The organism is Aeromonas sp. SER, assembly GCF_038739615.1.
GTDB classification, from domain to species: domain Bacteria; phylum Pseudomonadota; class Gammaproteobacteria; order Enterobacterales; family Aeromonadaceae; genus Aeromonas; species Aeromonas jandaei.
The window spans coordinates 230,273-287,089 of record NZ_JBCGFC010000004.1 but is presented as its reverse complement, the minus strand read 5'-3'; the positions used below and the strand labels follow the sequence as shown (position 1 = coordinate 287,089).

The 56,817-nt window shown below is 47.6% G+C and carries 64 protein-coding genes (2 of these 64 only partly in view); 51 read left to right on the top strand and 13 right to left on the bottom strand.

The window, feature by feature from the left end; all coding sequences use genetic code 11:
• The 11 genes from AAHA41_RS08625 to AAHA41_RS08575 all read left to right on the top strand — a co-directional run.
• Positions 1-69: the end of a hypothetical protein gene (locus AAHA41_RS08625; protein ID WP_323071185.1), read on the top strand. The gene continues 924 nt to the left of window position 1, outside the view; the window shows 69 of its 993 coding nt (coding positions 925-993); its start codon lies beyond the left edge, outside the window; it ends in the stop codon at positions 67-69.
• Position 70: 1 nt separating this feature from the next.
• A complete protein-coding gene (locus AAHA41_RS08620) occupies positions 71-1,153 on the top strand; it encodes a hypothetical protein (RefSeq protein WP_323071184.1) in 1,083 nt (360 codons plus the stop codon).
• Positions 1,154-1,155: 2 nt separating this feature from the next.
• Positions 1,156-2,202 (top strand): hypothetical protein, encoded by a 1,047-nt coding sequence (locus AAHA41_RS08615; RefSeq protein ID WP_323071183.1) that lies wholly within the window; start codon positions 1,156-1,158, stop codon positions 2,200-2,202.
• 2 nt (positions 2,203-2,204) lie between these two features.
• On the top strand, positions 2,205-3,050 hold the full coding sequence (locus tag AAHA41_RS08610) for a HEAT repeat domain-containing protein (protein ID WP_323071182.1): 846 nt from the start codon (positions 2,205-2,207) through the stop codon (positions 3,048-3,050).
• Positions 3,051-3,052: 2 nt separating this feature from the next.
• On the top strand, positions 3,053-4,012 hold the full coding sequence (locus AAHA41_RS08605; RefSeq protein ID WP_323071181.1) for a hypothetical protein: 960 nt from the start codon (positions 3,053-3,055) through the stop codon (positions 4,010-4,012).
• A gap of 2 nt (positions 4,013-4,014) precedes the next feature.
• Entirely contained in the window at positions 4,015-4,785 is a 771-nt protein-coding gene (locus tag AAHA41_RS08600; protein ID WP_323071180.1) for a hypothetical protein, read from the top strand.
• A 2-nt stretch (positions 4,786-4,787) separates the two neighbouring features.
• Positions 4,788-5,657: a hypothetical protein gene (locus AAHA41_RS08595; RefSeq protein WP_323071179.1), complete on the top strand. Its 870-nt coding sequence runs from the start codon at positions 4,788-4,790 to the stop codon at positions 5,655-5,657.
• Position 5,658: 1 nt separating this feature from the next.
• Positions 5,659-6,549: a hypothetical protein gene (locus AAHA41_RS08590; RefSeq protein ID WP_323071178.1), complete on the top strand. Its 891-nt coding sequence runs from the start codon at positions 5,659-5,661 to the stop codon at positions 6,547-6,549.
• 2 nt (positions 6,550-6,551) lie between these two features.
• A complete protein-coding gene (locus tag AAHA41_RS08585) occupies positions 6,552-7,508 on the top strand; it encodes a hypothetical protein (protein WP_323071177.1) in 957 nt (318 codons plus the stop codon).
• 247 nt (positions 7,509-7,755) lie between these two features.
• Positions 7,756-8,841, top strand: coding sequence for a hypothetical protein (locus tag AAHA41_RS08580; RefSeq protein WP_323071174.1), 1,086 nt, complete (start codon positions 7,756-7,758; stop codon positions 8,839-8,841).
• 1 nt (position 8,842) lies between these two features.
• Positions 8,843-9,643 carry a hypothetical protein gene (locus AAHA41_RS08575; RefSeq protein WP_323071173.1) on the top strand — a complete coding sequence of 267 codons (801 nt, stop codon included), beginning with the start codon at positions 8,843-8,845 and terminating at the stop codon, positions 9,641-9,643.
• A 436-nt stretch (positions 9,644-10,079) separates the two neighbouring features.
• On the opposite strand, the gene AAHA41_RS08570 is transcribed toward AAHA41_RS08575, so the two are convergent.
• The 3 genes from AAHA41_RS08570 to AAHA41_RS08560 form a co-directional block, all read right to left on the bottom strand.
• Positions 10,080-10,442, bottom strand: coding sequence for a hypothetical protein (locus tag AAHA41_RS08570; protein ID WP_323071172.1), 363 nt, complete (start codon positions 10,440-10,442; stop codon positions 10,080-10,082).
• Positions 10,443-10,714: 272 nt separating this feature from the next.
• Positions 10,715-10,978: a hypothetical protein gene (locus AAHA41_RS08565; protein WP_323071171.1), complete on the bottom strand. Its 264-nt coding sequence runs from the start codon at positions 10,976-10,978 to the stop codon at positions 10,715-10,717.
• A 13-nt stretch (positions 10,979-10,991) separates the two neighbouring features.
• Positions 10,992-11,639, bottom strand: coding sequence for a hypothetical protein (locus AAHA41_RS08560; protein ID WP_323071170.1), 648 nt, complete (start codon positions 11,637-11,639; stop codon positions 10,992-10,994).
• Between the two features lie 252 nt (positions 11,640-11,891).
• On the opposite strand from AAHA41_RS08560, the gene AAHA41_RS08555 reads away from it, so the two are divergent.
• From AAHA41_RS08555 to AAHA41_RS08480, 16 genes are all read left to right on the top strand, one after another.
• Positions 11,892-12,215, top strand: a complete 324-nt coding sequence (locus tag AAHA41_RS08555) for a helix-turn-helix transcriptional regulator (RefSeq protein ID WP_323071169.1) — start codon at positions 11,892-11,894, stop codon at positions 12,213-12,215.
• Entirely contained in the window at positions 12,209-13,525 is a 1,317-nt protein-coding gene (locus AAHA41_RS08550) for a type II toxin-antitoxin system HipA family toxin (protein ID WP_323071168.1), read from the top strand. Before AAHA41_RS08555 ends, AAHA41_RS08550 begins: the two co-directional genes overlap by 7 nt.
• Positions 13,526-13,589: 64 nt before the next feature.
• Positions 13,590-14,987, top strand: a complete 1,398-nt coding sequence (locus AAHA41_RS08545) for a hypothetical protein (RefSeq protein ID WP_323071167.1) — start codon at positions 13,590-13,592, stop codon at positions 14,985-14,987.
• 112 nt (positions 14,988-15,099) lie between these two features.
• Positions 15,100-15,738, top strand: coding sequence for a hypothetical protein (locus AAHA41_RS08540; RefSeq protein WP_323092207.1), 639 nt, complete (start codon positions 15,100-15,102; stop codon positions 15,736-15,738).
• 12 nt (positions 15,739-15,750) lie between these two features.
• Complete coding sequence (locus tag AAHA41_RS08535; protein ID WP_323070679.1) at positions 15,751-16,218, top strand: hypothetical protein; 468 nt, start codon at positions 15,751-15,753, stop codon at positions 16,216-16,218.
• 416 nt (positions 16,219-16,634) lie between these two features.
• Positions 16,635-18,281, top strand: a complete 1,647-nt coding sequence (locus tag AAHA41_RS08530; RefSeq protein WP_323070680.1) for a hypothetical protein — start codon at positions 16,635-16,637, stop codon at positions 18,279-18,281.
• 2 nt (positions 18,282-18,283) lie between these two features.
• Positions 18,284-19,456: a HEAT repeat domain-containing protein gene (locus AAHA41_RS08525; protein ID WP_323070681.1), complete on the top strand. Its 1,173-nt coding sequence runs from the start codon at positions 18,284-18,286 to the stop codon at positions 19,454-19,456.
• 50 nt (positions 19,457-19,506) lie between these two features.
• On the top strand, positions 19,507-20,652 hold the full coding sequence (locus tag AAHA41_RS08520; RefSeq protein WP_323070682.1) for a hypothetical protein: 1,146 nt from the start codon (positions 19,507-19,509) through the stop codon (positions 20,650-20,652).
• Complete coding sequence (locus AAHA41_RS08515) at positions 20,649-21,647, top strand: hypothetical protein (protein WP_323070683.1); 999 nt, start codon at positions 20,649-20,651, stop codon at positions 21,645-21,647. Before AAHA41_RS08520 ends, AAHA41_RS08515 begins: the two co-directional genes overlap by 4 nt.
• 76 nt (positions 21,648-21,723) lie before the next feature.
• Positions 21,724-22,032, top strand: coding sequence for a hypothetical protein (locus tag AAHA41_RS08510; RefSeq protein ID WP_323070684.1), 309 nt, complete (start codon positions 21,724-21,726; stop codon positions 22,030-22,032).
• 782 nt (positions 22,033-22,814) lie between these two features.
• Positions 22,815-22,958 (top strand): hypothetical protein, encoded by a 144-nt coding sequence (locus AAHA41_RS08505; protein WP_168797141.1) that lies wholly within the window; start codon positions 22,815-22,817, stop codon positions 22,956-22,958.
• Between the two features lie 4 nt (positions 22,959-22,962).
• Positions 22,963-23,967 (top strand): hypothetical protein, encoded by a 1,005-nt coding sequence (locus tag AAHA41_RS08500; protein ID WP_323070685.1) that lies wholly within the window; start codon positions 22,963-22,965, stop codon positions 23,965-23,967.
• A gap of 5 nt (positions 23,968-23,972) precedes the next feature.
• Positions 23,973-24,659 (top strand): hypothetical protein, encoded by a 687-nt coding sequence (locus AAHA41_RS08495; RefSeq protein WP_323070686.1) that lies wholly within the window; start codon positions 23,973-23,975, stop codon positions 24,657-24,659.
• Positions 24,660-24,759: 100 nt separating this feature from the next.
• Positions 24,760-26,442 carry a cell envelope integrity protein TolA gene (locus AAHA41_RS08490; protein ID WP_323070687.1) on the top strand — a complete coding sequence of 561 codons (1,683 nt, stop codon included), beginning with the start codon at positions 24,760-24,762 and terminating at the stop codon, positions 26,440-26,442.
• A 28-nt stretch (positions 26,443-26,470) separates the two neighbouring features.
• Complete coding sequence (locus AAHA41_RS08485; RefSeq protein ID WP_323070688.1) at positions 26,471-26,842, top strand: HEAT repeat domain-containing protein; 372 nt, start codon at positions 26,471-26,473, stop codon at positions 26,840-26,842.
• A gap of 13 nt (positions 26,843-26,855) precedes the next feature.
• Positions 26,856-27,545: a hypothetical protein gene (locus AAHA41_RS08480; RefSeq protein WP_323070689.1), complete on the top strand. Its 690-nt coding sequence runs from the start codon at positions 26,856-26,858 to the stop codon at positions 27,543-27,545.
• Between the two features lie 198 nt (positions 27,546-27,743).
• On the opposite strand, the gene AAHA41_RS08475 is transcribed toward AAHA41_RS08480, so the two are convergent.
• Both AAHA41_RS08475 and AAHA41_RS08470 read right to left on the bottom strand, forming a co-directional pair.
• A complete protein-coding gene (locus tag AAHA41_RS08475) occupies positions 27,744-28,496 on the bottom strand; it encodes a hypothetical protein (protein ID WP_323070690.1) in 753 nt (250 codons plus the stop codon).
• A 54-nt stretch (positions 28,497-28,550) separates the two neighbouring features.
• A complete protein-coding gene (locus AAHA41_RS08470) occupies positions 28,551-29,444 on the bottom strand; it encodes a DNA replication terminus site-binding protein (protein WP_323070691.1) in 894 nt (297 codons plus the stop codon).
• 140 nt (positions 29,445-29,584) lie between these two features.
• Between AAHA41_RS08470 and AAHA41_RS08465 the strand changes: the two genes are divergently transcribed.
• From AAHA41_RS08465 to AAHA41_RS08415, 11 genes are all read left to right on the top strand, one after another.
• The gene (locus tag AAHA41_RS08465) at positions 29,585-29,965 is read left to right on the top strand and encodes a hypothetical protein (protein ID WP_323070692.1); all 381 of its coding nucleotides are present in this window, start codon (positions 29,585-29,587) and stop codon (positions 29,963-29,965) included.
• A 1-nt stretch (position 29,966) separates the two neighbouring features.
• Entirely contained in the window at positions 29,967-30,431 is a 465-nt protein-coding gene (locus AAHA41_RS08460; RefSeq protein ID WP_323070693.1) for a hypothetical protein, read from the top strand.
• Positions 30,432-30,453: 22 nt separating this feature from the next.
• Complete coding sequence (locus tag AAHA41_RS08455) at positions 30,454-31,701, top strand: site-specific DNA-methyltransferase (protein ID WP_323070694.1); 1,248 nt, start codon at positions 30,454-30,456, stop codon at positions 31,699-31,701.
• Between the two features lie 67 nt (positions 31,702-31,768).
• Entirely contained in the window at positions 31,769-32,287 is a 519-nt protein-coding gene (locus AAHA41_RS08450; RefSeq protein ID WP_323070695.1) for a hypothetical protein, read from the top strand.
• A 51-nt stretch (positions 32,288-32,338) separates the two neighbouring features.
• On the top strand, positions 32,339-33,127 hold the full coding sequence (locus AAHA41_RS08445) for a Fic family protein (RefSeq protein ID WP_323070696.1): 789 nt from the start codon (positions 32,339-32,341) through the stop codon (positions 33,125-33,127).
• A gap of 192 nt (positions 33,128-33,319) precedes the next feature.
• Positions 33,320-34,393: a hypothetical protein gene (locus tag AAHA41_RS08440; protein WP_323070697.1), complete on the top strand. Its 1,074-nt coding sequence runs from the start codon at positions 33,320-33,322 to the stop codon at positions 34,391-34,393.
• Between the two features lie 2 nt (positions 34,394-34,395).
• Complete coding sequence (locus AAHA41_RS08435) at positions 34,396-35,325, top strand: hypothetical protein (RefSeq protein WP_323070698.1); 930 nt, start codon at positions 34,396-34,398, stop codon at positions 35,323-35,325.
• Between the two features lie 5 nt (positions 35,326-35,330).
• Positions 35,331-36,083, top strand: a complete 753-nt coding sequence (locus AAHA41_RS08430; RefSeq protein WP_323070699.1) for a hypothetical protein — start codon at positions 35,331-35,333, stop codon at positions 36,081-36,083.
• A 258-nt stretch (positions 36,084-36,341) separates the two neighbouring features.
• Complete coding sequence (locus AAHA41_RS08425; RefSeq protein ID WP_136501787.1) at positions 36,342-37,115, top strand: hypothetical protein; 774 nt, start codon at positions 36,342-36,344, stop codon at positions 37,113-37,115.
• A 1-nt stretch (position 37,116) separates the two neighbouring features.
• Positions 37,117-37,884, top strand: coding sequence for a hypothetical protein (locus tag AAHA41_RS08420; RefSeq protein ID WP_136501786.1), 768 nt, complete (start codon positions 37,117-37,119; stop codon positions 37,882-37,884).
• A complete protein-coding gene (locus AAHA41_RS08415) occupies positions 37,884-38,903 on the top strand; it encodes a hypothetical protein (RefSeq protein ID WP_323070700.1) in 1,020 nt (339 codons plus the stop codon). The genes AAHA41_RS08420 and AAHA41_RS08415 overlap by 1 nt, the downstream gene beginning before the upstream one ends.
• A gap of 43 nt (positions 38,904-38,946) precedes the next feature.
• Here AAHA41_RS08415 and AAHA41_RS08410 read toward each other — a convergent pair whose 3' ends face one another.
• Positions 38,947-39,474 carry a hypothetical protein gene (locus AAHA41_RS08410; RefSeq protein ID WP_323070701.1) on the bottom strand — a complete coding sequence of 176 codons (528 nt, stop codon included), beginning with the start codon at positions 39,472-39,474 and terminating at the stop codon, positions 38,947-38,949.
• Between the two features lie 203 nt (positions 39,475-39,677).
• Between AAHA41_RS08410 and AAHA41_RS08405 the strand changes: the two genes are divergently transcribed.
• Both AAHA41_RS08405 and AAHA41_RS08400 read left to right on the top strand, forming a co-directional pair.
• On the top strand, positions 39,678-42,206 hold the full coding sequence (locus AAHA41_RS08405) for a hypothetical protein (RefSeq protein WP_136501783.1): 2,529 nt from the start codon (positions 39,678-39,680) through the stop codon (positions 42,204-42,206).
• A 90-nt stretch (positions 42,207-42,296) separates the two neighbouring features.
• Positions 42,297-42,554: a hypothetical protein gene (locus AAHA41_RS08400; protein ID WP_136501782.1), complete on the top strand. Its 258-nt coding sequence runs from the start codon at positions 42,297-42,299 to the stop codon at positions 42,552-42,554.
• A 45-nt stretch (positions 42,555-42,599) separates the two neighbouring features.
• Here AAHA41_RS08400 and AAHA41_RS08395 read toward each other — a convergent pair whose 3' ends face one another.
• Both AAHA41_RS08395 and AAHA41_RS08390 read right to left on the bottom strand, forming a co-directional pair.
• Positions 42,600-42,893 (bottom strand): hypothetical protein, encoded by a 294-nt coding sequence (locus AAHA41_RS08395; RefSeq protein WP_136501781.1) that lies wholly within the window; start codon positions 42,891-42,893, stop codon positions 42,600-42,602.
• A gap of 530 nt (positions 42,894-43,423) precedes the next feature.
• A complete protein-coding gene (locus AAHA41_RS08390) occupies positions 43,424-44,719 on the bottom strand; it encodes a hypothetical protein (RefSeq protein ID WP_323070702.1) in 1,296 nt (431 codons plus the stop codon).
• Positions 44,720-45,011: 292 nt separating this feature from the next.
• Here AAHA41_RS08390 and AAHA41_RS08385 point away from each other — a divergent pair, with 292 nt between their 5' ends.
• The 3 genes from AAHA41_RS08385 to AAHA41_RS08375 all read left to right on the top strand — a co-directional run bounded on the left by AAHA41_RS08385 (position 45,012) and on the right by AAHA41_RS08375 (position 46,451).
• Positions 45,012-45,335 (top strand): hypothetical protein, encoded by a 324-nt coding sequence (locus AAHA41_RS08385; protein WP_136501779.1) that lies wholly within the window; start codon positions 45,012-45,014, stop codon positions 45,333-45,335.
• Positions 45,336-45,792: 457 nt separating this feature from the next.
• On the top strand, positions 45,793-45,993 hold the full coding sequence (locus AAHA41_RS08380; protein WP_136501778.1) for a hypothetical protein: 201 nt from the start codon (positions 45,793-45,795) through the stop codon (positions 45,991-45,993).
• Entirely contained in the window at positions 45,993-46,451 is a 459-nt protein-coding gene (locus AAHA41_RS08375) for a hypothetical protein (RefSeq protein WP_323070703.1), read from the top strand. Before AAHA41_RS08380 ends, AAHA41_RS08375 begins: the two co-directional genes overlap by 1 nt.
• Positions 46,452-46,568: 117 nt before the next feature.
• Here the strand turns inward: AAHA41_RS08375 and AAHA41_RS08370 are convergent, their stop codons facing one another.
• Positions 46,569-47,114, bottom strand: coding sequence for a hypothetical protein (locus AAHA41_RS08370; protein ID WP_136501776.1), 546 nt, complete (start codon positions 47,112-47,114; stop codon positions 46,569-46,571).
• An 18-nt stretch (positions 47,115-47,132) separates the two neighbouring features.
• On the bottom strand, positions 47,133-49,763 hold the full coding sequence (locus tag AAHA41_RS08365; RefSeq protein ID WP_323070704.1) for a hypothetical protein: 2,631 nt from the start codon (positions 49,761-49,763) through the stop codon (positions 47,133-47,135).
• 479 nt (positions 49,764-50,242) lie between these two features.
• Between AAHA41_RS08365 and AAHA41_RS08360 the strand changes: the two genes are divergently transcribed.
• From AAHA41_RS08360 to AAHA41_RS08335, 6 genes are all read left to right on the top strand, one after another.
• On the top strand, positions 50,243-50,632 hold the full coding sequence (locus AAHA41_RS08360; protein ID WP_136501773.1) for a hypothetical protein: 390 nt from the start codon (positions 50,243-50,245) through the stop codon (positions 50,630-50,632).
• Between the two features lie 79 nt (positions 50,633-50,711).
• On the top strand, positions 50,712-51,833 hold the full coding sequence (locus tag AAHA41_RS08355) for a DNA sulfur modification protein DndB (RefSeq protein WP_136501772.1): 1,122 nt from the start codon (positions 50,712-50,714) through the stop codon (positions 51,831-51,833).
• A gap of 3 nt (positions 51,834-51,836) precedes the next feature.
• Positions 51,837-52,397 (top strand): hypothetical protein, encoded by a 561-nt coding sequence (locus tag AAHA41_RS08350; protein ID WP_323070705.1) that lies wholly within the window; start codon positions 51,837-51,839, stop codon positions 52,395-52,397.
• Complete coding sequence (locus AAHA41_RS08345) at positions 52,394-53,005, top strand: hypothetical protein (RefSeq protein ID WP_323070706.1); 612 nt, start codon at positions 52,394-52,396, stop codon at positions 53,003-53,005. The genes AAHA41_RS08350 and AAHA41_RS08345 overlap by 4 nt, the downstream gene beginning before the upstream one ends.
• 34 nt (positions 53,006-53,039) lie before the next feature.
• On the top strand, positions 53,040-53,291 hold the full coding sequence (locus AAHA41_RS08340) for a hypothetical protein (RefSeq protein ID WP_323070707.1): 252 nt from the start codon (positions 53,040-53,042) through the stop codon (positions 53,289-53,291).
• 24 nt (positions 53,292-53,315) lie between these two features.
• A complete protein-coding gene (locus AAHA41_RS08335; RefSeq protein ID WP_136501768.1) occupies positions 53,316-53,651 on the top strand; it encodes a hypothetical protein in 336 nt (111 codons plus the stop codon).
• Between the two features lie 127 nt (positions 53,652-53,778).
• Here AAHA41_RS08335 and AAHA41_RS08330 read toward each other — a convergent pair whose 3' ends face one another.
• Positions 53,779-54,093 carry a hypothetical protein gene (locus AAHA41_RS08330; RefSeq protein ID WP_323070708.1) on the bottom strand — a complete coding sequence of 105 codons (315 nt, stop codon included), beginning with the start codon at positions 54,091-54,093 and terminating at the stop codon, positions 53,779-53,781.
• Between the two features lie 109 nt (positions 54,094-54,202).
• Between AAHA41_RS08330 and AAHA41_RS08325 the strand changes: the two genes are divergently transcribed.
• Together AAHA41_RS08325 and AAHA41_RS08320 are read left to right on the top strand one after the other, a co-directional pair.
• Positions 54,203-54,925 carry a hypothetical protein gene (locus AAHA41_RS08325; protein ID WP_323070709.1) on the top strand — a complete coding sequence of 241 codons (723 nt, stop codon included), beginning with the start codon at positions 54,203-54,205 and terminating at the stop codon, positions 54,923-54,925.
• Positions 54,926-55,025: 100 nt separating this feature from the next.
• Entirely contained in the window at positions 55,026-56,072 is a 1,047-nt protein-coding gene (locus AAHA41_RS08320) for a hypothetical protein (RefSeq protein ID WP_136501765.1), read from the top strand.
• A gap of 72 nt (positions 56,073-56,144) precedes the next feature.
• On the opposite strand, the gene AAHA41_RS08315 is transcribed toward AAHA41_RS08320, so the two are convergent.
• Complete coding sequence (locus tag AAHA41_RS08315; RefSeq protein ID WP_136501764.1) at positions 56,145-56,600, bottom strand: NfeD family protein; 456 nt, start codon at positions 56,598-56,600, stop codon at positions 56,145-56,147.
• Positions 56,600-56,817, bottom strand: partial view of an SPFH domain-containing protein gene (locus AAHA41_RS08310; RefSeq protein WP_136501943.1) — the final stretch only. It continues 703 nt past the right edge of the window; only the last 218 of its 921 coding nucleotides appear in the window; its start codon lies beyond the right edge, outside the window; its stop codon occupies positions 56,600-56,602. The genes AAHA41_RS08315 and AAHA41_RS08310 overlap by 1 nt, the downstream gene beginning before the upstream one ends.

Here is a 56,817-nt window from a genome sequence, read left to right as displayed (position 1 = left end):
ATTAATGGCATTAATGGTGATATTAATCAGGTTGGCGCTCAAGTATTGAATCGGAAGTTGAGGATGTGAGATGGATATTTCAGCCTATGCTTATGCACAAAAAGCGATGTTGGCCAAATCAGCTGATACAACTCATGAAATATTGTCTCAACTTATCAATGAAAAACACATACAGCTTCGTGCCAGTGTGGCCGCAAATATTGCAACACCAGCCGCAATGTTAATGAAATTGTCGAAAGACAAAGAATGGGATGTCCGGGAGAAGGTGTCACAGAATATCAATACACCTGTTGACGTATTGCTCTACCTGGCTAATGACAAGGACACCAATGTGCGTGCTGGTGTTGCATCTAATCCAAACGTTCCAATCAGCGTTATGGTTAACTTGGCAAGTGACACGCAACCTGTTGTAAGGATCAGTGTTGCATCCAATCCTAATGTGCCAGCCCAAATACTGGAGAAATTGGCTTTTGATGATGTAGATAGGGTGCGTAGCCGAGCTGCACAGCATCCAAAACTTCCTGTCGGCCAGTTGGCCATCCTGGCTGAGGATGAAAATTGGGAGGTTAGGAGAGGGGTGGCCAGAAACCATAGCATCACAATCGACCTTCTGCATCGTTTGGCGAGTGATTGCGACGCTGAAGTCAGAACAGACGTTGCCGCCAACCCTAATAGCTCGCTAAACCTTCTTATTGCACTGTCACGAGATGAAGACGGAAATGTTAGAGGCAATACCGCAAAGCGTTTGCCATGTGATAGCGAGCGCTTCATGGCAATGGCCGTTGATGACGATTACCATGTACGTCTTTGTGCTGCAGAAAACAGAAACTGTCCTGCCGATGTATTGGTAACGCTCGTCAACGAAGACGATTTTTTTGTGCAAGCCAGCGCGAAAGAAGGGTTGCGCTGTAAAACTATGGAAGCTTGGGAAAAAGAAGTTTCAGAGGGTTTTTCTCTCTCTGCAGATATCAATGATGGTCCGATAAAAAAGACGTTTGGTGACATATTGCTTGAGGCGGGTCTGAGTAATGTCTATCAAACGATCCAGTCTGTTAAGTTGACACTTATTGTGAAAACAAACACTGAAAAATCAATGACCCTGGCAGAACAGGATCAAAGCATAACTCCCTGCGTCAAGACCTTGAGGATGTAAGCATGAGTGTGAATCACAGGTACGGTGTAAAACGTGGGTTTATCAGCGATCTTGCGACAAAGGTTAAACAGGCCTTTTCTCTATTTGGTGGCTCCCGAGAACAACAACAGTTCCAAATCGCCAAAGATGAGCCCTCCCCTTTATCTATCGAAGAAAGGATTGCCCTGGCGCAGTCTATAAATGCCTCCGAATATGAACTGGATCTGCTTGCTCGAGATGTGCAATGTGAAGTCCGGTGTCATGCCGCGCAAAACCCAAAGTGCCCGACAATGACCCTGGCGGATATAGCCAAGGATAAGAGCCGGGATGTCAGGCTCAGTGTGGCTGTCAACCCTAATGTGCATGTCACTTTGCTTACCGAAATGTTGATTTCGGAGAGTGACGTGCAGGTTCAAAACACTATATACAAAGCCATACAAGCCCAGGACAACTATAGATTTATACGAAGTGACCTAGCTGGCAAACCCAATATTCCGGGCTCTATTCTTGCTCTGCTGGGTGCAGATCATGATCATGGAGTACGCGAGTGGGCCGCTGCTCATCCTAACTGCCCTGGCGACATCATGTTAACGCTGTCTACCGATCACCATTGGGGAGTTCGAGTGGCTGTTGCAGCCAATCCAATCTGTTCAGCCAGCATCTTGTCATCAATATCCAATGACCATAACGAAGACGTTCGCGCTATGGCAGCAGGCAATCCTAATTGCCCGACCTTATCATTGATCAGACTCGCAAATGATGTTGATTCTGAAACCAGGTCTAATGCACAAAATATGCTATGTAGTAAAACCAAAGACTTTTGGATAAAAGCTGTAGATAACGGCATTTCATTGTCGAGCATTATCGAAAACTGTTTTATTTACACTAGCAATAGGCTCGTTAGCACTACGATTGGTGATGCATTGCTGGCTGCCGGGCTTTCTAATGTTTACCAATTAATCCAGTCTGCAGAATTGACCATACAAGTGAAGCAATCTTCCGACATCACAAAGAACCCTGATCCCCTCCCCCTGATCGGCGCTCCCCGTGTCCGCAATTTAAGGATGTGAGTATGAGTGAATTATCTGCACCAGACAACATTTCATTAGCCATTAGCTTAAGCACGCCCCCTGAATTGTTAGCTAAGTTAGCGTTCGAAACAGATCCAGATACGCGCTGTTGTGTGGCAGGTAACGCCAAATGTCCAGAATCGCTGTTAATCCAACTGGCACAAGATGAAAATCCGGAAGTCAGAGCTCGAGTGGCAGAGAATCAGAGCGCACCGGTAAGCTTGCTCGTCCAGCTATCAGAAGATTGGGAAGACCTTGTGCGCGAGGGTGTCGCTGCGAATCCGATCTGCCCAATTCAATTGCTTACCAAGCTGGCAGTCGATGACATTGGTGAGGTTAGAAGTGGGGCAGCACGAAACCCCGACTGCCCTATCGAACTGCTTGTTAATTTGGCTGTTGATGAACATTGGCTGGTACGAAGCGAGGTTTTTTCTAACCCAAATTTCCCTGTCGAGCTATTTGAAAAATTCGATATAAATGATGATGAGTTAGATGTGTGCTTATCAGTAATTAAAAATCCAAAATGTCCAATTAGAACGTTGATTGCCATGGCTAACGATACCCGGCATTTTGTGATGTCTACAGCTCAGAGTAACCTGCGCTTCAAAGATCAAGCTTATTGGGTGCAGGCCGTTGTTGAGGGGTTTTCACTATCCACCAGAGTAAATGAAAACACTTCTGATAAAACATGTGGGGATGCCTTGCTAGATGCAGGGCTAACCGATGTTTATCAACTGCTCCAATCCATTGAGCTGACCAATAAGGTTAGACAGACGATAGATGAATCTTTGCAGTCAGCGAACACCGAAGGGGAAATCACTTCTCACAAAAACATTGTGAGGATGTAGTCATGAATTTTAGCGACTTACCTGAGCTAGATAAAATGTCATTAGCAATAAATGAAAAAACTGCTCCGGATGTGCTGTCTAAATTAAGCCATGATGCAAATTGTAGAGCTCAGGTCGCTGAAAATGCGTCAACACCAGTAGAAACCTTAGTGAGGCTAGCAGATGATGAAATGCCCTTTGTTCGAGCTCGCCTTGCATCCAACCCACAAATCCCTGTTTATCTCCTGATTAAGCTGGCTAATGATACTGAATTCTCTGTGCGAAGTAGTGTTGCCAGACACCCTAATTGTCCGATTGAACAGTTGGAGTCTCTGGCTAAAGATGATGCTTGGTGTGTGAAAGAAAATGTAGCCAGCAATCGCAATACTCCAGCCGAACTGCTGTATCTCATAGCTGATTATCGCAATACGGATATGTCAGCTTTCGATGATTGTCAAAAATGGGCCTTAATTGACACTGTAGGCGAGGTCGCAGCCAACCATAATTGCCCAATAGATCTCCTCGTTGCATTATCAGAGCATAGTAATGGTGAAGTTAGAGGTCGTGTTGCTAAACATATTCCTAGCTCTCACGAGCGTTTTATTTCAATGACAGTTGATGGCGATTTCTATGTAAGATCTTGCGCTGCCGAAAATAAAGATTGCTCTATTGAAATTCTGGTAATGCTCCTCAATGACACAGAGGAATTGGTGCGAATACGCGCTGAGGAAAATCTGAGTGGCAAATCAGGGGAGGACTTTGAAAAAGCTGTTTGCGATGGTTTATTTCTGTCCACCCCTGTCTGTAACAGCCAAGATAAAACTGTCGGGAGTGTCCTACTGGATGCCGGACTGACTGATGCTTACCAAGCTGTCCAGGCTGCAGAGATATACAGAATGGTTACACAGGCCACCAGCGGATCTGCCGATTCTGCTGTATCCGGAAAAACAATGGCTTCCATAGCTGGTAGTTTGAGGATGTGACAATGAACGTAAGCTCGCTTTCTTACACCGAAAAATACGAACTGGTCCGTGATCCGGACATTGATGTGACGCATCTTGTGCAGTTGGCAAAAGATGCAGATACAGATCTGCTTTGCTATGTCGCTGAACATCCAAGCTGCCCTGCCACCCTGCTGGAGGATCTGGCACACGACAGCGAATCTGTTGTTAGATGTTGCGTGGCGGGTAATAGAAACACCCCAGGCCACCTATTGGTGACATTTGCCAGTGATAAAGACTGGGATGTGCGCCATGCTGCTGCGGAGAACGCTAATCTCCCGGTTAAGCTGATGAGCCAGCTTGCCCAGGATGAGTATGAGGATGTTCGCTGTGGAGTGGCTGCCAATCGAAATTGCACGGTCGAGCTGTTGGTGACCTTGGCTAGCGATGACGATGATGGGGTTCGTTCTCAGGTCGCGAGGCATCATCATTGCCCCGCTACGCTACTCGTGACCCTGGTTGGTGATGATGGCACTGATGTGCAGTCAAACGCGCAGAGAGCGTTGCGCAGTAAGGATTCAGCCTTTTGGGCGAAGGTAATCCTTGAGGGTTTTTCACTTTCCACTCCGATCGGTCGCGGCTCAACCCAAAAGGCATCCGGGGAAATCTTACTGGAGGCAAAGCTCTCAGACGTCTACCAATCAATCCAATCAGCAGAGATCGCACTTCGAATCACAGAAACCACCAGTAACCCAGCTGGCTTCGCAGAACCGGATCAAAATTCCATACCGCGCACCAGCTCTTTGAGGATGTAAGCATGAATTTGACATCACATGCGTCTCCAAAACTGTTGGCGACTCTTTCTACGAGCGACTGCAGATACACGAGATGTCGGGTTGCTGCCGACAACAACAGCTCTCTCGAGCTGCTGGCTATCTTGGCCAAGGATGACGCCTGGCAAGTTCGTGGGGATGTGGCTCGCAACGATAACTGTCCAAAAGACTTATTGGCCAGCTTGGCAAAAGATGACGTTCCTGGCGTGCGCTGTGGTTGCGCTGAAAACAGTAAGGCGCCAACCGAGCTGTTGGCAATCCTCGTCACCGATACAAACATGGATGTACGACGTGCGGTGGCAGAGAATCCCAATATCTCAATTGTTCATCTGATGGACTTGGCAAAAGATGCAGAATGGGTGGTCCGTAAGGCTACCGCAACGAACCCTCGGACACCCACCAGCGTGCTGGCCTTACTGTCCAGCGATCATGAGGGGGACGTTCGGTGCAGTGTCGCGGCGAATCCATGTTGCCCTGAAGAGTTACTGATCACTTTGGCCAATGATGCAGATCTACTCGTCCGTTGTCGGGTGGCAACCAACCCTAATTGTCCCATCCTTACATTGATTACTTTGGCCAATCATGACGGTCAATACCCGAGTTCAAGCGCCAAGAATACACTGCGCAGCAAGAGCGCTGAATTTTGGTGTGCAGCAGTAACCCAAGGGATATCTCTATCGACGCCATTCAAAGAGGGGTTGCCTGGCAAGACATTGGGTGATGCCCTTCTTGCTGTATCGATGGTTGATGTTTACCACACCATTCAGGAGATAGAGATCGCCCACCAGCTCAATAGGAGCGAACCAACACCGCGATCTGAATCCACTAGAGAAAAGAGTAAGTGGAGTATGTGACATGAGTGACCGACGGACGCTTAATCACGAGGCAGAAAAGGAGTCCGTATATCCTGATCTGACAAGGCTCTCGACAATCAACAAATTGATGCTGACTCATACCGCTGAGACTTCATCAGAAATACTGAGCCAACTAGCTGATGACAAATCAGAACGGGTTCGCACAAGTGTGGCCAAACACAATAATTCAGAGGCCCATGTGCTCGTTGCTTTGAGTTGCGATCAAAACTGGATTGTTCGAGAAGCTGCCGCAAGCAATATACACTGCCCCAGCGAAGAACTTGTTAGGTTGTCTGAAGATACTCCGTTGTGTGTCCCGATCGCCGTAGCAGGCAATCCTGGTACTCCAGATTACATATTGACGCGTATGTCCATGAGCCAAACATGGAACCTCAGGTATGGGGTGGCGGGGAATATGTCCGCGCCAGAAGATGCACTGGTGATACTGGCAAGTGATCAGTGTTCTCAGATCCGTGAGTCAGTGTCATTAAACATTATGACGCCCCACATTATCCTGACCAAACTTGCAGATGACATCGCCGCGAATGTTCGAGCCGGTGTGGCGAAAAACTTAAACACCCCCACCCTAACGTTGGTCTCCATGCTTTGTAGTGAACCTCGTTCAATTGTACTGTCTAATATTCTTTCTCGGCTGCGCTCACTGGGGCCTGATGATTGGCAGAAAGGAGTATCTTGCGGTCTATCGCTTGATAGCTTGCTCCCATTAGGTGCCTCTATTGGAGATATGCTGCTGAACGGTGGTCATGCCGACATTTACCAAGCAATACAATCAGCTCAATTGACACTCCAGATCCAGCAATCTCAAAATTCCGAGGCGTACCATCAGCATCACGGAATAGCAGCTACATCAAAAAATAACCTGAGGATGTAGGCATGACTCAGACCGACTTGACCTTTTACGAAATGATGGCCAGAGCGTCAGACCCAAATACGCCAAAGGCATTGCTAAGCCAGCTGGCTACTGATGCACAACCTTCGATCAGGGCCGCTGTTGCCAACAACATGGGTTGCCCCACTGAGTTATTCAACACCCTGGCAGCAGACGCTGATAGCCAAGTGCAAAATGCTGTTGCGCGAAACCCGGTGTGTCCTGCAGATATTTTGGTGTCGTTGGCCAAGGGGCCAGAATCCCTTCAATACAATGTGGCTACCAATCCTAATTGCCCACTCGAGCAGTTAGCGATTCTAGCCTGCGAGGGCAGTTATACAGTGCGAGTTCGGGTCGCCAGTAATAAAAATTGTCCAGCCGAGTTGCTAACCAGCCTTGCCAGCATAAGCGATGAAGGTGGTCGGGTGCTGCCTGCTGTGGCTAGAAATCCCAATACACCCGAATCTGTACTCACATCATTGGCTGACAATAATGATTACGACGTGCGAAAGGGAGTTGCTCTGAACCCAAATTGTCCAGTTGAAATTTTGTCTGAAATGGCTATAGACGAATTTGAATGTCTTGAAGTGAAGGTCAGTGCTGCACAGCATAAAAATTTGCCAAAAGCTCAAATCGCTTCGCTTGCTGAGCATGATATTTGGAACATTCGTTATGGTGTGGCTTGCAACCCAAGTTGCCCTACCGAGTTACTTTACAAGTTAGCGGAAGACTGCTCTGCCGATGTGGGATTTGGCGTCATTAATAATGAACTGTGCCCACCGGATATCCTACATTCATTATCTAAGTCTGATGATGAGTTAATGCGTTTACATATCGCATGGAATCGAAATTGCCCCCCTGAGTTACTGGCATCTTTAGCTGGAGATGCCGATGTGGATGTACGACAGGCAGCTATTGAAAATCCGCACATTCCGTTATCAAATCTGCTCACTGCCGATTGATGAAAACGGCTTGTGATTGGAGTAAAGCTGTTTCGGAGGGGCTCTCATTGTCGATGAAAATCTGCAATGATGCCAAAAGCGTTGAGTTGGGCGAGGCTCTCTTGGCTGCCGGACTATCTGCAGTCTACCAATCCATTCAAGGGGCACAGTTATCGCAGAAGATCTGCTCTTCAACCGATCCGGATTTAAGCATTTCGTCACGGGGCCGCATTAATCACTCCAGTTCAAAAACCTTGAGGATGTAACCATGAGTCAAACCGAGAGAGATAAGCTTCTGCTTGCCAAGTCCAATTATGCTTCTGTGTTCGATTTGAACTTGCTTGCTACCGATGAGTCCGCAGCTGTTCGGTCCGGGGTGGGCGAAAACCCGAACTGTCCACCAGAGATCCTCCCCTTACTGGCGGTAGACATCGATGTTGGTGTCCGCTTGGCTGTCGCTGAAAATTCAATTTGCCCAGCATCCCTGCTTGGCATGCTTGCCAATGATGAAGATCGTTATGTACGGGCTGAGGTAGCACAAAATCAGAACACGGATAGTGCGGTATTGCTGAAACTGTCAACTGACGCTGAATCTGATGTCCGGTATGGCGTCGCGAAAAATCTTAATTGTCCTGTAGACATTTTGACAAATTTAGCCAGCGATTCAGGATCTGATTGGCTTATTCGATATCAGGTTGGTTTTAATCATCGTTGCCCTCCAGAGGTGATGTCCATGTTGGCCAAGGATGGTAACTCAAGCGTGCGTCAAGGGGTGGCTCTGAACAAACACGCGCCACTCAATCTGATCTATGCTCTGGCAGCTGACAACGATGAAGAAGTGCTTGCCTGTATCGCCAGAAATCCAAGCACTCCTATTGAGATTTTGGAGTCATTGGATAGAACCCATCTTGATGTACGCTCCGGTCTCGCGATTAACCCTCATACACCACTCGAGTTGCTCGTCACATTGCTCGACGATGAGGAGCTAGATGTGAGACTTGGTTTGACAGAAAACCCAATAACCCCCCTCCCCTGGTTACTTGACATGTTGTGTTTTGATAAGCACCACAAAGTTCGCGGCTCGGTACAAATGCGGCTTCAATCCAACGATGCAGATTACTGGAGCAATGCTGTCACAGATGGCATTTCATTGGCGATGGTCCGGCATGCCAATCCAGCCAATTTAACAAGCGCCACACCGAATGACCTGACGCTTGGAGAGTATCTCCTGCGTTTCGATGAGGTAAACGTGTACCAGGCTATTCAGGCAGCCGAACTTGCCGCCCAAATCAATAGCGCTGTACCAGTTAATTCTGATGGCATCACGGTGCCAACCCGTTCGCGGAGGATGTGATATGCCAGTAAGCTCCCTTGATTGCGCACAAGTGGTAATTTTGGCGAAGTCCCTGGATACTTCGCCAGAGATGCTTTCTGAGCTTGCTAGAGATAAGCGCCATCCAGTCCGTGAATGTGTCGCCAAAAACCCTATGACTCCCTTAGATGCGTTCTCAGCGCTGGTTGTAGATGGAGATCATGCTTTACGTCTGGCGGTCGCAAAAAATCCCAATTGCCCTAGTGAGACACTTTATCTATTGGGAAAACAGTTTTGTGCCGACATCTTGATGCGCGAGTTTTTGGCTCAGCACAGAAACTGCCCTGAAGAACTGCTTGCCATCATGGCAAAAGACTCCGAGCCGACAGTGCGAACCCGCGTAGGAGAAAATCCCTCTTGTCCGGTAGCAGTGCTTTCCGCCCTTGCTGGTGATGTCTCAGTGAATGTCAGGACCGGGGTGGCAAAAAACCGCGCCAGCCCGTTAGATGTGCTGGTGGATCTAGCCTGTTTCGATCAGTTTGAGATCCCACGAAAGTACGCCAGGAAAACACTCCAGGCTCAGAGTGCTGCCGATTGGGAAAAGGCGACTTCATGCGGCCCTATCCTCTCTAAGCCAACAGGCACAGGAACCGCCCAGACATCAATTGGTGATGCCTTGATGGCAATAGGACTTATCGATGTTTATCAAAATATCCAGGCTGCAGAGCTAACCTGGCAGATTAGTGCTGCGTCGGGCTTGAAAAATAGAAGTCCGGTTCTCTATTTCCCAGATCATGCAAAGTCAGGCAGCAATAGATCTGAACCAAAAAAAATGAAGTTGTAAGGTGACCCACAATGGGTGCTCATGAGCTAAAGATATTCTTGGAAGCAGTTAAATTACCTGACGCCTTCCCTAAGATTTATCTTGCGAACAAAGGATAGGAGGCCGAGATGATTACAATGCTGGATGACGGTTCATATGCCGTCAGTTCTCGAGGCAACCACATGGTGCTTCGACGCGAGGCCTCTTCCCTAGGTAATTGGTCGGTTACTACCGACAATGCCTCTCATCGAGCCTACAGAGGCCTTGGCGTTAAGTATTTTTCATCTTTGCGTGAGGTCGAGGCGAACTATAAGTCTTGGCGAGGGATCTCTGCACTGATCAGCGCAACGGGATCTCAATGCGATAACCAGCCGATGTGAAGGAGAGATATGCCTATTAATGAACACTGCACGCTAATGTGCAGTGCATGTTACTAGGCACATGCGGGCCGTTTTGATCAGTTGTTCTGTGCATCGCCTTTCAGGCGAACACTTTTGATGTTATCTCTGTGGACGACGGTGTCACAACGAGAGCGCCCGGTCTTACCATCAATCACCTGGCGCTGATTACCGTATACGACCATTGAGCCTGCGTGAAATTCATTGATCGCTGTGACGGGAAACTCATCCCCGTCCTTGAGAGTGACAATGTAGTCTTTCCACATGTCCTTGTTGTAAACCAAGCCACATCCCCAGCAGCATACATTCGCGGGCTTTCCATCAAGGCCAGTTTTAGGTCCATGAAACCCCAGCTTGCAGAAAATATTTTTCCGAATCGAACCGTAAAGCTGAATGCCTAAAATGCGTTGGAAAAAATTCATTTTCACTCCTTTTGTATCGGGTGGGCCTTTGCTCTGTCACATTAGTCCAAATAAAGGCGAAACTCTTCATCACAATGCTGGCACTGGGCCAATAGAGCATTCATTTCACTTTGCGTGATGGATGTGTCCTCCTCGCAATGAGGGCATCTTGCAGTTACTTCAAATCGAGTGATCTCTCCAAGAGGAACATCTGGGGTTGAGGTGATTCTGATGGTTTGTGACATTGGCAGTACCTTTATTTTCAGGTGAGAAATTTATGGTTAAATCTTAAATTATTTGCGGTTTCGCTCTGGTCTGATAGACAAATACCACGCAAGCCCGACCTCGGTGAAGTAGTAAACGGCCCCGTCCCCAGGGGATTGGCCCTTTGATTCAATCAGTCCAGCAGCCTCAAGGCGTTCTCTGGTTTTTACTTTCCAGTGCGAAGGGTAATTTTTGCCACAAGCTGATTTGCGTTCAAACATATCATCACAAAACGCCATCACATTAACTGTTGGCTTTATTTGGATATCATCAGCCACAATGCTTTTTGCCATCACCCAATTCTCCTTAATTGTCATTTTTGCAATCATGATTTGCTGTATAGACTAATCTTTCATGTCGGATTTTTTCAATGCTTTTTGTTGTGTGCTTTCTCATGAGCTCACATTCCTTTCGTGCCCATGAGCTTTGCCATTTGGCAATGCGCTTATATTTTTGATGCAAGCAATGCATTTCTGGCAGATTTTCACTCGAGATAGCATCCCAGATGTCGTGCCATACGGCATCGAAACAAGCATCTTCTGCTGGTTGATACTTGAAAGCATCCGCGTGAATGATGTTCACCCTGGGCTCATCTACAAACGTTGGTGCCACCAGCTTGATAACATCGAAGGACGCTTCGATCACAGTCACCGATTTAACATCTGGTTTTTTGAGGATTTCACTCAGAACCATCCCTAGCCCCAAACCGTTGATCAGCACATGCCCCTTGGCTCGACGAATGAAGGTTCGATTAGTACGGACCTCCATGGGGGAGTTCGACATAACCACAGTCGCCCCTCGCTTCAGACGCTTATAGGTGCCTTCAGGGATGAATGCATCAACCCGGCCAGATGCAATGGCTCGTAGGCAACTGCTATAAGATTGTGCCTCCGATATGGTGAATTCTTCAATGCACCAGCTACCACTGCTGCCAGGCGGTACTGTTACCTCCAATGCTCCTCCTACCAATCAAAACGAAAAGTGTGCGACATCCGCTAACAAACACAACGGTGCCACAAACCTAGGCAACATGTCAAAGACTCGCAATGCTCCATAAATCGACCATTGAACCACATAAACAGAAACTAAGGGCACTTTAATGCCCATTGAGCAACAATGTGAAAATTGACCAAGGCCGCTTAGTGCTCTATTTTATACCCATAGAGTGAATGTTTAAGCCATAAAGTAACCAAAAGGGCGCATTGCATGAACGTCGATGAATCACCTTCAGCTATCGCTGCAGAGCTTGGGGAACGATTAAAGCAAGCTCGCTTGAATCGGAACAAAACCCAAGGAGAGGTTGCAGAGTTAGCCGGTGTCACACGAAAAACCGTGTGTAATGCTGAAAAGGGCCAGACGCAATTAGAAACCTTTGTGTCGATTATGTCTGCTCTTGATCTCCTTGGTCACCTGGATCTGTTCCTGCCTAAGCAAATTGTCTCCCCCCTGCAACTGGCAAAAATGCAGGGTAAAAAGCGCAAGAGAGCCTCAACTACACGCCCACAGAAAGAGGAGATTTCGGGATGGTAATGGAAGTTGTCAACGTCAGTTATCACGGTCAGAACGTTGGCGCCGTCAGCTATGACACAAAATCTCGAGCGGGCGCCTTTGAATATGCTCCAGCCTTCATTAAAACTGGCATCGAGCTTTCTCCGCTAAAAATGCCACTGTCTGAGACGGTGTACAGCTTCCCAGAATTGAACGCCCACACGTTCAAAGGGTTACCGGGGTTGATCGCAGACTCTCTTCCTGATGCCTTTGGTAATGCTGTGCTCAACGCTTGGGTTGCCGCGCAGGGGAAATCAGCGGACTCGATAACCCCATTGCAACGCCTGCAGTACACAGGGACTCGCGGCATGGGGGCATTGGAATACTCCCCTGCAACGCGAGTAAAAAACCTCAACGCCTCTGCTAACGTCGAAATCGAATCCCTGATCGCAATTGCTCAGGATATTCTCAGTTCGCGGGGCACGTTTGAGGTAGATCTCAACAGCGGTGGCCAAGAAGACAGAGAGGCGATGATGGCCTTGATGTCTGTCGGCATGAGTGCTGGTGGAGCCCGCCCTAAAGCAGTGCTCGCATTTAATGAGAAGTTTACTCAGGTCAGGTCTGGCCAAACCAAAGCACCAGAAGGATTTACTCACTATCTCATGAAGTTTGATGGGGTCAGTGACAAAAACGCCAACAGTGAGACCTTCGGGGACCCTCGTGGCTATGGAGCCATGGAGTATGTTTACTACCTCATGGCAACAGCTTGCGGGATCAATATGATGCCATGCTCATTGCTGCCAGAGGGTAACAGGCGACATTTCATTACCCAGCGATTCGACAGAGTGGGCAATAAGAAGATCCACATTCAAACCCTCAATGGATTGGCCCATGTTGATTACAACATGCATGGATCATTTTCCTATGGCGAGTTGTTTGGTGTCGCAAGGAAGCTACGGTTACCCGCTAGTGCAGCGCACGAATTGCTGAGGAGAATGGTTTTCAACATAGTTGCAAGAAACCACGATGACCACGCCAAGAACTTTGCCTTCATGCTTATGAATGATAAATGGCAATTGGCACCAGCTTATGACTTGGCGTACAGCTACAGACCTGGTAGCCAATGGACCAATTCCCATTGGATGACACTTAACAGGAAGCAAGATCACTTTACCCGAGATGACTTTTATAGCCTGGAAAAGGTCTCGTCCGTTTTCAGCCGGTCGAAGATTGATAACGTTATTGATGAGACAATTTCCAACGTCGCGAAATGGGATGTTTTAGCCAAAGAGTGGGATGTACCACAACTGCTGATTGAAGAAGTGAGCAGTAATCTACGTTTGACACTGTAACTGAGCTTGGGAAGATGTCTGTTAGTTGTCTCCCCTTTTTGATAGCCGCCTTCCGAGACGCAGAATGAACCAACAAACTCAGCCATTACCTAGAGAGCATCACTTTTATGTCGCGCACGCCAAATTCCTGTTCCATCACGCCAAACATGGGATTGTCGCGGTACGAGACCCGATCAAGCTGAAAGATGCGGAGCAGTACGGACTTACCCCCCTGATCCTCTATGGAGTGACCGTCGCTGGTTTGCCGATTTGCTGGATGACGTTTTCCCCAGCAAGCCAACCAAGGTCGTTCCGGGAGGTGTTGTTGGATGCATGGTCTAACGCTGCAGGGCTACGGGGATACCCTGACGTGTTAAAGGTAAGCCGACACGTGTTTATGGCAAGCCCCACACTGGTCAATGATATGGCAAGTATTGGGGTTGAAGTCAAAGTTGCTGACCCCAAAGATAAATCGTTCCCGGCCTCATTACGTTCAGCTCAAAATGCCAGTATGTGGCTGCTGGAAAAGCATGCAGAAGCTGATCGCCCCATTGCATTGGCAGTCAGGGCCCTGTGCCAGGATGCACAGCGTAAACACAGTTTGCGGAATAGACCCGGCTTTTATTTCGCGAGCAACAGTGAAATCGCTGGCCAGATTAATGAGTGGCTGGCCTTACCAATGCGAGAAGTAAAATTTTCGCATGAGAAAGAACTTGATTGGGTAGTTGGGTCATGGCTTTCCTCCTGGGAAGCCAATTTGCCGCCAACAGCAGCGCGTCACTTCACTATTGGACACGACGGAGTGCCTTGGCTACTAACAGGGGCGCTAGCACAGGATGATAGTTCTGAAGATGCAGGCTGGTCTAACGGTCAATTTGATAATCTGCCTGAAATTACGAAAAACCTTGTTGCGTGCTGGCCCAATCCACCAGCACTGCTTGCAAAACACCTCGGGATCACGCTGCGAGAATTGCAATGGTTCACTTCTGAGAAGTCCACTCTTTCACAGCAAACCCTCAATGCTCTCATTGAGTTGCTCGGCATCGAGATCGATAGCGATCTCCTTGACCCACCGTTCCACATGGCGCACGGGCCTTATGTGTTGATGGCTAAGACGCCGCAAGCACTCCAAGTGACCTATGAAAGCATGACGCATGGAGGAGATGCCAGCCCATGTGAACTCATCCCTCACAAAGGACCGGCAGACCCGAGTTGGCGTTACGTGTTAATCAACCCGCATGGCAGCCCACCAAGCATTTTGATGGCGCCGCGAGGTGCCAAAATCTCAGATCGCCTGCCTGATTTGCTGATGAATTATAGCGGGGTTCGGGTGGTGTCTTCCGAGCTTTACCGGGATGTGGTATCGACTTGCGCTCGAGCTTGCGGCAACCCTACTGCCAACAGCGACGAAATGCATGCGTTTGCAGAACGTCACAAATTCGGGTGGCGTAGTCGTTGCTGGCAGCCTGGTGAGATGGGATAACCGCAACCAAGCTTTAAGGGGGCATCAAAACATTGCACCAATCCCTAATTGAATGCAAAATACAAATGTTCAATTGTCATTAATTTAGAAAAGGGTTTACGCAATGATTAAGATGAAAAAAATTTCAATTGCTCTTTTAGCATTCGTATTGCCAATTACGCATGCCAGTGCGAAAGACATGCTCCAGGTAAAACTCTACAGTGTGGACTCAGCAGGAAAGACAACCATTCTGAACTCCTTCAAGTCTGCTGCAACATACCAGCGTGAGAGTGGCGAAATGGATGCTGACTCCCCATTTGAAAAACCTGGCAATGTTATGGCAGTTCGTACCAAAAAAAGCACACCCTATCTGAAAAGTGTGTATTGCGAAAAGTCTAATTCTGAAGAAAATGCTGTTGAAAAAAAACCTTGCGACAAAGAATACGATCAGGTTTCCAGTGGATTTGAGTTTGTATATCAAGTCAGGGAGACAGAAAATAGTGATCGATTCGCAGTTGATGTTAAAGCATCCCTGGTTGAATTGCTCTCCATGCAGAGAATGTCGCTTCCTGACGTGAAAGGTGAATACATTGATATGCCCGAAACACAGACTCATACGACAAAGTTTAGCGCAATCATTAAAAAGGATGAGTCATACACATATCCATTGAATACAAACTCGTGCGAGAAACAGCACAAGCCTTTGGATGTTGGATTGATCCTTGGTGATAGAGCGTGCCAGAAGATATATATTGACATCAAACTTATTTAATAAGAGGTTAACATGTTTGGTTCACGCGCAGCAGCGAAAACTCTGGATAATGTGGTTAGCGATCTAACCCAAAGAGTGCAAGACCTTAGCGAAGAAAACGGTTCATTGAAGACTGAAAACCGCTATCTTACCGCACAAAATGGAGTGTTTGAGCAAACAATTCATGACCTTCAGTCCCAGATAAAATCCCTTAAAGAAATGCAAAACGAGCTACTCAGCGCGGCTGCCAAGCTAGGGGTAAATTTGAATCCAATTATCGGTGGTTCTGATTCATGGTTAAGCCGTGGGCTTGCTCTCGCTGAGGCATATATCAAATCAGATGTATGCAATCGTTCAATTCCTGATTTCGATGCCGCAATGACCATCGATTCGTTGAAACCATTGATCTGCGAACTCCCAGGGTTCAACCTGGACGATCTCACTGCAGCTAAAGATCAGTACCAATACTTGCAGCTCCAAGCGCAACAACTCATTATTTGAATCTGCATATTCAGAATGGCCCTTTAGTAGGGCCATTTTCAAAATTGGTGTAACTATGAAGTACATATATTTTTGGGGCGACACGATTCAGCGATGGGTTGTTCGTCTTGCTATGTTTGGCATTGTTCCTATTGGCATTACTGCGTTATATAGCTGGTATTATCATGGTGTAACCAATGATTTTTTGGTGAGAATGAAGATTCTTTTAATTTATTTGGTGTTTTTACTGATCTTTGTTGCGCTCGCATACTTTAAAGGGGCGCGACTTTCCAAGCGTCAGATTAAAAATTTACGGAAAAACGGATCGTAAAATTACCGTTAAACCATCAGGATGGTGAATGGGTGGTATATAAAAATCAAGTCAATATGGATTTGAATAGTCTTCAGCTTTCTCAAACTCGCTTGAGGATGTAATTATGCCTGACGAGTCACTAACACTGGAGCAAGTTAAAGACCTACTGCAGGCGTCTGATTTGCACCATGATGTTTTGAAAGATATTGCCATGCGTGCGGATCCATTTTTTAGGATTGCGATTGCTCTGCTTCCAAACTGTCCAGCAGAGCTCCTCTCTCTTCTTGCTGATGCGGGTGGTGGAGAGCAGGATGATGTATTACGCGGAACCATAGCCAAAAACAGCAACTGCCCAGAAACGATGCTTGTAGGGTTTGCTGCCGATAAAAATCACGAGTTGCCGCTCGCTGTAGCAACCAACCCCAAATGTCCTCCTGGCACGCTCCGTGTCTTAGCAAATAATTCCGGTTGGATCCGGGAGGCCGTGGCCGCCAATCCGAATAGCCCTTACGAGGTTTTGGCTGACTTAAGTAAAGATGACCTATGGGAAGTGCGTTGCGCTATAGCCATGAACGAATCGTGCCCGCAGGACATTAGAGAACATGCGATCCAAAGCTTGATCCAAGACCCGTCCCATCAGGTGCGCAGTTATCTCGCCAAGCAGAAAAATTGCCCGGTCGAAACACTAGAGATTTTGGCAAATGATGAAGATTTCTGGGTGCGGTCTGCTGTGGCGTCCAGCGCTAATTGTCCTAGCTCGGTACTGGCCATGTTGGCGAAAGATCAAAACATCTATGTTCGTCGATCGGTGGCGGAGAACGCTCGATGTGACTCAAACATGCTGGTCGCCCTCCTATACGATGAATCGGACGTTATGGTGAGACTACAAGCCATAAAAAATGACAAATGCACCGATGAACAAATTGCCACATTAGCTAGTGACCCGGACCCGCAAATTCGCGTAGCTGTTGCATCGCTCCCAGTCATATCTGGATCCACCCTGACTGCATTAGTGGCTGATAGCCAAGAAGAAGTGCGCCGAAGCGCCGCAAGCAACCCAAATTGTTCAAAAAACCATTTTGCCATATTCGCGAGAGACCCCTCTTGTCACGTGCGCCAAGCAGCGATCGAGAATGGCAACTTCCCAGAAGATCTCATTTTGCAGCTTGTCTATGATGCTGAACCCGAAATACGGCGCATGGTAGCTCAACGCCCAACGCTTCCTGTGGATGTTCTAACGCATTTGGCCAATGACCCATGTCTGGGGGTCCGGAATGGTGTGGCGCTGAATCTAGAGTGCCCGGAATCGCTCTTAAGGCATCTGGCACAGGATGAAGAGTGGGAGGTTCGCCAGGGGGCGGCAATCAACCTTAAGTGTCCTGCCGATGTGATTGAGCAACTCGTCTATGATATGGACCCTGATGTCAGGATTTCTGTGCTGCAACACCCTCTTTGTCCACTAAAACCAATGATACTGATGGCCTGGGAGGATGATGCCAATGTGCAATATGAAGCCACATTCAACCTAAAGAAAAAAGATGTCACATTCTGGGAGAATGCAGTGGCTTCTGGTTTCATGCTGTCAAACCTCATCACCCCAGAACAGAACGACATCTCAGTTGGCGATGCACTCCTCGAGGCTGGCCTGACTGAGGTGTACCAAGCAATTCAAAATATCGAACTTGCCCAGACAATCAGAACACGGCAGAGCTCATCATCTGCAAACCAGATTTCGCTGGTGGCCCCGAGTCGCTCAACGTTAAGGATGTAACAATGCATAGCTCTCCAACTACGCAAGAAATGACTGCTCAGGCCAAAAGCATCGATACCTCTCCGGAAGACCTCAGCGTTCTAGCCTGCGATGATATGCCCGAAGTCCGCATTTCCGTCGCCAGGCACCCCCGCTGCCCGGCATCACTACTTAGCATGCCGAGCCACCAGGAAAAGCCACACACTCTCACCTTGGCAATAGACACTGACGAAGATGTACGATGTGCCGTAGCGGAGAATACGCTCTGTCCAATTGACACGCTGAGGTGTCTTGCAAAAGATCCGAGATGGGAAGTCAGGCTCGCTGTCGCAAGCAATGCGAATTGCCCTGTTGATGTCCTTCATGCCCTGGCAAAGGATAGCGATCCTGATGTTCGTTGCTTTGTGTGCTCCAACCCAAACACATCACTTGAACTGTTGAACGCGCTGGCCAAGGATGATTTTCCCAATGTGAGAGCGCATACAGCAAAGAGAGCCTCCTGCCCACCAGCAATATTGGCAAAGCTTGCGAGCGATGACTCTGATCACGTCCGCAGGTCTGTTGCCTCCAACACAACCGCCTCTGGGGATATCTTGGCGCAGCTTGCGAGAGATGAGGACTGGGAAGTCAGAGCCCTTTTGGCCGAAAACCCACATACCCCGACAGAGACCCTGCAGTCTCTTGCGGAAGATGAAAATGATGATGTTCGCCAATTTGTAGCGCGTAATAAACTGTGTCCTGTAGAACTGCTGATTCAACTATCTAACGATCCAAAATGGTATGTGCGCCAGGTCGTCCCAGTAAACCAGGATTGCCCTGTTGACGTGCTGGAAAAACTTGCGTGCGATAGCTTCAGAAATGTTCGGGCAGCAGTTGCCTTAAACGTTCGGACCCCATTGAAAAAACTGTTTGAATTGGCTTGCTATGACCAAGAAATGGATGTGCGAGAAAACGCCAAAAACTCATTGGCCGCGATCTCTTCTGAAAGTTGGTCTCACGCCATTGCCGATGGCTTGTCACTCGAAACACAAATTGGGACGGAGCACTCGGTAGCGACGTTCTTGATCCACGCGGAGATGACAGATACCTATCAAACAATCCAATCTCTCGAAATGGAAAAACGAATTAGGAGTGTTAGCAGCATGAAAATGCCTAGAGAGCTAACCCCAATTAGTCGGGAAAAACTACAGCTTTGATGATCACAGCCACAAAAAATGGTTTCCACGGCTAATGAGAGGCTTGCATTATGACGGAGCAAGAAAAAATAGCGTTGGCTGAAGACCCGGATACGCCTGCTGACGTGTTGATCCAATTGGCTGATGACGATGCGTATAATATGACCTATACGATTGCCAGACACCGCAATGCGCCGGAGTCATTGCTGAACAAATTGGCGGATGATGAGTCTTGTTATGTGCGAGGTGAGATTGTTAAACACCCCAATATACCAGTGTCGCTATTAGAAAAACTGGCTGATGATAGGCATTATTATGTGCGCAGCGAGATTGCCAAACACCACGATACGCCAGAATCATTACTGGTAAAGTTGACGGATGATGAATATTGGGAGGTGCGCCTCGCGGTTGCCAGAAACCCCAATGCACCGCTGTCATTGCTGGCTAAATTGGCTGATGATGACGCAACAGATGTGCGTTATACAGTTGCCAAAAACCCCAATTCACCGTTGCTATTGCTAGTTAAATTGGCTGATGATGAGGATAAGGTAATACGCTGTGTGGTTGCCAAACACGCTAATACCCCAAAATCATTGCTGATCAAGTTAGCTGATGATGAGGATGTTGATGTCCGTTGTGCGGTTGCCAACAACCCTAATATTCCAGAGTTATTGCTCACCGACATGGCCATTGACGTTGATGCGTCAGTTCGCATACAGATTGCATTACACCCGATGGTAACAGTAGGTATATTGGAAAAATTGGCCACAGATGATGTTACGGAAGTCAGACAGAGGGTAGCCAAAAATCCTATTACGCCCGCCTCTTTGTTGAAGCAGATGATGGGAGATGACTTTATGGTGCGGCATGCACTAGCCCAAAATCCGTCTTTGTCACCGCTGACACTACTGACGTTGGCTATCCGGGACGAAGACAAGGATGTCAGGCGTATTGCTTTACGCATGTTAAAGGAAAAACCTGCCTCGTACTGGGAAAGTGCGGTAGTCGACGGCAGTATCAGTGATACTACCACCCTGGGCGAAGGCAAAGACCGGCGATCTCTGGGCGACGATCTGCTAGTAGCAGGGTTAACCGACCTGTACCAGCAGTTGCAAGCCCTGCTGCTTGTCAAGAAAATCTCGGAGCGGTCTACCAATCCTGCGTTTGACCAGCGACAAAACATGGTTGCTACCGCTAGCAAGAGGCTTTCACTATGACGGAACAAGAAAAAATAGCGTTGGCTGAACACCCTGATGCGACAGTTGCAGAGTTGGAACAGCTCAGTAAAGATCCGTCATGGGAAGTACGTCAGGTAGCCGCCAAGCATCAAAATGTACCCGCCTGGTTGTTGGCAGTAATGAGTGCCGACCCTCATCCAAATGTGCGATTTGCGGTCGCTCGTTTTGGCAATCCGGACAACGAAACATTGGTCAAACTAGAGCGCGATAATAATTGGCTGGTGCGTGTCGGCGTCGCGCTCACCGAGCATGCGTCATTGGATGCACTCAATAGATTGAGTACCGATAAGGAGTGGGCTGTACGCCGCGCTGTCGCATTAAATCCCCATGTACCTCAATCGTTGCTGGTGACCTTGTCCAAAGATAGCAGCAGCATAGTTCGTCAGACAGTGGCTGGCAGCCATCAAATATCGATAGAACTGGCAATGGACATCGCACAAAATCCTGAGTCTTCAAGCAATGTTCTACAGGCGTTAGCCGCAAATGAAACAGTGAGCCACAAGGTGATGGACGTATTAGCTGGAGACACAAAAGCCAGATCGGTGTTGGCCCAAAACCCGTCACTTCCCTTTGCGATGCTCGAGACAATGACACAAGACATACCGGCAGTGCGATGTGGCGCGGTGAAAAACCCGCACTTACCGCCGCACATACTGCTGAGATTGGCCTTGGAGGATGGCAGTAGCAAAGTCAGATGCGAAGCAGTGAAACAGATCCTGGAATGTACGCCGCACGCTTACTGGGCTAGCGCTATCGAAGATGGCAGTATCAGCGAGACATCCACCTACGGCAAGGGCAGCAAAAAAAAGTCCCTGTGTGATGCCATGATTGGGTCCAAATTAACTGATCTGTACCAACAACTGCAGGCGATGATGCTTGAGAAACAAATCAAAAGCATAGTCGCAGAGATGCCTTCCATATCAGCGCTGCCAGAAAATGATATTGCCACGGTAAACCGTAGGCTCACACTATGACCGAACAAGAAAAAATCACCTTGGCTTCTGCTGAACAACAAATGCATTTGAAGAAGAAATAGAGAGGAAAACGATCATGAGCAAGAAGGTATATCCGCTCGATATTCAGAACGTTGGAGACGATGTGTACATCGTCATGTCTCGCGGACACCACGATATTCACGACTTCATGAAGGCGGTTCGGGCAGATGGCTATGAGTGGCCCCTGAGTGTACCTGAGCATCGTTGGGCGAAGGTTACACCTGACTCGACTGGGGTGCGCAACTACTGCTATCACTTCGTCAGTGAAGGTACTCGCGGCGCGGTTCCTGTGACGTATGCATGGGAATCGTATGGTGAGGACGCCTACGAGGCGAAATACCCCGCTATGGCGGCGGCAAGTTAAGGGAAAATCATGAAGAGTAAGTACGGACATATGCCGCCCCCACTGAGGCTAATGGCCAAAGTTAAGGGGGATGGAGGAACATACAAAGTGCTTGGGGTCGATTGGCGCAACGAGAAGGTGCTGTTGGATCGAACCTGTGTCCCCGAGTGGGTTTCAATATCCAAAGTGGCTCTGACCCCAGACAGTGACTATGACAGCGATTAACTGGAGCTAGTTGGCATGCTACAAAATGACGAAAAACAGGATGAGATTGAAGAGGTGACGAACCTCTATACCACCCAAGTCACGCTCTTCTGCCCACATTGCGAAAGCAAGCAACATGGTTTTCTGATTGACCCATCAGGCCATAAATTTGAATGTGATGAGTGCGGTAAACCTTATCGAGTCAGTCCACATGCAGACATTGAGTATGAGCCATAGCTCGATGGCGCTACGGGGCCAAACACCGGCCCCGGCACTTCTCTATTTCACAAACGGACCTCTGATTAGCTCACCCAGCAGCATCATTCGTTTAAACTGATACTCGGTTCACATTCGTAAGGCAACCGCCGAGAGTTTATATGATATGATATAAACATCGCATGCACAGAGCTCCGTTCCGAATGACCGCTTACAGCAACACCCATTCCCTTACCAGATCCCCTATCGTGCCACAAATGTTGGTTAGCTTGCTGGCTCAAGCCTGTCGAGCAGAGGATGACGCGGTCCGCGTGCGAGCTATACGCCTGGTATCTGAGCTTAGCGATGCAGATTGGTTGAGCGCAGTGCAGAAAGGGGTTAGCTTGGCCTTGCCCATCAGCCAGATGGAACCGGAACAGCCGCTTGCTCAGGCTCTTCTCAACGCAGGATTGGCAGAGTTGGCACAACGAATTTTTGCTGCTGAATTCCGCCACCAGCTTGCATTCGTAACCAGCCCACTACAGTGAACATATGCTGACGGTTGACCTTAAGTCGCTTTCATTTGAACAACGCGCTCAGCTAGCGAAGGGCGCTGGAACACCTGGTGATGTGTTGGCCCGTTTGTTACGGGATAACTCCAAGCATGTACGTCAAGCCCTCGCCGAACGAGTTGATTGCCCCCCTGAATTTCTGTCCCGGCTTGCCGTAGACAAACAGCGCGAAGTTCGTTGCGCAGCCGCCCAGAATCCATCTTGCCCGCCTGATTTGCTCGTGGCACTTTCTGCAGATCCTGATGTGTATGTTTGTGCCGCAGTAGGCGAAAACCCCAATTGCCCTCCCCACTTATTAAGCCTCCTTGCTGCACAGAAAAATGCGGGGGTTCGGTGTGCGGTAGGCATGAACTCATCTTGCCCAATATCATTGATGCACACCTTGGCCAAGGATGAGAATAACGAAGTGCGCATCGCTGTAGCTCGGAACAAATCCTGCCCACTGAGACTGCTGGAGCAACTCTCGAAGGACCCAGCAGTATCTGTCCAAATTGCTGTAGTAAAGCACCATGCATGCACAACTGAGATGCTAAATAATGCTGTCAACCAGGCGGGAGAATCCGTGTGCTTCCACATAGCGTCACTTCCGGAATGCCCTTCTGAAATTTTGGTGGACTTGGCCGGTTCCACGCACAAATATGTGCGACGGGCTGTTGCAAGACACAAATTAACCCCGATCAAAATATGCGTGAAGTTGGCATTCGAAGATTGGAGTAAGGTTGTTCAATTCGAGGCACGAACAGCGCTGGCCGAGCGCAAAGATGATGAGTGGTTAAAAGCCGCACAAGCCGGGTTAACATTGGATGTGAATTGTAAAGATGCAGCTGGTGGCCAATCGCTTGGCAATCTGCTGTTGAGGTCTGGGTTTAGCAACGCTTACCAGATAATTCAGGCCGTTGAGCTGAACCTAAAAATTGATATGGACCCCAGAGTGTCGCCGTGTGCAGCCTCAGTGCCGGGCAAGTCTTCTGCCTTAAGGATGTAGTAACGATGGATCCCACGTACCTGCCATTGTCAGAGCAAATCAAGCTAGCCAAGTCGAGTTTTGCGTCTTCCCGTGAATTGGCCATGCTGATAACTGTTCCTCATGCGATAGTCCGCCATCAGGTGGCACGAAATGCTCGGACTTCAAACGAAACATTGAGCATGCTGGTGAATGACCCCTTCGAAATAGTGAGAAGGAGCCTTGCTGGGAATCCTACCCTTCCAGATTGCATTATGAGTTCTCTAGCGAACGATATTGAATTTTCCGTGCGCCACCGCGTTGCGCAACATAGTTCATGCCCTCTAAAACAACTGCACGCTCTAGCCAAAGACAATGTGGCATTGGTTCGCGATGCAGCGATACGAAATTCACGCACATCTCCCAGAACAATATTGAGTGTCATCTTCCAAGAGGAGAATAATGCCTTACGTTCGTTTGCATTGGAGCTGATTCATACGTACCCCCTAGAAAGGTGGAAAGATGCGGTGATCGAGGGGCTAAAACTAAGTGATTTGGTTGAGTATCGTGGCGAGCACGTGGCGCTGGGAGATGCATTGATAGACATGGGGGAAGGTGTCACTTACCAATCTATTCAAGCGGCAGAATTGGCATTCCATGTCGATACGAAGACGCGAGAACGTGAAGATGAATTGCCGACGTCAGAGGTAAAGTTCCGTAAGCTTTCGTTATGAGACCAGCGCCGAGTCCTATTTCTGAGTCATAAGAGCTCAGAATGAAGGCTTAGCTTTGTCCACCAGCATACTGCAGCAATTGAGCATCAAGGAGTGATTGATGGAACTAAAACATCCTAAGCAAGCCATGAGTGATTCAGAACAAAAAAAAGCAGCTCGAGCTGAGGCAAAATCTGCTCGAGAGGTTACCAAAATAGACAAAGAGGCTCGTAAGGCTAATGCTGAGATCGCTCGAGCGCAGCGAGAACTCCATAAGCAGGAACGGGCAGAGGCTAAGCGAAAAATGAATCGACGATGGCTTCCTGAAACTTATTTAAGCTGGGAGCAATCAAAAAAATCTGAGCTAACATTAAATTTAATAGGGTTTGCTCGCCTATGTGAACAACGGTTGTTTCAACGGGTTTCATCAGCACTTCAAGCTGCGACTATTGTCAAGGTGTTCGATTTACTTGCAGAGGTTTTTGAGTGCGATAAGGGTGAAATATGCCTCTATGAAAATCGCATCGTCATGCGTGATGGCCAAAAAACTGCCCTCACCTATTTTCGCTACATATATAATGAGAGTTTCAATGAGGTATTGAAATCCACTGGTGAGGCTGTATTTAGCAAAAATATAAAAGCATGGAGTTTGGTATTGAATGAAAATACTAAGGATGTTATTTCTGAACGCATCGGTAATTTTTATCGAGTAGTTATAGATTTAAGTGCAATGGTTATCATGTTGAACGAGATGCAACCAAATGTGACGGCAAAAACTCGATCGGCTTTCAATAGCTTACCGTTCCATATTGCAGTTAAAAAATCAGAAATCATTTCAATGATTCTTGCCAAGAGGGAAGCCGAAAAAATAAAAGAAGATCAAATCTATATTAATGATGGGGCACAATTTGTTATCTATCCCGAGCAAGATCTTATTTTTACAAGATCCCCATTTTTGTTATTCAGATACGCTGTTATGAATGGCAAGCCTCGCTATATTAGCGTATCTACACTAGGTATGACTATAGAGTGCATTTCCTTTGGAAATTATGACAAAAAGACATCAATAGCTATTGCTCGCTTTATGGACACCTGTCGAGCCCTGAAGCTTCCTGCGTTTGAGACAAGCGGTGACAACGTCATTACTGAAGATCTACACCACAAGGACCAACTGCAAGGTGGTTTTGAACGTTTCACTGACAGTATTAATACAATAAAAACCGTTATTTCTGATCTTGGCTTTGCACCACTATGCAGCGATTATGTAACTTTGATGTCTCAACGCTATGGGGCTGATAGTTTATCAGCATGCATCATTGCTTATGTTGCACCATCCACTGACGACCTCCATTACCTGGCCAGTATAGCTGCTTTTTTTGGATACAAAAAAACTGACTATCCAGTTGTCTTTACTCGACAGATTCTAGATAAATGGAATGAAAAAGAAGATTATTGCTTTTTGGTTACATCTGCTCATGAATTGGCGCATTGCCTTGTCTTGGAAAATGATGGCGAATTTTCTTACGATGGTGACCACGGAATTACATGGGCGATTTGCCAAGATTTGCTTGAATATTTATTCGTTGGAGAGTACTCCCTTACAGCTTTCAGAGAGTATCATAAAAGTAATGATGATTTGATAATGCTCATTGAAAGCGCAATTACTAATGTAGGCATTCCGGTACTAGATGAAATTCAATCTATGCGGCCTCTACATAAAAGCGATATCAAAAAGATAACTAAATACTGCCTCTTGGAATTAACCGAATTAATTACCTCAGCAGAGCATGCAGAGCTGAGTTGACATTATAAACAGCGGGGGATAAGCATTAATGGATATTATTTTTCTGACGACAGAACAGAAACGTAGTTTGGCAACTGCATTGGACACGCCACCAGAAACAATGCTCTCCCTGGCGTCAGACCCAGACCAACTCATCAGGATGAATGTCGCCGGTAACCAGAACTGTCCAGATGAAATCGTGATGACGCTGATCCGCGATCATAGTTGGATAGTCAGAAGTGCCATTGTTAGCTCCCCAAAGTTTCCTCCGGAATTGCTTACCGAATTGTCCAAAGACAGCAGTCACATTGTTCGTCGGCAGGTATTGAGTCATGCACTCTGCCCCAGTGACGTTCTTCTCAGATGCGCTAAAGATGAGTATCCGCAGGTCAGAAAACAGGTCGCTAAGCATCCATCTTAGCCCGACGTCATTGATGGAGCAATTGTTACATGATGACAAGACTGTTCGTGCAGGCCTTAGCGAAAACTTCAATTGTCCAGATGACTTATTGCATAAGCTTTCATTAGACCCGGACTGGGAAGTCCGCCATGCGATAGCAGGCAGAATTGATTGCCCTCCGTCAATCTTGTCACTCCTTGTGTCAGACGACATTCGTGAAGTGCGTGAGGCTGTAGCTGGCAACAAGCAATGCCCTGAGGGGGTGTTAACGGCATTGATCAACGATCTTGCGAAAGAAGTCCGGTGGGCATTGGCATGTAACTCAGCTTGCACAAGCGACATTCTGAATAAGTTGAACAGCGATTATGATCACAAGGTCCGAGAAGGCGTAACTACCAACCCCAATTTACCCTTGCTGCCTCTGCTAAAAATGGCCACCAGAGACAGCAGCACTGACGTGAGGATTTCAGGGCAGCGAGTGCTTCGCTCTAAGGGGCCATCAGTGTGGACCGGCTTTGTGAAAGATGGGTTCTCTTTGTCTACCCCAATGGGCAAAACGACTCGCAGTACGACCTTAGGTGATGCACTGCTTCGTGTGGGGTTGAGTGATGTGTATCAGCTAATCCAGGGGGTGGTCTTAGAGCTCAGTATTCAACAAGCGGACACAACCTCCAACATGGGCTTACGCCCCTTATCAGCTAGGTCTTCGAAAATGCGCCTTTGATCGGAGATCAGGCCGCTGTTCGGCTAATCAGGTTTTGCTTTCGCATTCTCTCTTCCATTTCATAGGCTGCAGTTGTCGCGCTTGACACATTGCCACAGCTATTGCGCCAGAAGAAAAAGAAGACCCGTTCTTGCAGTTGCCAATGACAAGGATCTCCGGGGTAATCAACTCTCACAATTCGATAACGAGGGAACCAATTCATAAAGGCGCCTTGAGTGTTTGTTTGGCCAGAAGTCTACGCATCTCTGGGTCACTACTGATATGTGAAATACAGAAGAAATCTTGATCTGCTATCTTGCGACGAACTTTATCTTTTACGGCATTAAAGACCACGGCACTAGACTCGCTATCTGCGATCATGCGTATTTGCGTTGTCGTACAACCGAGACAAAAATTGCTGACATAATCCATCTGCTTTACCCCGACTGGCCGCTCAGGGTGTGCAGAAATCTGCTTGACCCAGCCAGCAATCCATTCCTCGCTTTGTTCTCGTTGAAAAAGACAACGCTTACCGACTTCAATCGGACATCCGTTAGCATCCATCAAAGGTGGAAGATCAGGGTCAGGGTGTGTTCTTTCCCACCAATAGAAGCGAGCGTACATCGGCTGGGCCGGGAATAACTCGATAAACGCCAGGTCGGTAAACCGTTCCAGCTCATTCGTAATGGTCGCCTCCTCGGCAGCGGCCAACTTCGCAGCCGCGATTGAAGTATTGATGCCAAATACGGTGCCGACTTCAGCATGAGAAAATGACTTGAAGTGAAGTGTTGTACCATCCGCCTCGATGTTGAATGCATCGAGTTTTTCACTGCCACCCAGGTTGTGGGTCAACAGACCTATTGCGTCTTCTTGGGACCCAAAAACAATGTGAGCTGAATAATCCCATGGAAGATCCTCGCCATAATGAGCGTGATCGACCTGTGATGAAATCTCAATCTCTATCTTGTGCATTGCGTCAATCAGCCTTTCGTTTAATCAGTGTTTACCAGATCATCAACTCGATGATCACGGATGGCGCACGTACAAATGCAGGCGCTCAATAATCAGCTCGTCACCACTATGACGATCGGCTCTAGTGCCCCGCTCTCGCAAAACATAGTCCTCTAGGGCGTGTACCTTGTAGGTTGAATCAGTGCAAATCAATAGTGGCAAACTAGCTTTGGCCTGTTGAGTGCGTGGCACCCGATCATGCCAGCGTAAATTGGCCATGGGATGAGTTTTAATGGGGCGTCGGATCCGCAACTCTGCAGAGGCCGGAAGGCGTTTGATATCGCAAATTTCACGCTCAACCATATTGAGCCATTCATCCTCCACAAACGGACCGGGCACATAGTTTTTGCTGCGCTCCAGCATGGATATGACTTTGCTTTTATCTACCTTGGTAATCGCCTGTTTATCGACCCAAGTAAAACCCACTGACTGGAGCTCGCCTGAGAGAATGGTTATTTGACGGTAGATCTGAAGCGTCACGACCCCTGGCAACGCCGTATGTACCAATTCAAATTTTTCATCCCTTCCTCCCAAGTTCAGCACCAGTTCTTTGAACTCCTGTTTGCATCGGTTGATCTCGTCCACCAGCGGACGCAGCGATGAAGTGCAGCTTGCCGGTAATATCACAACTCCAGGCAAGCGATAGGTAGCCTTGGATGAGTGCCCTTCAATAAAGGTATGCCTGCGAAATGCGGCCAAGGCCAAAGAGATCGCCTCTTGGTCAGTATGCGGAGCAACCGGGATGTGATTGACCTCAACCTCCTCTTCGCCTTGCAACACCGGAGGTAGTTCGTAGACATGCCCTCGAACATCTGGTGTTGATTGAATTGCGCTTACTAGGCGCGTCAAATGGCTGTCGATGATGTCCATTTGCTGGCGAAGATTTGCTGTCGGCGTAAACAATTCCATGCAACCCCCAATTACTTAAATGACCCTACATTAACAACCTTTAAATATTCCTTGTGTTGACAACAAGAGCGGAGCAGAGTAGCCTTTGGTTATAGATTATACATTCTGCTGTCATGAAAACAATTTTAAGGAGCATGTCGATGTCCCTGACGATCGATAAAAGCATGGAAGGGCAAGTGATCTATGCCATTGGGAGAGAAAATGCCAAGCCCCGTATAGGAGAAAATCCACTTTACCAAGTTGAAATTGTGACTGTCGCTAAAACCAAGGCTGTCGTTAAGTTCCTGTCTACGGGTCAAACAAAAAAGCTCTCAACCAATGGGTGTGGCGACCATAGCTTCAATTACAGCTTTTACAGAAATGTGCAGGATTTTCAGGCGGCACATTTTCGGGTCAAAATCGTCGATGCTCTTCTCTACCAGCACGAATCGGTCAGCTCAGAAGTAATGGTAAAAATAGGTGAATTACTGGGACTTGATATGGATGTGTCCCACCTCATAAAAGGCCCGAAAGGAGAATGACATGGAGCCTAAAGTAATTACTGCTCGATCAGGTGCCACCTTGCGTGATTACGCAACATCTTTTCAGAACACCCCAGGTGTTCTCATTTTTCCTGAATCAGGTCTGGATGCTAATGAGCAAGCGGCAGTGCTTAAGACGTTGTCGGCAGATATCCATACCATCATCACATTGTCGCCTTGGATCATATCCGACGCGCACAGGCTTCAAGTCCTGGATGACCAAAGTATCAACTTGGCTTTCGGTAGCAGTGTAAACAAGGTATCGATGCAACTTTGGCGTGGTACGACTATCGCGGTGAGAACGGCAGAGCTTATTGACAAGTTTAGTCGTACCCCACCTAGTGATGAACTGGTGAGTAAAATTTATCGAGAGCTCGGTGATAGTGTTGATCGGACATTGCTGCTTAATTCCGTCGTTCGACAAATGCAAAAAGTCGCGTCTAGCAAGGCTAATCAACACCATTGAGCAGAAAACAGACAAGGACAACATGATGTCAGTGAATACTCAAGTCCAATTGGAGTTGTTTCACGTTGAACAGGCCTATGCAAATGCAGCAGGCCCACTTACTAATGAAAAACTGTATGGTGCAGTAGCAGATATCGCTGGCATTCCGAAATCCATGCTGGATGAAAAAAGCGAAATAGGCCAAGCGAAAGCATTGCGCAGTAAGCTCAAACGTAAAATTCGTTGGTTCCAACAAACACTCAAATCCATGGATATGCTGAAACGCGTAGATGGAGAGCGTGGGGTATGGGCTATTGCGACCAAAACAGATAAAGGCCTTCACGAGGCTCGAGGAAATGTGCGTTTGATGGCGTACTCTACCCGGCTTGGCCTTGCCATCTGGACAGATAGCCTGCGTTTCTTCACTGATTTTGACGAGCCGATCCACCTTTGTGTCACGTCACCTCCCTACCCTTTGCGAGTCCAGCGTAAGTACGGCAACGTAGATGAAGCAGGATGGGTTGATTTCATTACTTCTGCACTCGAGCCGATCGTGAAAAATCTGGTCCCTGGCGGCAGTGTTGTGCTGAACGTCTCGTCTGATGTATTCGAAACCAAAATGCCATCACGATCACTTTACCTGGAGCGGATGGTTATCGCCCTTAATGACCGTCTTGGTTTGAGCCTTATGGACCGGTGGCCGTGGATTAACTTGTCAAAACCGCCTAGCCCGACTTATTGGTCCTGCGTAAATCGAGTGCAATTGTGTGCCGGTTGGGAGCCGATCTATTGGTTCACAAACGATCCCTTGCGTGTGCGTTCAGATAATCGCCGTGTCCTTATGCCACATACAGAAGCACACAAAGCACTGCTGGCCAAAGGTGGAGAAACACGTAACGCGGTTTATGGCGATGGCGCTTATCGGTTGCGCGAAGGTTCATTCTCCAACCAAACTCAGGGGCGGATCCCCAAGAATGTGATCATTCGTGGCCATCGGTGTGCGGATAGCCAGGCATTGCGAAAGGCCGCCAAAGAGCTCGGACTCCCAGCGCATCCGGCTATGTATCCCACGGATATCCCTGACTTCGCCATTCGCTTCTTGACCGAGGAGGGTGATCTTGTTGTCGATCCTTTCAGTGGTTCCAATAAAACAGGTTTGGCTGCAGAACGAGGTAATCGACGATGGGCTTGCTGCGAGCGAGTATTGGAGTACATTCGCACCCAAGCAAGCTTGTTTACTGGGTTTGATGGCTTTACCATGAATCCAGATTTTTCCGAGATATACGGCTAGTGATCTTTTGACGCAGAGGGGAGTGACTCCCCCTGTAAATCCACTGAAAATTCAAAAAGGTAATCACATGGCAAATAATTGGTTCGCTCTTGCTAAACGCAAACGTGTCATGTGGGTCATGATTTTTGCCACTCTGGCAATTGTATTATTTTCACTTCTTGTCATGCTGAATGTTAGCATAAACGACTTTTTCATAGATCTGCTGGCATATGGTTATGTGCTTGGCATGATTACTGTTATCTGTTTTGAAATAAAGCATCGCAGTCCCAACATTATTAAAAACTCAGTTGCCTGGGTGGGCGCATTTATCATGTTCATTTTAGGGGTGTATGTTTTTAAACATATGCTGCTATTCCAAGCCGAGGTAATGAGCATTTATTCCGAGATCCGTGGTGCTCACTTGGGTGATACGACCATTCAAAACGCCAATTACAGCATTGGGCAATTGAATAGACTGCCAATTAAATCCGTGCTTTTCTGCGTGTATGTGTGTGCGGCAGTAAATATCTTTATGACCTTTGTGATTTTGAAACATGTTTTTTTCAAAATTAAGCCCGGCGATGATGTCGCGCGGTCAGGACTGTAAGGCTCTCGCGTGTAATGATAAACTTGTAACATATGGCTGCCGAGATGACGTATGAATTCACAACTTGAATGCAAATTACAAACGATCGACGATGAAAAAGTAATGTTGGATGCGGCTCGCCCTCTCCCGCCAAACACAATTTCTTCGTTGAGGGAAAAATTCTCTCTTGAATGGACATACCACTCAAATGCGATAGAGGGTAACACCCTGTCATTACGTGAAACAAAGGTCGTGCTTGAAGGGATTACAGTTGGGGGGAAATCACTTAGGGAGCACTTTGAGGCGACAAATCATCGTGATGCGATCCTCTATGTGGAAGAGATAGTAGCCAAACAAGAAGCGTTGAGTGAATGGCAGATTAAGAATATTCACAGCTTGGTGTTGCAAAACATCAATAATGATGAAGCTGGTCGCTATCGCCGGGAGAACGTGGTGATCTCCGGGGCAAGCGTGACTCCTCCCGAGTTTTTCCACCTGGATGAGGAGATGCAACAGCTTATCCAATGGCACGCTAATGCAAGCCATATGCACCCGGTGGCCCGAGCCGCTGAATTACACACTCGCTTTGTGAAAATCCATCCATTCGTGGATGGGAATGGTCGAACCGGACGGTTGCTGCTGAACTTTGAGTTGATGAAGGCAGGTTATCCACCAGCCGTGATCCGAAAAGAAGATCGGTTGCCTTACTACGATGCTCTGGACGACGCTTGTGTAACTGGTGATTTTGCCAAAATTACATTGCTGGTGGCCGAAGCAGTGGAAAGATCTCTCGCTACCTACTTGGCTTTACTGCCCAAGGAGAGCCCAGCTCCGACGAGAGGCCCAAGCTTTAGAATGTGACTCACCACATCCCCCTACCTTCTGGCACTGGCGTCGCCGCTCATCCTTATGGCGTTGTCGTCAGTGCCTGGTGAATATTCACCTTCCTCCCCTCTTTTCCTCTGTGATCTAGCGTCCTAAGTGTCATTTTCTGGTGCAACCACAACCCAACTCTTATAAAGTTGTGTTTAAACATCTAGCCAAGGCACATCCATGGAAGATTTAGACCAAAATTCTAAGCAAGACTATGTGCAGCAAGCATCCAATAAAGAGTCTTCGCCTGAGCGATTAAGAGAGCTCGCAAAATATCAAGACAAAAATATTAACGCCGAAATAGCACGCAATATAAGCTGCCCAGTTGACTTGATGCAGCATCTCGCTCTGGATAATGCGTGGGAGGTTAGAGCCGCTGTTGCAGCCAATCAAAACTGTCCAATCGATCTCATTATGACATTGGCTAACACTAAAAATACTAGAGTTAGTAGCTGTGCATTTGAGAATCCTAATTGCCCTATTGCTTTACTGAAAACTATAACCATTGAGAAAGAAAGAGATCTTCGAGAAAGCGCAGCTAGGAACCCAAACTGTCCACCAGATGTTTTGAATCATTTAGGCTTAGATTGTAATGCGAGTGTTCGCGCAGCTGTTGCTGCAAACCCCAATTGCCCTGAAAGCCTACTAAAAACTCTCGCAGCAGATGATGAATGGTCAGTCCGCTTACGAGTTGCGTCAAACTATCGTAGCCCTGCGAATGCTTTTGTTAGACTGATTAAAGACAAAGATTCATCTATATTATATGAGCTATCAAAAAACACCAATTGCCCAGAAGAAGTGTTGATCAAGCTCTCAAAAAACAAAGACCCTATTTACAGACAAGGGATTGCATCAAACACAAATACGCCAATATCAATATTGGCTGTATTAGCATCAGACAGTAATATCAATGTTCGCTCAGGTGTGGTTTCCAATCAAAACTGCCCTCTCGACATTAAAATAAAATTGGCATGTGACGACAATGTGGAATTCGTGAGATTTACTGCTCGTTCCGCGCTTGAGCGAATGTCACATGGTGACTGGGAAGCTGCAATATTAGAAGGGTATTCACTATCCTACTCAAATCCAGCTTGTGAATCTGACGAAAAAAAATTAGGCGATATGCTATTGTCTTCCGGACTGGTCGACGTATATCAAACAATCCAATCTGTAGAATTATCAAACCGCCTTGCATCAAAAGAACCTCCCCCCATTTCCCTAGCTAGTCAATCAACAATAAAAATGAGGTTATAAACATGCAGATAGCGCTTCTGACAAAAGAACAGAAGATGGAGCTTTTCGATAATGAATTGTTAGATTCCGATGTTCTAACGGCTCTGGCTAACGACCACGATGTGGATGTAAGGGTTCAGGTCGCCACTCACCCTACATGCCCCTTCGACATCATCAGAAAATTGTCTGGCGATTTTGAAGATGAGGTCAGGGTATGTATTGCATATCATGACAACCTACCAGGGGACCTTGTGATACTGATGGCTCGTGATCCTTGTCCTGAGGTTCGCCTTGCCATTGCAAGCCGGAAATCATGCCTAGAAGATGCCTTGGCATTATTGGCATCGGATCAGGAGGAGGAAGTCAGATGTACAGTGGCGGAGAATCTTGATTGCCCTGGATCGGTATTGTCCATACTTTTTAAATCTCAACCACAGGTAAGCCTCAGAGAGGCTATTGCTGAACACCCAAATTGTCCATCTGACATACTGCGCCATTTTTCAGAGGATGAAGATTTTAACGTTCGAGCCGCTGTTGCTAACAATCTGACATGCTCAAGCCAACGACTATCATCGTTAAGTAATGATGAAAGCCCATTTGTCCGCCGAGCTGTAGCCAATAACCCCCGCCTTTATGCAAGTCAGTTGCTCATGATGGCTATTAGTGACGATGATGACATGACCAGACGTAACGCAATATCAAAAGTACCTTATATTTCCACCCATGAATGGCCTGGTGTAATCGCTGATGGGGTGTCCTTGGATAAGGTGATCAACCAAGCCGGGGTCGAAATGACTGTTGGACACGCCTTACTAGCTGCTGGGCTCAATGATGCATACCAGAACATACAGGCTATCGAGATGGAGATGAGGATTAATCAGTCACTCGATAGTCTCCAACCAGCTGACGACACCATAGAGATCCCATCTCGAGCACCCAAAATGAGGTTTTGAAGACAATGGATAATTCAGGCGCGCATACATTAGCCGAAAGATTAATGGCCGATGCTGAAAAGATCACAGGTGAGGAATTAATGTCATTAGCATTGCATTCAGATATCAAGGTGCGGGTAAAGGTTGCCAGGCGTCGAGATTGCCCACCTGATGTTGCAGAGCAATTATTCAATGATACTGACTGGCAGGTACTGCAGGCTTTAGCTGGCAACCCTAATTGTCCAGATTTTTTATTAAGCGAGCTTGCTCAAAATCCTGATTGGGCAGTCCGTTGTGAAGTTGCAATAAATGACTGTTGCCCTAGCGGAGATTTTTCAATCTTGGCAGAAGATGACGATTATGCTGTTTTGGAACAAGTTGCATCTAACCCAAAATGCCCTAAGCACTTATTTTTGCAGTTATCTGTTGTGGATGATCTCAATGTTCAATTGGCTTGCTATAGGAACCAAAATTGCCCACTGTCTATTGTATTGACAGGCTGCCGAGATATCGATGGAGATGTTCAAGAAGCATGTTTTGATAATCTTCGTTCAAAGAATAGTGACTTCTGGATGCAAGAGTTAGCAAACGGATTAAGATTGGACAAACCGGAAATTGGTGGAAACCCAAACATCTCATTTGGAGATAAGTTATTGGCGCTATCGTTAACCGATGTGTATCAGCAGGTGCAAGCGGCTGAGCTTCAAAACGCAGTTAATTCTCAGTTGCGAGACGTAAAAAACACCGACATTAAGGCAAAAAGTGTAATGAAATTATAGATTGCCTATCCTGCCTCTTCTTCCGTTGGTCCTTTTTCATATCAATGGGCTGGGAACGTCATTGTTCATGGTGCAATGACTTCCCCATCATTCAGATTATCAAACCAAAAATCCACCCAAGAACCGCAACCAAAGACATCGCCTATATGATACCATTTAAACACTATTAGGCTGGTTGGGTTCATCACCTAGTAAACTATTCACGCTGTAAGTCGAACCATAACCCATATACCACCATTCGAAGTATGAGGCTGTGAAATGGCTGGAGTCCAAAACACTGTTGAGGCGTGCTTAGCTGAAGCCTCAAATCCGGGAACGGAACCAAACCGCTTACAACAACTGGCGCGTGATGAGCACTGGATCATCCAAGAAGCCGTAGCATCTAATCCATCAGCCCCATCCAACACGTTGGTTCAGCTTGGCAGGTCCACCCGAGTCAAAGTCCGAGAAGCTGTTGCATCAAATGAGGCAGCGCCAAATAGCGTATTGCACTGGCTCAGTCGCGATGTCAAAAACTCCATCCGAGAAAGAGTTGCGATGCATCCACTATGCCCCCCCGATGTGTTGGCATCATTGGCCAAAGACTCGCATGCAAAAGTGCGAGGTTTGGTTGCTAGTCACCCAAACACCGATGAAGAGGTTATGGGGTATCTGGAAGCCGACGCTCTGTGGTCAGTGCGCCAGGCGCTTATTGATAACCCCAACCTTCCTGTTCTCACCTGCTTACGTCTCGCAATGGAAGACCCGGATCCCTTAATCGGTGACTACGCACTGAAGCGAGTGATGCAACGTTCAATTATTGAGTGGACCCTAGATGTAAAAGATAGGGGGTTGACTCTCTCAATGACATTCAATGAGCACTCTCTTAAATCACTAGCAGATGTGCTGATCGAGCATGACATGCTCACCATCTACCGGCAAATACAGTCCATCGAGAGCCAATGGCGAATTGAATGCCAGGCTGCATCTATGACTGAGATCGTCAGTGAGATAGCGCCAGTGACCAGCCGCGTCAGCAAAATGAGGCTCTAAGATGTACCCAACCTATTGTAATGACCTGCACAACGCCGCTAAAAGCCCGGACACTCCACCCAACATATTGGGTGACTTAATGGCGTCTCGAGACCCCAAAATCCGTGTTCTGGTCGCGAGCAATATTTCGACGCCTCTTGCGGCACTTAATACTCTTGCGCGAGATATGGATGACAAAGTGTGTGCGGCAGTTGCCCGCAACCCAAGCGCCCCACTTGACGTTATTTGCTACTTGGCGCTTTCTGCACAACCCAGCATCAGAAGCGCTGTCGCAAGCAATCCCATGGCCGATGAAGAGTTGCTTACACGATTGGCTGATGATCACCATCCTGACGTCCGTAGCGCTGTTGCAGCAAACCATTCCACCCCCTCAAAGGTTTTAGAACAAGTGCTGCGATATGCCGACAAAGCAGATTTGCTACCTACGGTTGCGATCGCGGCAGCCGGGAACAGTAAGACCCCACTCCCGACATTGTTAACCATGGCGTTTAAGGGGGAACGCAAAGAAGTGATAGTGTTGGCAGCATTGGCCACTTTAAAAAGAATAACTGGCCAGCAATGGGCTGACGGCGTCAGGGCTGGTGAGGTGTACCTGGGCTTGATATTAGCCCAAGAAGTCCCTCCGAAGACGCTAGGTGATGCCTTGCTGTCTTCTGACATGACATCTGCGTATCAACATATTCAATCAGCAGAGCTTGCTCTACGCATAGAGTCCAACGTTGATCAGCGCCCCCTTTCGATAGGCACCTCTACACGGTTGAGGTTTTAATGACATCGATCCAACTAAACCAAGATCAGATAGATGTTTTGACGATAAGCGAGTGCATTGGACTTGCCGATATTGTATCTGATGAAGCAACGCTAATTGCCCTTTCAAAACGTGGGCTACCAGTTAGGCTCAAACTACTGAAGAACAAGTTCATTACTGCTGATGTGTTGACTGCAATCATGTCAAATGAACACTTGCAAACCGTTTTTGATACGAATGTAGGGGTTCAAGTATTTTGCCACGCACAGACAAAGTACCAGGACCGCATCTCATTGCTCTCCGTGAAACAGGTGCATGACCGCTTATGTGCAACAAAAGGAGAATCAATAAGTTCAGATATGCTTGCTTCGTTTTCTCAAGCAGACAATGTCTTACTACGCCGCCTAGCAGCTTGTTGCAGCAATACGCCAGAATCAGCATTTCTACAGCTAGCTAGCGATCCTGACGTAACAGTCCGCTGTAATATGGCTATAAATGTTAGTTTACCAACGAATGTAGCCATGGGGTTGACAAGAGATCCTGCATTAGTAGTTCGTAGGCAGTTGGCCAGTAATAAGCGTGTCGCTCCGATAGTGTTACACGAATTGGCAAATGATGAAGACATTGATATAGCTGAAACTATTGCTGGCTGTTGGAAGGCTTGGCCGCTGACACTACTAAAACTGATGTTTCGCACCGAAAGGGAGATTAGCGCCGAGGCTGAAGGCGTACTCGCATTGACTGCATCATCTGCTACCTCAATGGATCCTGATCAGCATGGGCTAGCCCCCGGTATGGAGGATGCTTGGATTGATAGTGAACTGGCCAAATCTGGACTCTCACTAAGCCGAATAGTCCCAGCTCAGAGTGGCTACTTCCCAGCGGATCCTGCCAAACTTGGAGACCGACTGCTGCAAAGAGGGGTGGTAGCAATCTACCAAAGAATTCAATCTGCAGAGTTGGTACAGCAAATCGCCGTTCAAACAAACAACGAAAACAAACTTACTGCTTCGACATCAAAACCGAAAATGATGCTTTAAACAATGCTGGCAGCCAATGTAAGAGAATGGCCGCCAGTGATTGCTATTCACATGGATTTCGGTCATAGATCGCAACCAGTGTTAATGCTGAAGTGACCATTGACTTTGGGCTTCCTGATAGCCAAAAGGTCTCAACTCCAACAGCTGCATCATTAACAGCAAGCGTCGGTAGCTGCACATCATTTACTGTGATATCCAGCCTTCGCCCAACAGTAAGCTTAGTGTGCATTAAGCTAACGGTATTCTTTTCCTCTGCAAAGTAGTAATCGCTATTCAAATACTGAAGATCTAAGGCATTTCCGCAACTATAACTTGCAAATGCATATCGGGTTCTGCTGTAATTTTTTTGCAATAACTTTTTACCCGCATTGGAATACCAAAAGCCTTGTTCTGAAGGATCGACATAGACGACGTACCGGGCGTGACCACTCGCATAGTGAGATGCCAAAGTTTGCTCATTCGAGACATCACTGACCTTACTTACCTCCCCCTGAAACTCATAATATTTACCATGGGCCATGGCACCGCAGCTCGCTAGAGTAAACACACCAGCTAACAGAAATCCCTTCATTGCAACCTCTCTGATCAATAAATGGACAGAAATTGTCTTACAGACACGGATGTTGGTCAACGAAAACACGACCATTTCTTTTTTTGGGGTGTATATAAACATTTGATGATTGGCCTGAGTTTGTATACAGTAATGTGGTTTAACCAATCAAGCATTGTCTTAAGAAAAGATTGCTAATGGTGTGCCAACCTAAGGAATTTATTATGATCCAATCCAGCTATGGGAAGTTGCAATACAACATCGACCCGAAGGTTGCCGGACTGCCATCATCACTGTTGCGCAACGGCGGTGAGCGATTGATGATGATTTGCCGGATCCACGGCGGAATGTCCCAGCAGATTGAGTTGATCTCAAAAATGGGAAACATGGAGGATGTCGTCCGACACATCTTCAGCAAGCAGATGGTAAACAAGCTGTCGTCCTCAAACCCGCACAGAAACAGGCATGCCATGCCATATATTGGCTGGGGAATTACGCCATTTTGCGAGGATGCAGTTAAAACATACTATTTTGATTGGCGTCCACATCTGAAGCATGTGGATTATGAGAAGCAAGAGACAACTCCGCCGTTAGCACTCCCCCATATGATCATACTGCATCACTTAGGATTTAACTCTGAGACGGTGATGGTAGATAGTCATTGGCTGAGCCTTAAAAACGGATTAAAAAGTTATTGGGAAGTCATGAATGTTGGTTGTCAACCGCTAGCTCATGATACGATCGCGCACTACATTGCAGAATGGCCATACTTGGTTAAAGCATTGGCAATGATTGCGCCGGAAGCGCAGCAATTTTATCAACTTACAGACGAATCCAAGGAAGACTTGCTCGAGCTGTATTGGGCCATCACGCGATTACTTGATCTTTCCATAGTTGATTCGTTTACAGGAGCATGTATCTGCTCTCTTCTTGGTTGTTCGCCAGGTGTGGCCAAGCAGATTCGTGATTTCGCTATCGGCCATATGTCTATGCCTAGCGACATGTTCAGAATGACGTTGCCAACCACTTGGGGTGATGAGGACAATTCACTTCATGATTTGATGCAGTCTTATTCTGATGCGGCTACTCGTCCAAATTCGTCATGCGTACAAATAGATGCGGTCATGGCTCACCTCAGCTTACTGATTGACAGCATCGCAGACCAAATTTCAGCTGCCGAATTAGAAAGGCAGCTGACGTCTGATGAGCCTATCGAAAACTATCTTAAGGTCTGCCCATTAAATGCCACCATTTCTCAAAGAAGCTCAATGGCAGAAAAGAAAATTAATTTATTGAATGAAAAGAAAGGTTCGACTGATACCGATGGCGATGCTGAAGTTACGACTCATATCGGTCGGAGCGCTTGGGTTGATACTGTTTTGCTGGACGTGCTCAATGATGACGACCGCCAAACAGCCCGTGAAAATAGTTTCCGGGAGACAACGAAGACGGCTCTTTTTTGCCACGTAGTGGCTTGGAAAATTGCGCTCAATCTTGACGATGAGTTGTTTGGGTGCATCAAAGAGGGTTTGGATGCTATTCCCGACTTGCCAGGGAAATCCCTGTTCAGGCTGGATATAGATCTCAATCGACATTTTATCGCTTATCAGCAAACAATAAGCCAGCAATCAGTATTAAGTGACTCAAAGTTTGAACAGGTCATGGTGTACTGTAATGAGATTTGGCAGCGTATTGGTAGCGTGGTTGCCCAGGGGGATACGGGGCAAGAACGAGTAGAAATCATGGAGTCAGTAGGCAAGCTTCATGCCCTCTTTATGGAAATAACAGATGAAGTTCTGCGCGAAGAGTTTACAGTCTCACTGGTTAACTTTGAAACAGCCATGCAGGATGAATCGCCTACCACATGGATCACTCTTATTGCTGAGCTGATGTCTCAGTGGCGTGACGCGATGGCCGCAGACCAAGCACTCATAGCCAATAGAGATGCGCTTGTACAAAAGCACCTGTGTGCTCTTAATGAAGTCATTGCTTCAGCAAGGAAGGCTCATGAAGATGCCGTTCAGAATGACAAGTCAACTCATGAAGGAGATGCCTTAGATCCTCTTCTTATGATTGCGGATCTTCAAAATGAAAAAAATCAATTATCAGAGCAGGTGGCTCGCGTAACCAGTCGCAATGAAGAGTTGACTCAGTTGATTCGAGATAAACAAGATGAATTGAGTAAATTGCGCAGCAAGCATAACAAGCTGAACTCTCGAACTCACCAACATAAAGGGCTCTCAATTGCACCTCCACCAAGCACACTCAATCTCTACGAAACCAACAACATGGGATTGGTGGCGAAAGGGATTATTGCGGTAATGTCGGGTGGTGATGACATCGTAAGTATCATGCGTGCGACTGAATCATTTTGTGCTGGTAAGTTGCGCTTTACCCCTTCTGCATTTGATGCAGCATCCAACTACAATCGGCAGGAATACAGCGCTGAAGATCTGATGGCAAGCCTTCTTAGGCTGACATTCCATTACGCTCCGATATTTCAATCAAAAGGTGACACACAAGCACGCCAAGTATTTGGGCTCAATGAATACGCGGCAGGAGAGTCCGATAAGGTTCTCAACAATGAACGCCTTCGCAAGATGCGCACCTGGGATGTTGATGGGGTTCAAACCCTTGTGGTAAAGCATCTTTCAATTAATGCGTTCTTACGGGTGTATTTCACCATTGATGATAATGGGATTGTTATTGTTACCTACGTAGGTAAGCACATGGAGTGCGGAAGATCATCCTGATGTGTTTATGCGACCAGCGGTGCTGGATACTACCGCTGGTCGCAAAATTGGTTTTAGTGTAAGTGGTGCCCTATCGGCATGGAGGAAGTTATGTGTAACTGTCAACAAATGGCTCGAGATTGGAGTGAGACGCAAGGTGGAAAGTACCCCCCCAGCACTCACTCTCCGATGTGTGAAGACTTCAAAACAATTGAATTCATGCGGATAGAAGTGGACGGTTCAGCATGCATCGTCCCACTGGAGGATGCTGATGAGGTCTGCAATAATATTGATGTCGAATTCAAAACCAGCCTCGTCTCTTTAACTGCAGAACAGTTTGAAAATTTACCGGAATCTACCGGATTTTGACTCTATCTTGACATTGAAAAAGGAGCCCTTTGGGCTCCTTTGACATTAGTCAGTTTCAACTGTGCTGACTCTGTTATCCTTCAGAATCTTGTTCTGTTCGCTTAGTAAGCGATTCTGCTCCAGCAAGCTCTCTCTTATGGATAGAAGGGCATAAAAAAAACAACAACAGAAAACCGCAACAGCAAACCCCTGAAAAAAGCCTATTACAGCACTAAACATCCCCATGCCTTCCATTGTTTGGTTGCTTGTGTATGAGGTCAATGCATTAAAAAACACAATTAAAACAAATACAACGGGCAACAGTTTTCTTGTCCACTGAATGCAATAGCGCTCAATCATAACAACTCCAAAATCAATAAAATTTCCAATAGCATAACAGAAAGAAAACCTGCTTTAAAACGCCAATTTCACGGTCAGTCACCATTCAGCTCACTCTATGTTAAACCTTATCAGGATTGATCCTAAATCACACAGAATGTAGCATAAAAACATTGCGTTATTTTTATGGTGGAGATCGAGATAATGGCTAAATGTAGTGATAGGTCGAAAGTAGAGGCTAGGGTTCTGATGCTTGTGATTTTTTTAGGTGCATTTTTCTTCACACCGGCTCACATGCCCGCGTTAGCTTGTGGAGACCAGGGGTGTGAGTGGACTGAGGTCCAGAGTTCAGTAGGAGTGTCAGTATTATTGCTAATCCTGAGTCTGCATTGCGTAAGGCGGTTTCTGAGATGGGCAACAAAAGGGAAGGAAAAGTCGGTTGCAGGCAAATGCATGTAAGATGGATAACTACGCCTGCAACCGGTGACGAGATGTTGTCACGACAAGGGATTAGTGTGAGGTATCAGGAGGGGCTTATCCCCTCCCCCCTCTTAAAAGAATGGAGTGCGGCGAACGTCCTGGTCCAGTGCTGCAATATCTTCGGCGCTCATGCTGATATCGTCGCCTTCGATAGGCTCAACGGTGAAGTCAGTGAAGGACATCTGGTCTTTATCGTCGCTATCCACCTCGGGCGCCACAGCCTTTACCTCAGGGGCCGCTACCGGCTCTTCATCACCACCTTCCACCAGCACATCATGTGGGTGCTTGCCATCGCCTGAATCGTCTTCCGGCGCTTCCATCTCCAGCAGCTGGTCTTTCAGCGCAAGGATGGCCGCAACCTGATCCGGAGTCAGGGTCAGCGTCGCAGTAGCCTGGCCCGGCACAATCTGGGCGGACAGGGACTTGATCAGCGACACGGTGGTGGTTTTCACGGTCGGGGTAAAACGCTGTTTGTTACCACCCAGCTTTTTGTTCAGCGTGGCCTGAGTCACACGCACCTTCGGCGGCTCTTCGGCTTTGGGCGGCTCGGCTGGCGCATTGTTCTGCTCGCCTTCGGTGCCGGTCAGGGTAGCGTCGCCACCTTCAACAACCGGAGTCACCGGGTCAGCGGGCAGCTCGGGGGCTGACTGGGCACAGGAGGCCTCCACTTTGGCACGGAGCTCGGCCACCAGCTCATCCATGATCTGGACGGCTTTGGTTTCGCCCTTCTGCTTCACCAGCTCGATAGCCGGGATGTAGCTGATCACCTCTTCGCTGATGTAGTCCTGCATTTTCTGCGGGAGCAGGGCGATCTGGCGGACAACACGGACATGCTGGGCGGAACGCTTGACGCGGGCACCGATATCGTCGTCGGTCAGGCCACGGTTGGCCAGGCGCTCATACATCATGGCTTTTTCGACGTAGTCGAGTTGCTCGCCCATCTGGGAGTTGAGGATGAGCAGGTCCTGGTCGAGGTCGTTGCCACGGAACGGGACGCAAGTGATGAACTCAATCTGGTTATCTTTGTCCAGACGCTCGTTGGCCAGCAGGGCCCCGCGACGACGGCAGTGGCCATCACGGACATAAATGCAACCGTCTTTGACGACGAACATGAGCGGGGGGATCATGGACGGGTTGTCAATCCATTGATTTGCCAGCGACTCGATGTGCTTGACGTAACGAGGCTTGCTGTAGTCACGGGCGTTGAAGCCGGGCTCTTCTTTCAGCAGGCTGATGTGGAAGGCGTACATGTCATTCTTTTTGACGCCTTCGAGACTGCGCAGCTGGGTCAGGGAGCGGATAAAGACCGGCTCGGGGGTGAGTTCAGCGACACCAGCAACGTTTTGATTGTTCTTTGAAGTATCCATCTTACATGCCTCATTTTATTTGTTGGGTTCGGCTATTTGCTGCCGATGATTGAATCTTACGCTCCTGCCCTATCACTGTCAACACAAGGAATAAATATTTTTCGAAATAACTTCCGTACAGGTTGAACGCGGATACATAATGAAAACATTTCTTAGATACACCTATTTAAGCTTGCAGGCAAGCTATATGAAGTCGGGTGGCCGGTTTTGGCGCCCCTATTCAATCTTAGCCACCAGATTCATTAGATAGGCAAATGAAGCATTATGTACTTTAAAATCAAGGGGATATGCAATGGCCAAGGTAAAAGAACGCGATCAGTTTGGTGACCAAGAATGGTTGGATTTCGTCGGGGCTGGCGGTTCACTACCTCGAGCGTTAGCCGACGCCAAGAAGATCGATAGCTGGGTTTACGTGCGATTTTACGGGCTTGTCCCAGTATCTGAAGACAAACGATCTGAGCTTTTTGATTTTCTGATGGGGAATAGTCGCGCCGGGATCCCTTGTTGTATCAAACGCTCAGGGAGTAACTCTATTGAGTGCTCTGCGTCGTTCCTGGCCACTCCTGAATCTGTAGAGTTAGTCTCTCTCGGCTATGGGATCATCCTGAGTAAATAAACAGGCAATGAGTTATCCACATTTTCTGGGGATAAATATGGGGACACACTGCTGACCGTCAACAACCACATGGCTTGCGTTGAAATTTAGCAATACCATTAATTTCTCATTGCATCACTGGTTAAAATGTGAGCCACGAATCATTAGGCATCCCAGCAAGTAGAGTAATACTCTCTATTTGCTGGCGCTAGGATCCATTTATGACACCGCCTAGCGAAGAGGTTGCGATCCACAGACGTTGAGTTATAGCGCGAACTGTTTGGCGGATAAAAACCAACGCCACATGAAGCATAAAAAACTTAAATGCACCCAATTAAACTTTGCAAAATCCATCACAACAGACAATCATTGTAAGCAGATGACATATGGCCATCATTCGGGTTAAATTTGGTAGTGCTGAATTGACTATGAACTTATGATTTACAATTGCAATACATCGATGCAGAGGAGTTTCACGATGTCTGAACATCAATCCGCAGAACAAGCCAACACTCAACCCTCCCTGGTAAGCGAGCAAGATCAGGCAGATAGACAAGCCTGGGACGATGCTCTGGACAACCCGCTGTCGGAGACCTTGCTCGATGCATTGGTCAACAAAGGCATGCAGGGCCCTTTTGATGCTGATCAGGCTGGGGCGGCAATTGACGAGGTGTTGTGATGGGGTACATCAATACCCATGGAGTTGTATCAATACGTACTGCAGCTTTTAACTCTGCGCTTAAAGCCTTACCAGAGAAGACCATCAACCAAGCCAGTGCTGTATATCAACGCTGGAGTGAGGGTGGACAGTTAGCGCACAAGAACCTGGTACGGTCGGATACTTGGCAAGCCGAAATCAATCCCCGTCATCGAGCGATTTTCGTCAAAATGACCTTGGCGGAGGCATGCCAGCAAAGATTGCTTTCTGACCGGACGATCAGCGCTATTGAGCGTGAAATGGATAAAGACTGTAAATCTGCCCCACAGATTTGGATTTGGCACTGGGTAGGAACCCATGAGACCTACAACCGCATGCTTGCAAGTATTCAGCGAAAACAAGTTTTAGACGCGGTAGTCACTACTGCAATTTCACAAAATCAACGTACCCCTCCTTCGAATAGTTCCCCCAAGCCTTGATAAGGTGCCTGCCCTTCAGAGCAGGCATCACTACTACGTTATCCACGAGATACTGACCTCTACAAAGAGAGGTTCTTCTGTGCTCCAGGATGTCCTTGTACAACCGCCTTGCGGAACCTATTCCCGACGCCCCATCACAAAATCCCAAACCCGCCAGCATTGTTGGCGCAAGCAATTCACCCTGAAGGTGTCATCCGCCTTGTGTTTGTGTAGTAATGGGGCGACGACGGTGACCTGTAACGAACCAGTACGGGTCACCTCGATGAGTCCTGCATGAGCCGGGATGTCGTCTGCCGACAGCAATCCTTTGGGCGCCATGAACCAAAAGAAATTTATGGGGGAAAGGCCCGACGCTAGTAAGTCATGTTTTTTTGCCTGAGCAAGAGTAAGGTGCCCCTCTTGGATAGTTTGGGCTCCTGGTTGGCCAGCTTTCATAGGCACGATCTTGTCGAAATCAGCCTTGAAGTCACTACGACTTAGTTTGATCTCTACCTCCTCAACTTGGCCATTACGACGAACGCCTATCAGGTCGCACTCAAGCCAGCGCTTGATCACCACGTTGGCCACCAGCAACTCAAACCTGTCTTTGTGTGCTTGGTAAAATGCTATTTGAAGATTCTTGGCAGTCATGTCAATTTCAGGTTTTCGTTTAATCATCGCCATGGATTATTCCTGCTCCATTTAAGCCGCTCTATATAGTTGGTGTTCCTCTAGCAGCGCGTGTTGACGATTTGCATACAGCCAGGCCGCACGGGGAGTTTGAACAAATCCCATTCGGTTGTTTACAAAAAACAGAGTGGTCTCTTGCATACCAGCGGTCTGGGCTTTAATCGCATCAGCGATTTGCTGCCAAACATTCTTTTGTACTTTGGAAAACTCGTCAGCTAATTGATCACACCCCTGTTGCAAATGGGCTTCTACCGCTTGGGGTATGGTATCGGTTCTCAGCGTTGCAATAGGTGGCAGTAATGTAAGAAGCTGGCTAGGTGACTTGCTCAGCTGACGTAGTGTGGATAATTGAATGCCCTGGTGATCGACAAGAGCTGCATAGGATATTCCGTCGAAAGTAAACTGACGGCCCATCTGTGATAGGGTGACCAGACCAAGAGCTCGTTGTAACGACAGAGCCGCAAACAGAGATCTGATTTGTGCAATCGCAGATGCCAGATCGGTCAGTTGTTGGCGAATATCAGGAGGGATGACTGGTAGTGCAACCGACTTATCTTGCTGACATATGGCAACGGCGCGGCAATAATCACCTTCCGAGAGAGTGCGATGTAAAACCGATGGGTCTTTACAATCCGCCATAAAAGTCAATCCATGGCGCTGGTAGAGATCAGCACGCGCCATTAAGCGGGCAGTGTGCCGCTGAGCATTGGCGGACAAACGAAGTACCCCCTCGCTCAACAAACGACGCAGCGTCACGTTTGCTCGATACTCAAGACCAAGCTCCCCTGCAATAAAGTCGTCATGGATCCTGACGTAGTCAGTAATTGCCTCATTCAAGATGAAGGACGCGGCCTCATCATCGATGTTGTAGCCACACTCATCCCCCTCCTCCACTGAATTAATTACCGGTACTTCGTCCCATTCACCGAACCACGCCTTGAATGTTGCGCCAGCTTTTTCTCCGTAACGAATCGGCAAGGTTTCAAACATCCGCATCTTCCGTTGGGCACCACAGCCTTGAGGTGAAAAAGCCAATGATTCCATGTCAGTAAGATAGGATGCGAAAATGCGTGATCGTTCGAGATCGGCTAGCTGGCGAAGCTCGGGGTCTTGTTCAATATGGATGTAGCGTGATGCAGGCAGCGTGTTAACAAAGCGAGCGCCGCTTACTTGTGGATACGGAACAGTCTCACCAAGGTGATACACCTGATGATAAATTTTCACTGCTGTGAATGGGGCGATCTGATAGCCATCACGACTCCAGAACGCATCGATTAAAAGCAGCTGAGAGGGGGTCACGATTTGGAATGTAGGCTGTTGCATGTCAACAACATAGTTTTCCAGCCATTCAGCTTTTTGACAGTTTGTCAGGCGTGGATCCGGGTCATTCAATATTGCTTGAATGCCCGCATCTTCAATCCATGCACCAGAGCGTAATGCCTCCTTGAATTTGTCAGCCCGCAGCATCTCGTCCCGATCACACTGTAAGCACCATCGCAGCATAGATGTCATCCACAGCTCATTCATTGTGTTGGGGTGGAGTGCGACGTAGCCATGCTCATCAGGTTTGCGGCCAATAAACCGGCGATACTCCAGATTGAAGAAGTTGTGGCTCATCCAGTTACGTATGGAAAGCAAGTTCCCTAGTTGAGGGTACTGAGGAAGATCGGCTAATGATTCGGCCTGCTTATCGTTATTTACCACGGTACAGAGTGCGCACCCAGACCGCAGACTAGAGCTGCAGCCCCCTGATCTCCCCCCGCTCATGGCACCCGATGCCGTGATTGGGCAATTGTCCGCCTGGTCACCGTAGAGCTTCTGTAAATACCAGGTGGATGTATCCCAGAATGGTAAGCAGTGGCCATACTCCCGGCGTGCAGATTCCCCCATACATCGCAGGATCATCCACACTTCATCAGTTTCAAGATCAACGATTGGGGCAAAATCGTAGCTACGGCGACCTTGCTCAGTGTTCTCGACAAGAACAGCTTTATCCAAACCGTGCTTTTTAATGCTTTCAGCGCGGTCGGTACTCTCACTTAATCGCACACCGGTAACTGTTACGATAGGCGTCGTTGCAAAACGCTTAGCCAAACGAGACTCTACTTTTTGCAACGGATCAACCTTCAGGATGGCGGAACAGTCTGCGTATTTAGACGCACCAACAGTTATTAACTTAAGTCCGGACAGGTACATGACGGCCCAACTGTAACGGTCTGGCGGCGTTGCTTCATGGATCTCATGTGGGATCTGCAGTTGTGAAAGGTAGTGCGTCAGTAAGGCAATTTGACGACGAGCAAACATGGTCATCACGGGGGATTCAATACCTGTATCAGCACGAGTGATCAGTAATGGCGCTGTCGGTGTTTCGCCAGCCGAAAGCAGCTGTCGATAGGCTTCAACAAATATCGCTAACGTTAACAAAGAATCTTTGCCAAAACTTACTGCGATGCGACAAGGATGGGATAGCACTACCGGTTTTACCCGTTCAACCAACTGACAGAATCTGTCCTCCGCTGCTGAAAATGCCATCGCTTTCATTGGGTGAATATTGATGGTAGTTAATGGATCATGTGCCTGATCTTCTCGTAGCTGAGCCAGTTGCGCTGCAAACCCATTAATACAAGAAAGCGGAATGAACATGTGAATTTCCTTTAATCAAGACAGCACGATACGCACTTTCATTTCGGCATCATGTCCCTCTGGGACATCCACCAGCGTGATTGCATGATCAAGGCTATTTGCCCACGTTGTAAGCAAAGACAAGAATGGGCGACTTCTAGTTGTAAGATCCAGTATTGACCCAGCACACATTCTTTGTGAACGGATCACATGACGAATGCACATCATTGCCTCTTCACATTCAATTCCGCTGACATCAAGTAATTGTGGATGCATGAGGTTACCTATAGGTATGAAGTCGATTGGCCAAAGCCAAGCTGGTATGGAAAGTGTATCACCCCAAAAAAAAGCGTCAACACAAGGAATCACATCAATAGACTTATAGACACCAAAAAAACAATTACCACAACAATTTTATTTCTTGTGTTGACAATGCGATGACATGCTATAAGCTAAGGTCAAATTGACAGGAACCCTCACAACAGACGAGGAAATTGAATATGAATAACAGCGGCAATGCTGAAAAATGCAATGGGAAACACTCAGCCATCGAACAGTTGACCATTGGTTATGCAGCCATGGGCATTCTTGCGAACCTTGACTCACCTGCTCAAGGTTACCAGGCATATCTCGATCTGTGTGATGCCGAGGAAGACGACATTCCTGAGCACATCAACCCATGTAGCCAATATGATTTCTTGTCAGCAACGCAAGTTGCAGAGGAAATTGAGTCGATTAAAGACCTCTTCTCTGCGTTCTCTCAAGACCTTCTCCATGCGACAAAACGCACTCTTATCGATATGGCAATTGATGCGAGACTTGACTCAGATGTAAATACTTGGGATTTGCAATATTGCGCAGAGCAAGGGCTTAATGCTGAAGCTGAATAATTAGTTTTTAGACCCTGTTTAGAAAGGCAGGGTCAATTAATCTAGGTTGGTTTTAGAAGTATCCATCAAGGAGATTTTCATGCGATTTTATGCATTCAAAGGGCGTTCCGGAAGATTGACTACTTTCACGACCTGCGTCAACAGCTCAGGACTTCCCGCGCTGTTTGATGGATACTTCGAGCTGGCCAGTAAGGCCAGTGAAATCAACCCATTGGATCGGGCTCAGCGAGTGCTGGATATGGCTCACGTTGCAAAAATTAAGCGCTATCTCTCCCGCTCCATTTCAGTCTTTGCATCCCCAGTGGCAACCGCAACAATTAAAGAAATATCCACCTGTGCTGTGCCTGGCTTGGTTGAGATCGAAGTTTCTGACGCATACCTCGTTGATGGACAGAAGCGAGTTAAGGCTTTCCTGTTGAAATATGAAGAAGACCCGAAGTTTAACAGCGATGTTTCTTTGGTACTTGTAGACACAACAGATCTGTTGGTGAAGCAACAATTGTTCTCTGACATCAACAGCACTCCAGCAAAGGTGTCTCCGTCACTCAATTTGGTTTACGATCACACTCAGTCCCTCAGTAGTGTGATCCCGCAGATAGTACCTCGACACTTGCTGGAAGTAGATAAAGGAACGGTAGGAAAAACCTCGCCAAAGCTCATTACAACCACGGTGATGAAAGAGGCTATCGCCATGCTGCTGGATGCAAGCCCGGCAACGCTTAACGCCCTGCCTCCTGCTGAGCTGGCTAGTGCATGGACAGAATGGAGCCCATACGTTCAGGCGGTCTTCAGTGTCTATGATACCCTTGCCCAGAAGTACGGAGGCTTTCCTGCTCTGCGTAACACCAGTATCCTGCCTCATAATGTGACATTTTTGGCGCTGATCCGGTTGCTCCCATTTGCCCGTGCTAATGGATGGGAGCCGGAGCAGCTGCAGGCAATTCTTGAGTTGCATGTTAATGGCCATACCGATCGCAGTAATCCGATTTGGGAAGGTCGCTGCATCAGCTTCGGTAGCCTGAAGAAGACAACCAATACCATGGAGAAGACTGCCGCTATGCTTGGCCGTTTGCTGAACATCCCCCTGTCAGGTGGCCTCGCCCTTTTGGCCCCAGTAGTTGATACCGATCCTGCCTTGTCAGAAGACGAAGCTGAACAAGAATGGGCCAATCTGCCGTCCCTGCTGAATGTAGTGGAGTAAGCCATGTTGATAACCGAAACAGCGGCAGGGGCCCCTACTGATGACAATGTTGTTATGAAGAATTTGGCCTATGTTAGCCATGCCTTGGTGATGTCTCCAGATCACCTGACACCGATGGCAGTGAGCAATATCCCGGAAACAGAGTTTGCCTGGCTCAGGTCTCGAGTTATGCCGGGCTTCTGTTATGACAACGCATGGTTAACGGCCAATCACCTGGGGGCGGCTGGAGTCGTACTGGGCGCAGCGCTAGTTAATATTGGTGGTCATCAGATCCCAGTCGAGCACGCCTGGGTTTGGGATGGAGGGGATCGATATTACGACCCCACTTACCAGCTCCTGGATGAGGCACACCAAGGCAGGTTGAATGCCACATCCTACTATGGGCTGATCCGGCTGAGCATGGATGAGTACCTGGCATTCGCTGAAGAATGCAGTAACCCATTACCAAATCTGATAGCTGTTGATGTCGTGCAGTTTCGAAGACACCCCAGATTTTCACATTTGTTTAAGCGTTGTTCTGTGAATAGAAAGCACGTACCTGAGGACTCCAAGAGGGGCACATGAGCACAAAAAATCAAACTAGCCAGGGCGATGAGGGCTCTTACTCAGAGGCTTTTAATCAGCTATTGCTTAGTTCAAATGACATTAAAAGGATGTTGAGGAAGGATGCAGATTTTATCATGCAGTCAGAATCTATCCTGGAGTCTTTAAAAAAATCTTCAGCTGATGGATTGAAAGGTGCTGAAGTGTTGATGCAACTTGCTGATCAGAGTCATGACCAGGAAAGAAGGGAGCATGTTCAGTTTGTTTGCGATGAGTGGGTTGATATTTCCATTGCGGTAAAGGCAATGGACGCTTATTTTAAACTTGATTCCATAAAATATTTTTTCGATGATTGTATCAATGAATTGATCCGGGCATATTTACGTAATTTATTTTTGCGGGAAAGCCTACCCCTATTAGACCACTCATTTTTGATCTCTAGCCTCTTTAATTACACTCCGGTCAACCAGCCCCACTACAGCCTGTTGCGATGGAGTCTGCCCATAAAGGATAAAATCGATATTTTAGACTGCCAGAAGCTCGACTGGAAAACGCTCTATAAGATACACAAGTGGATTAAATTGGAACAAAAGGCCATAGGGGCCATCATTGCAAACAAAGCGCGATGAGCTCCACCCAAGCAGCACATAAGGAATCCGACATATGACAATTGATTTGAAAAACAATGTGCCTCAACAAAACAGTGACCCCGCAGTGATGGGGTTGGAGGCCTACAAAACAGGAACGCCGGAAAAAGACAATCCGTTTGACCAAGCTGATCGCGCTCATATGGATTGGCAATTAGGTTGGGAAATGGGGATGTTGAGATACTCACCTGGTAATGTCGCAGATAAACTGCAGGTGTGTACCGCACGGCCAGTGGGTGAGTCAGATCAACACCAGCACAGCAGCTAGCGCGTCTTACAGCAGGTGGTAGATATGAAGAACGATGAAATACTGACGGTCGAGGTCGCATCTGAACGCTTATCTCCCTATTTAAGCCAGGATTATAAATGGCCATCAATGCCAATTGGCTGGCAGCTGGAGTTCATTGCCTACCCAGATGGTGATGTAGAGATGGATTTTCTTCATCCTGTTTCTTGCGCTTTTTGGTCAGAAGAAAATGGGAATTTAACATTGCCAATCAAGCCTGACGGGACAAATATTACTGTTCACACATTAATATCTGCAGGCGTGCCATATATGACAACGTTTGGTTATGCAGTAGTCAGTGATAAGCCTAATGAACCACATCTGAAATTGATTGCTGAATAAAATGACATCGGTGCGAGCTGGGTGATTTACATCACTATTTAGCTCGCACCTTTTTTATTTTACAGACCATTCCCTACGTAGCTACAGCCAGCTATTTTCATTCGTCAAACATTCTAAACTGTTAGCTTTAAGGCTGCCTATTGGTTGTGGCTACGGTCAACGCTTTACCAAATACCCCTTTTGCTACTTTCGAGCGCTGGTTTGCATGTGCCTTGAGTAGGGCTAGCAAACCGAGGTTTTTCTGATGGTAGCCATCCAACTGTTCGTTGAGCTCCTCAGTGAAGCCTTGGGGCTCTAAGAGCATACCGATCAACGCCTGGGATTCGATGATCACTGTCTCTATCCGCTCCCTAAGCGAAGAACCGAGATCGTTATCAAGGTACTGAGCAAGCTTCTCAATAGTCCGTTGCGCATCATCTAGTTGAACTACTGCCTTAGTCATAAACGCCTCTTTGTAAGTTTTTTGAACACAAGTCGACAATCACACATTGCTTAAAGCATACTATATTAAAATAAACAAGCACACGACCAATCCACAAAGGAGAAGTGTAATGACAACTGAAGATCTCAGCAAAGAAACCGAAAAAGCACTTGAGGACATACAGAAGTTTATGGATGGGTATGCCCCGCTTCGCGAGAAACTCTATAAATTTACTGAAAAATATCAGAACGGCATTCTCGATGCTCCAGGCACTCTGCCTTTGGTTGCCGGTTCTGCATGCAGCATTATGGCTGGAATGGGTATTCTTGTCGCTTCAACAACAACAGCCTTTGCTGGAGCAGCAATCGCCCCCTTGGCTCTGCCCTTTTTTGCAGTAGCAGGTGCAGCCCAGCTTGCGGCGGGCCTAAATTATCTTACCGGAAAAATCATTAATCCTATCGCGAAACATCTTAGTCGTAAGGACTTTGAGCCAGAGAAGGTATCAAATCGACTGGGTCAGTTGATTGAGGCCAGGATTGAAATGAATGCGAATATCCCTGATAACGAAAAGCGTACAGCGATCAAAAGAATGACGGATAACATCATGGGGAGTTGTAAGGCCATGTTTACTGACGATGGTCCATTTGCTACCTATGTATCAAGTATAGGTGAGGCCCCTCTCAAAAAGCTCGAAGGGGGGTTAGACGGAATTGTAGAGCAGTCAGATAAGCGTGCTGGCCAACGGTTCGATACGTGGTTCAACACATTTAAGGAAGCTCATGCGGCTGAACAGGCGGCTAAAGAAGCTGAAAACAATGTTGCCCGCACGTCATCCCTTGGTATGGGTAGATGATGGAACCCCGATTTTACTGATGTGACGCGTCTAAAAAGCCTCCGCCATGTGAGGCTTTTCAATGCCCCCTCCCCTCCGCCTTTATCACTGTGGAGCCAGCATGAATACGTCGGAATCCAGATCACATACAATGAGTAACAGCGAACGGGCTGAACGAATCCGGCTTGCTATGGCGAGCAACACCCCACCATCTATGCTCTCCTCACTTGCTAAGGAAGGGGACGATGAACTGTGCCGTTATGTCGCTAGTAACAAAGCGACCCCATCAGAGACACTGTTTGAACTTGCAAGGAAAGAATGGTTTCAGATCCGGGCCGCTGTTGCGGGTAACAAGAATTGCCCAAAAGAATTACACGATGGGTTGATTGCTGATTCACACAAGGAAGTACGAAGGTCACTAACACAATCCCATGACCTGTATCGTGACCAGGTTGCAACGTTGGCCTCTGATGTTGATTGCGATGTTAGATACCATGCCGCATCACAACGTTTTATTGACGAGGAATCAAAGGTGCTACTCGCAGGTGATCCAGAGGCAAAAGTGGCAATGGCCGTCGCCCGATTACGACTACCTGACCAAGCTATTAAGAAGCTTGTGGATCACCAGAACTGCTTAGTCAGAGAGGCTATTGCGGAAAATGAATTAGGCCTCCCTTTGAGTGCTCAGGAGCGCTTGGCTACAGATAAGCAAGTGGATGTGGTGTTAGCCCTGTCATTAAATAAAAAGATTGACCGGGCGGTGGTTGTTCAGTTGCTGGATTGCGCTGATAACAATGTCAGAGTAAACGCATTCTGCCATCCATCATTGGCGGCTGTTGATGTCCTGCGGGCGGCATTGAAAGAAAAAATCCCTCATGTGCTCACTACCGCAATCTCCATATTGAAAAGAAGATCTGAACGTGACCTGGATAATACGCTGGAATCAATTTCCACACTAAACGAGCCTTTGAATACCATGTTGCCAGGTCCTGCCCCCTCTTCCACTCTTGGGGAATGGTTACTTAACCATCGACTTGTTGGCATTTTTCAGGCCTGCCAAGCAATCGATCTTAAGAACTCCATTGAGGAGACTATGAATAACCCCACCACCACAAACTCAACGAGCCAGGAACTTGGAATGCGGAGAGCTCAGACACCCAGGTTGTGAATTCTACGTGACCAGACAGAACAAAAAAGCCCGTGCAATGCGGGCCTTGTTACAATACCTTTTTAAATCAACTCAGGATGCAGGCTCTACAAGCAGAATATGTGAGTCTGCACCGACTACAATGATTTTGTCACCAGCTGACAGAGGCTCGTTGCAACGCACCATCCAGACAGTGTCATCGAGACGCACACGACTTACACCTTGATCCACGTTATCCAACAACACAAGTTGTCGACCGGCATAGCCCTTCATTCGTTCGTTGATTGTGCAGGCGGCATCATGACCCGAGTTGTCATGCTGGTGCTGCCAGCGCCACCAGGCCCAGGTGGTGAGCAGGGATTGCACCGCAAACAGCAGCAACTGAGCTTGCCAGCCAAAGGGCCAGATCAGCAGCAGCAGGCCCACTTCCAGCGCGGCGATACCAGTCCAGAGCAGGAAGCCTACCGAGCCCAGCACCTCGATGGCCAGCAGAATGAAGCCGAGCCCCAGCCAGTGCCAGTGGGTCAACCCCTCAAACAGGGCCATCATTATTTGCTGCCCTTGCCATCTTTGTTGAACAGCTCGGCCATACCCGCTACCGAGCCAATCAGGCTGCCCGCCTCCAGCGGCATCATGATGATCTTGCTGTTGGGGCCTTCACCGATGCGGGCCAGCGCTTCGGTATATTTCTGGGCCACGAAGTAGTTGATGGCCTGCATATCACCCTCTGCGATCGCTTTGGAGACCATGTGAGTAGCCTTTGCTT

Coding starts and splice junctions, on each gene's coding strand:
- AAHA41_RS08620 (WP_323071184.1), top strand. CDS start 71: ATGGATATTTCAGCCTATGCTTATGCACAAAAAGCGATGTTGGCCAAA.
- AAHA41_RS08615 (WP_323071183.1), top strand. CDS start 1,156: ATGAGTGTGAATCACAGGTACGGTGTAAAACGTGGGTTTATCAGCGAT.
- AAHA41_RS08610 (WP_323071182.1), top strand. CDS start 2,205: ATGAGTGAATTATCTGCACCAGACAACATTTCATTAGCCATTAGCTTA.
- AAHA41_RS08605 (WP_323071181.1), top strand. CDS start 3,053: ATGAATTTTAGCGACTTACCTGAGCTAGATAAAATGTCATTAGCAATA.
- AAHA41_RS08600 (WP_323071180.1), top strand. CDS start 4,015: ATGAACGTAAGCTCGCTTTCTTACACCGAAAAATACGAACTGGTCCGT.
- AAHA41_RS08595 (WP_323071179.1), top strand. CDS start 4,788: ATGAATTTGACATCACATGCGTCTCCAAAACTGTTGGCGACTCTTTCT.
- AAHA41_RS08590 (WP_323071178.1), top strand. CDS start 5,659: ATGAGTGACCGACGGACGCTTAATCACGAGGCAGAAAAGGAGTCCGTA.
- AAHA41_RS08585 (WP_323071177.1), top strand. CDS start 6,552: ATGACTCAGACCGACTTGACCTTTTACGAAATGATGGCCAGAGCGTCA.
- AAHA41_RS08580 (WP_323071174.1), top strand. CDS start 7,756: ATGAGTCAAACCGAGAGAGATAAGCTTCTGCTTGCCAAGTCCAATTAT.
- AAHA41_RS08575 (WP_323071173.1), top strand. CDS start 8,843: ATGCCAGTAAGCTCCCTTGATTGCGCACAAGTGGTAATTTTGGCGAAG.
- AAHA41_RS08570 (WP_323071172.1), bottom strand. CDS start 10,442: ATGAATTTTTTCCAACGCATTTTAGGCATTCAGCTTTACGGTTCGATT.
- AAHA41_RS08565 (WP_323071171.1), bottom strand. CDS start 10,978: ATGGCAAAAAGCATTGTGGCTGATGATATCCAAATAAAGCCAACAGTT.
- AAHA41_RS08555 (WP_323071169.1), top strand. CDS start 11,892: ATGAACGTCGATGAATCACCTTCAGCTATCGCTGCAGAGCTTGGGGAA.
- AAHA41_RS08550 (WP_323071168.1), top strand. CDS start 12,209: ATGGTAATGGAAGTTGTCAACGTCAGTTATCACGGTCAGAACGTTGGC.
- AAHA41_RS08545 (WP_323071167.1), top strand. CDS start 13,590: ATGAACCAACAAACTCAGCCATTACCTAGAGAGCATCACTTTTATGTC.
- AAHA41_RS08540 (WP_323092207.1), top strand. CDS start 15,100: ATGAAAAAAATTTCAATTGCTCTTTTAGCATTCGTATTGCCAATTACG.
- AAHA41_RS08535 (WP_323070679.1), top strand. CDS start 15,751: ATGTTTGGTTCACGCGCAGCAGCGAAAACTCTGGATAATGTGGTTAGC.
- AAHA41_RS08530 (WP_323070680.1), top strand. CDS start 16,635: ATGCCTGACGAGTCACTAACACTGGAGCAAGTTAAAGACCTACTGCAG.
- AAHA41_RS08525 (WP_323070681.1), top strand. CDS start 18,284: ATGCATAGCTCTCCAACTACGCAAGAAATGACTGCTCAGGCCAAAAGC.
- AAHA41_RS08520 (WP_323070682.1), top strand. CDS start 19,507: ATGACGGAGCAAGAAAAAATAGCGTTGGCTGAAGACCCGGATACGCCT.
- AAHA41_RS08515 (WP_323070683.1), top strand. CDS start 20,649: ATGACGGAACAAGAAAAAATAGCGTTGGCTGAACACCCTGATGCGACA.
- AAHA41_RS08510 (WP_323070684.1), top strand. CDS start 21,724: ATGAGCAAGAAGGTATATCCGCTCGATATTCAGAACGTTGGAGACGAT.
- AAHA41_RS08500 (WP_323070685.1), top strand. CDS start 22,963: ATGCTGACGGTTGACCTTAAGTCGCTTTCATTTGAACAACGCGCTCAG.
- AAHA41_RS08495 (WP_323070686.1), top strand. CDS start 23,973: ATGGATCCCACGTACCTGCCATTGTCAGAGCAAATCAAGCTAGCCAAG.
- AAHA41_RS08490 (WP_323070687.1), top strand. CDS start 24,760: ATGGAACTAAAACATCCTAAGCAAGCCATGAGTGATTCAGAACAAAAA.
- AAHA41_RS08485 (WP_323070688.1), top strand. CDS start 26,471: ATGGATATTATTTTTCTGACGACAGAACAGAAACGTAGTTTGGCAACT.
- AAHA41_RS08480 (WP_323070689.1), top strand. CDS start 26,856: ATGGAGCAATTGTTACATGATGACAAGACTGTTCGTGCAGGCCTTAGC.
- AAHA41_RS08475 (WP_323070690.1), bottom strand. CDS start 28,496: ATGCACAAGATAGAGATTGAGATTTCATCACAGGTCGATCACGCTCAT.
- AAHA41_RS08470 (WP_323070691.1), bottom strand. CDS start 29,444: ATGGAATTGTTTACGCCGACAGCAAATCTTCGCCAGCAAATGGACATC.
- AAHA41_RS08465 (WP_323070692.1), top strand. CDS start 29,585: ATGTCCCTGACGATCGATAAAAGCATGGAAGGGCAAGTGATCTATGCC.
- AAHA41_RS08460 (WP_323070693.1), top strand. CDS start 29,967: ATGGAGCCTAAAGTAATTACTGCTCGATCAGGTGCCACCTTGCGTGAT.
- AAHA41_RS08455 (WP_323070694.1), top strand. CDS start 30,454: ATGATGTCAGTGAATACTCAAGTCCAATTGGAGTTGTTTCACGTTGAA.
- AAHA41_RS08450 (WP_323070695.1), top strand. CDS start 31,769: ATGGCAAATAATTGGTTCGCTCTTGCTAAACGCAAACGTGTCATGTGG.
- AAHA41_RS08445 (WP_323070696.1), top strand. CDS start 32,339: ATGAATTCACAACTTGAATGCAAATTACAAACGATCGACGATGAAAAA.
- AAHA41_RS08440 (WP_323070697.1), top strand. CDS start 33,320: ATGGAAGATTTAGACCAAAATTCTAAGCAAGACTATGTGCAGCAAGCA.
- AAHA41_RS08435 (WP_323070698.1), top strand. CDS start 34,396: ATGCAGATAGCGCTTCTGACAAAAGAACAGAAGATGGAGCTTTTCGAT.
- AAHA41_RS08430 (WP_323070699.1), top strand. CDS start 35,331: ATGGATAATTCAGGCGCGCATACATTAGCCGAAAGATTAATGGCCGAT.
- AAHA41_RS08425 (WP_136501787.1), top strand. CDS start 36,342: ATGGCTGGAGTCCAAAACACTGTTGAGGCGTGCTTAGCTGAAGCCTCA.
- AAHA41_RS08420 (WP_136501786.1), top strand. CDS start 37,117: ATGTACCCAACCTATTGTAATGACCTGCACAACGCCGCTAAAAGCCCG.
- AAHA41_RS08415 (WP_323070700.1), top strand. CDS start 37,884: ATGACATCGATCCAACTAAACCAAGATCAGATAGATGTTTTGACGATA.
- AAHA41_RS08410 (WP_323070701.1), bottom strand. CDS start 39,474: ATGAAGGGATTTCTGTTAGCTGGTGTGTTTACTCTAGCGAGCTGCGGT.
- AAHA41_RS08405 (WP_136501783.1), top strand. CDS start 39,678: ATGATCCAATCCAGCTATGGGAAGTTGCAATACAACATCGACCCGAAG.
- AAHA41_RS08400 (WP_136501782.1), top strand. CDS start 42,297: ATGTGTAACTGTCAACAAATGGCTCGAGATTGGAGTGAGACGCAAGGT.
- AAHA41_RS08395 (WP_136501781.1), bottom strand. CDS start 42,893: ATGATTGAGCGCTATTGCATTCAGTGGACAAGAAAACTGTTGCCCGTT.
- AAHA41_RS08390 (WP_323070702.1), bottom strand. CDS start 44,719: ATGGATACTTCAAAGAACAATCAAAACGTTGCTGGTGTCGCTGAACTC.
- AAHA41_RS08385 (WP_136501779.1), top strand. CDS start 45,012: ATGGCCAAGGTAAAAGAACGCGATCAGTTTGGTGACCAAGAATGGTTG.
- AAHA41_RS08380 (WP_136501778.1), top strand. CDS start 45,793: ATGTCTGAACATCAATCCGCAGAACAAGCCAACACTCAACCCTCCCTG.
- AAHA41_RS08375 (WP_323070703.1), top strand. CDS start 45,993: ATGGGGTACATCAATACCCATGGAGTTGTATCAATACGTACTGCAGCT.
- AAHA41_RS08370 (WP_136501776.1), bottom strand. CDS start 47,114: ATGGCGATGATTAAACGAAAACCTGAAATTGACATGACTGCCAAGAAT.
- AAHA41_RS08365 (WP_323070704.1), bottom strand. CDS start 49,763: ATGTTCATTCCGCTTTCTTGTATTAATGGGTTTGCAGCGCAACTGGCT.
- AAHA41_RS08360 (WP_136501773.1), top strand. CDS start 50,243: ATGAATAACAGCGGCAATGCTGAAAAATGCAATGGGAAACACTCAGCC.
- AAHA41_RS08355 (WP_136501772.1), top strand. CDS start 50,712: ATGCGATTTTATGCATTCAAAGGGCGTTCCGGAAGATTGACTACTTTC.
- AAHA41_RS08350 (WP_323070705.1), top strand. CDS start 51,837: ATGTTGATAACCGAAACAGCGGCAGGGGCCCCTACTGATGACAATGTT.
- AAHA41_RS08345 (WP_323070706.1), top strand. CDS start 52,394: ATGAGCACAAAAAATCAAACTAGCCAGGGCGATGAGGGCTCTTACTCA.
- AAHA41_RS08340 (WP_323070707.1), top strand. CDS start 53,040: ATGACAATTGATTTGAAAAACAATGTGCCTCAACAAAACAGTGACCCC.
- AAHA41_RS08335 (WP_136501768.1), top strand. CDS start 53,316: ATGAAGAACGATGAAATACTGACGGTCGAGGTCGCATCTGAACGCTTA.
- AAHA41_RS08330 (WP_323070708.1), bottom strand. CDS start 54,093: ATGACTAAGGCAGTAGTTCAACTAGATGATGCGCAACGGACTATTGAG.
- AAHA41_RS08325 (WP_323070709.1), top strand. CDS start 54,203: ATGACAACTGAAGATCTCAGCAAAGAAACCGAAAAAGCACTTGAGGAC.
- AAHA41_RS08320 (WP_136501765.1), top strand. CDS start 55,026: ATGAATACGTCGGAATCCAGATCACATACAATGAGTAACAGCGAACGG.
- AAHA41_RS08315 (WP_136501764.1), bottom strand. CDS start 56,600: ATGATGGCCCTGTTTGAGGGGTTGACCCACTGGCACTGGCTGGGGCTC.